Below are 54,234 nucleotides of genomic sequence, written 5' to 3' on the forward strand. Positions count from 1 at the left end.
GCCCAATAAACATCCTCAAGGTTCTCGTGTGTTCGGTCGAAGTCGTAGACGACTTGCATGTCCCGCACCTCCAACACTTCGACAACCTCGTCGTCTTTCAACTGACGCCCAAGCAGCGACTCGAAATTCATAGCACTTCCCTTGCTAGAAACAGGAAACCTTGCTCGTTAACCTAGGGCCCCACGGGACCGGATTTGACCGCGCGGTGAAGGACCGGTTCTGGCCGACCTCTGCCGGTCAATATGTCGCCATCATTTTCCGAGCCATGACCTTCGCGTCGTCTAGCAATTCGAGGATTGAAGGACCTTCGACTTCGTGCCGTTGGGCATCAAGCCGCTCGTAGATGCTCAGGCGTTGACTTCCATCGTCCGCCTCGACAACTCTCGCATAGCGCTTCCTCTGGGGAGAGAGTTCGCCCCACCTTTCGGGCCACTTGCGATTGCCGACGAAGAGATCCGCGCCATCGACCTTGATAAATTCCTCATACTCGCGCGCGTCAACCGACGAGTCGTACGAAAAGGCCCACGGGTCTCGCTGGCCTCCGCGCTTTTCGGCTGCAGCGGCGCTGAGATTGAGCAACCAGCGAAATGGGTTCATGTCGATGCTCGTTTTGTTGGTCGAATCTGCTGCAGCGGTCGTGGTCGCCGAGCGTCCGCATTCCCGCGGATTCTGCGGCACAGCCGACCGCCCGGTTCTGACCGAATGCGGCAGTTACTTCGGGGCGAAATGTGCTGCAAGTCCATTTACCCAAGGTACTTCGCGCTCCTCCGACAATGCTTCTACCTCGTCATTGGTGAGCCAAAGCCCATGGGCGTCGACCCAGTAGCCCTGCCCAGTGTCAAGCTTGACCACCTTTGCGATTCCGCAGACGTCACCTCGCATCACTAAGTCGATAGGAGCTATCTCTGTGAGGAAGACGGCATTCGTTGGAAGGGCGGGCGCTCCTGAACAATGGAGTTCCTGGCTCCGGTGACCGTCAGGTCGCTGGCAGAGAGCTATCTGATACTGCTTTGTCCTGTCGACATCAATGCGCTTCCACATCGGCGTCCTCCCCTGTTGAATGCCCGGTTGCGACGGATATTGTCGCCGGCCCGGCGAATGACGGCTTCTGGCCGAACTGTGCCATAGCGACGACCGGTCAACTCTCGCGAAAACGCACATTCAAGAAATTCAGTTCAGCGACGAGGTCATCATCGTTCAGTCCTTTGCCTACGCTGGCGGCGTCCCACGTCCAAACTGCTTGCGCGGCCTCTAAAGGGCCTTCGCTGACCAGGTCCGTGACGAAGAATCCGAGAGCCGACTTGGTTGCGCCGTACCGCTGCCCGAGCTCGCGTAGCAACAACGGGAGCTTGTCGCCCTGGGCAAGCCTCGCAAGGCATCTAGAAACTTCTTCGGCGGGTATCTCGTTCATGAGCCTTTTCCTTGGCCAGTTTCGGATTTGGGCGGGCGAACGTCCGCTCACGGGTGCGGATTCAACCGGTCGATGCAACACACACTAACCACTGCCAAGGCAGAAGGAGTGTTGCAGATGAAGTACCGGACGAGGACGTACTACACGGACAAGCAGAAGTCGCTGATGTGGGAGCGTTGGAAGCAAGGGTGGACGCTCCACCAGATTGCCCATCTGTTTAATCGGGCGCACACATCGGTGCAAGGCATTCTCGCGCGCACCGGTGGAATCCGACCTCCTGCAAGAAGTCGCTCGCCAGTGGCGCTCTCGCTGGCTGAGCGGGAGGAGATCTCCCGCCTGGTGGTGGCAGGGCAATCGATCCGCTCGATCGCTGCGCGCCTGGGTCGCGCACCTTCGACAATCAGCCGTGAACTCAAGCGCAACGGGGGAGCAGAGTGCTACCGTGCAATTGAGGCCGACAGTGCCGCTTGGACTCGAGCCTGCCGCCCCAAGGTCTGCAAACTAGTGAGCAATCGAGCTCTCGCGGGAATCGTCAGCGGGAAGCTGCGGATGCTGTGGTCGCCAGAGCAGATTGCCGGGTGGCTCAAGCATACTTACCCCCAGCGACGAGCGCTTCCACGTGTCACACGAGACCATCTACCGCAGCCTGTTCATCCAAGCGCGTGGCGCCTTGAAGAAGGAGCTGTTGCAGCACCTGAGGCGCACAAGAGGGATGCGTCGCTCACGCCACTACACCCAGAAAACCGAGGTTCACGGGCAGATCGTGGACGCCGTGTCCATCAGCGAGCGCCCAGCGACTGTCGAGGACCGAGCTGTGCCTGGTCACTGGGAAGGAGACTTGTTGTTCGGTAGTCAGAACAGCCAGATCGCCACCCTCGTGGAGCGCCAGACACGCTACCTCATGCTGGTGAAGCTGGATGGCAAGGACACGGAGACTGTGGTGAACGCCCTGGTCAAGCATGCTCGTAAACTTCCCGAGGAACTCTACAAATCGCTGACCTGGGATCGGGGCAAGGAGATGGCTGGACACAAGCGCTTCACGCTCGCCACCGACATCAAGGTGTTCTTTTGCGATCCTCAGAATCCCTGGCAGCGAGGAACCAACGAGAACACCAACGGTTTGCTCAGGCAGTACCTGCCCAAGGGCATCGACATCTCGGGTTACTCACAGGCCAAGCTCAACGCCATGGCCAGACAATTGAACGAGCGGCCGAGGAAGACCCTTGGCTATCGGACACCGGCTGAAATGTTCAGTCAGTGTGTTGCATCGACCGGTTGAATCCGCAGCCAAATTCTGCCTCGGGCTCGAGCGGCTGGTCCTGGCCGCTACTAATCTTTCGATTGCTGGCGCGCGGCTCGCAACGTTTCGTATGCGTCATTCATCGACCACCACTTTGGCGAGAGGTGTGTGGTCAACCCTGCCGTTGTCGGTGAGTAGCTGCTGACATAAAGATCGAACAGGAACTGCCTCCCACGCGGCTGGCGCCTGGGTGGCTTGAACCGAAACTCAAGCGCCAGATCTGGTCGCGGTCCCTCGACACGCTCCGCTCCGCGAACCAAAGTAACCTCGCTCCTTGCATCTAGTTCAAGATAGGGTGTCGAGTCTCCTGGTTCCGCAAGATCAATGAATCTGATGCTCTGACCTCCTCCGATTCCTAGACTTTGAGTTCTGAGGCCCGGCACCGGAGAATGACCAAAGGAGCCAAAGAACTGCTGCAACAAGACTGTGTCATCACCCGAAGTCAGCAAGTAGATTAGACAAGCCTGGGGTGAAACGGGTGAAAATCTGCTTGAGAACTTCGGAAGTGGACGACCTGCGGTTCGCTGCATGAAGTCGGTGAGTACATCGCATATGAAGCGGACATCTATTTCATCCTTTAGATCAACCAAAACATGACTAGAACCTGCGCCAGGCAGCGGACGTTTCCATGAAGGCTGTCCGGCAAATGCGTCAATGTTTTCCGTCATGGGGCGTTTGCGAGAGAAAAGCGAAATTTGGTGCAGCATTCGGAAGGAAAGCTAGGCGCTTCACGAACGTCTCCTTCGGGGCCGACAGCTGAGCTTTTCAATTAAACAGGCATTTCCGACTTGGCCTGGCGTATCCATGGTGAAGTCTTGCTTTCCCTCCAGGCAGACCATCCCAATGGCAGGTTTGCAAGTTCAACCAGAGTCTCGTCAAGCCTTAACAACTGCTCCAGCGCCACGATCATCGCTGCTGAAACATCGGCACCATTGTCGGGCAGCATCTGCCAAGCGCCATCGTCCTCATCGTGGTACACGAGGAGAATTGGTGCGGCCTCGCCCATGATTGACTTCACGGTGAAGCATGCGAGATTCGGAGCGTCTTCGAAAGGCCACGCATCATCAAAATTGGGCATGTTCTTGTTTCGGTGAAATGAAGGAAGCCGGCGCAACTGAGAGACGCCGTCGAACGTCGGCTCCTGGCCGACTGTAGCCCCACGCGCGCCGGTGCAAAGGGCCCCGCAGCGCCAGCTGCATCGCTTCTAGGCGCTACGGTCGATGAACAGCTGTGCTAGGACCATGAGAACGACACCGAAAAAGCAGGCGCCTAAACTCAGAAAAATGACTTTCAAGCAGATGAGAAAAACTATTGGTCCTCGAATTCCAAAGCCGATACCGAAGACCTTCTCCGCAAAAAACAGAGCTCCCATCGTCAGCAGTGGGAGGAACACGCCCAAAAACAGGACGGCCGCAAACGCGGAGGGGGAAGCAGGACGCGCTTGAGGCCGTGGGTCTGGAGCAGAGCCTGGCTTCCATACAGCGTCTGGTCCAAAAAGAGCACCGCAGCTCGAGCAGTGCTCGGCGAATGCCGAGCAACCCACATTGCAATTTGGACAGAAGGCGACTGGCGGGCTCTGGGCGACAGGGGACATATTTCAACGCACTCTGAGATGCACAGGCGAACGGCTCCCAAAGTTTGCTTGTTGCAAGGTCATAAAGCTGATTCTCGAGGCTGGGGCGAACTTCCGCTAGTGGCCGACTGTAGCCGGAAGCTCTGCGGCCACGGAGCGCTCTGAGCCGACTATTCATATTCTCGAAAAGCGATCATCGACGTGATCGCGCTCACCGGTCAGTTCGGCGCGGGCGGGCGGCCATTCAACTTGCCGACGCGTTCCAGGAAGCCATCCACAACCGGTCCCCATAGGCCGGTCAAGGAAAGGATGTGATGACCGTCTTGCCCCGGCAGTGTCTCAAACTGCCCCTGACCGCCGGCGGCTTCGAAGGCATCGAAATTCCTGCGGCTGTGAGCGACGCTGTAGAAGGGATCGTTCTGCGCGTACAGCCATACGGTAGGCCCGGGAAATGCGGCACCCCTCCTGGCGATCACGGGATTGATCATCTCGGATGCGGGCCCGTGCTCGTCGACCCAGCCGCCCACGAAATTAAGGACCCCAGCAAAGAGCTCCGGCCGTGCCCCAGAGTATGCCAAGGCGAGGAAGCCTCCCCGCGAATGCCCGCCGATCAGCAGTCGGTCCTGGTCCACGTCAGTCCTCGCAAGCAAGTGCTCGACGACGCATGCCGCGTCTTCCAACGCATGTTCGAAGCCCGGCAGGGCGTATCGGGGATCGTCGGAGTACCGCGACCGATCTGGTTCGAAGCCCTCGTCGTAAAGGCCGCCCGACTTTCCGCGACCGCGTCGCTGTGGGAACACAACCATCCAGCCTCGATCGTTGAAGTATCTCGCCAATGCCGGACTGGTCACCGTGCTGGTAAACAGCGAGGGATCGTTCCCATCACCAGTCGAACCATGGTGAAAAACCAGCGTCGGGAAGGGACCCCGGCCACCCGGTCTGAACGTCACCATCTCGAGGGTGATTGCCTCGCCGCCTTCAACCATCCGGGTGGGCACGCGCTCATTGATTCGTTGTTGCTGTTCAGCATTTGGCCTTGACAGGACCCCGGCGATCCAGCGTCCATCCAATTCGCGCAACAGAAGTTCAATGACATCCGGATTTCTCATCCGATAACGGATGTCTGCGCCGTTCTTCAGGAGGCCTCGGAGTTCATCCCCGTGAACACGGGCGAGCACACGTTCGCTGAAAGCACCTTGGACGTCGGAGGCTCGCGCACACACGATCGTGGCCTCATGCGGGGAGAGGCTCTCGACGGTCAGTTTGACGTCGTAGCTGCGGCCTTGGCCGGCCCAACCTGACCACTCTCCGGACCAGGCGAAGACCGAAGCCGGCAGATCGTTCGCCGGCTTCGACACGGCGACGTCGGCCGGCGCGGACGCAGGAACCGAGCTCTCCGACGCATCCGGCTCCAAGGCGCCCATGAACTCGGGCCAGACGGTCGATTTCTCTTGATCGGAGGTCATGCTCCATTGTCCGCTGAGCCGCGGCGATCGAACGGCGAGATTGAAAGTCCGTACATGGACGTTCCCCAATATGCCAGGCATTCAGTTATTGATGACTTGAAGGTTCGATTGCACCCGTACATTCGGACTTTCGCTGCGGCTTTTCGCCGCTGTCCCTGATGGGGTTTGCTGGTTGGCTCCTCTATCGGTTGTCCGCACTCCGACGGCCCCGGACGTTTTGGGCTTCGCCAACCACGGTCTTACCTGTCTTGCCATCACTGCGTGATTGCCTGAGCAATCGGTGGTTCAGTCTCCTGCCTTCTGTGTTGATGGGTTGGGTCGGCTACGCAGCGAGCTGAGGCGGCACGTAGTTAGGTCGGAACTCCCGCCCGTGGGCCAGCAGTGCCCAGACCGTTCGCACGTTCTTGTTGGCCAGTGCCACAGCAGCCACGTTCGGATGTCGTCGGTTCAGCAGGCCAGCCAACCACACGTTGGTGTTCACGACCTTGCGCTGCGCCGCAACAATGGCCGAGCGTGCGCCGTGAATGAGCAAGGTGCGCAGGTACACGTCCCCGCGCTTGCTGATGCCAAGGAGCGTTGGCTTGCCGCCGCTCGAATGCGGCCTCGGCACGAGGCCGAGCCAAGCCGAGAGCTGCCGGCCATTGTCGAAGCTGTTTGCATCTGCGATGGAGGCAACCAGGGCGCTGGCTCCCAGCGGTCCGATGCCGGGTATCTTCTCGAGCCGGAGGCTGAGCTCGCTGCTGCGATGCCACGCCTTGATCTGGTCTTCGAACTCGTCGACCAGCTTGTCCAGGTCCTTGAGGTGCTCGGTCAGGCGCGCGATGAGTCGGCGGAACGTTCCGGGCAGCTGGTTGCTCGCGTCTTCAAGCAGCTCGGGGACTTGCTTGGCGACGTGGCAGATGCCCTTCGGGATGAGCAGGCCGAACTCGCCGAGCAGGCTGCGAATCTGATTCGCCTGCGCCGTACGCGCTATGACAAAGCCCTGGCGCGCTCGGTGCAGTGAGAACACGGCCTGCTGCTCGACGCTCTTCACCGGCACGAACCGCATATGGGGTCTGGTGACGGCCTCGCAAATGGCCTCGGCATCGGCCACCTCATTCTTGTTGCTCTTCACGTAGAGCTTGACGAACTGGGGTGACATCAAGCGCACCGTGTGGCCAAAGCCCTGCAGGGTGCGCGCCCAGTGGTGGGCGCTGCCGCACGCCTCCATGCCAATGAGACACGGAGGTAAGTTCACGAAGAATGCCGTCATCTGATCGCGCCGCAGTTGCTTGCGCCACGCGACCTTGCCATGCTCATCCACTGCGTGAACCTGGAACACGTTCTTTGCCAAATCAATGCCAGCAGTCGTAATCTTCATGGTGGACGCCCCTTTCGGTTCAAGTAGTTGCTGACACTTCCACTTTGGCACATCAATGCCGGCACGGGTGGGGGCGTCCATCCCATTGGTTATGGCCGCATCTTGCCCTTGACTGGCGCCCGTCAACCAGGGGCGCCAAGAATTCGTCAGGCTTCCGTCTGCTCAGCCATCTCCAGCGCGTCCTCGACTTCGATTCCGAGATAGCGCACTGTGCTCTCGAGCTTGGTATGCCCGAGCAACAACTGCACCGCACGGAGATTCCTGGTGCGGCGGTAGACCAGGGAAGCCTTGGTCCGCCGCATCGAATGGGTGCCGTAGTCGGCAGAGTCCAGCCCGATCTCCTCCACCCAGCCGTCGACGATGCGCGCGTACTGCCGTGTCCCGAGGTGTGGCGAAGAATGAACGCGGCTCGGGAAGAGGAAGTCTTCGGGGCGAAGATGCGCCGAATGGATCCAACCGGACACTGCGAGGCGGGTCGGCTCGGTGAGTTCGAACTGGACCGGTCGTCCGGTCTTCTGCTGGATCACGTTCGCGCGAGCTGCCGGCCTGTCGCCGTTGGCCACGTCCCGCACCCGTAGCTTGACAAGGCCACAGGCTCGAAGCTTGCTGTCAATACCGAGGTTGAAGAGCGCGAGGTCGCGGGTCCTGCAAGACAGCTGGAGCCGGGTCCGGATCGCCCAGATTTCCTTGAGCTTGAATGGCCGCTTCTGCCCGACGAGTTTGTCCTTGTTCCAGGGGGAGCGCGGTGTTGAGATGGTGGAAGCGTCCATGTCGATCTCCTGTGCAGTTGAAGGGATAGAAACTTTGCGCCAAAGGCCCGGGGGGCGAAGCGATCTGTCGATCCGACAAGAAGCGGTCGCTTGGCGGCGCTGCCGCGCGGCCAACAATTCACCAGCGACACACGAAACTCGGAGCAATCAGACGAGAGATCCAGCGAGTACATTTTGATGTCGCGAACAATGGCATGGGTGATTGATCCGTGCAGCATTCGAGGGCGCAAAGGGAATTGAGTACCGACACTTTCTTGTGGTGGACGATGCGCGATGGCGCCCGCAGGCAGATGCAGCGTCAAGGGTCGAACAGGTGCTTCGCGCGTGGTCATTGACCGACCAGCCAATCAATCAAAGTCATTGATCTGGTGCGAGGCGAGCAGCGCCCTCCATCCGCTCTGCACCAGGCAGAGGAATTGCGGTGGTCTATGGCCTGCGCATGCCCTGGCCCAATGCCAGTCCCAATGCGCTCTACGACCCGGCCGGGAGCGGCTTCAGCCAGTGGACGCGGCTCGAGCGCCACCTGCATGTGTGGCTCGAGAGGCAAGGCTACGACTACGATGTGATCGGCGACATCGACCTGCACCGCGACCCCTCGCTGCTCGCGCGCTACAAGACCGTCTTCATCAACGGCCACAGCGAATACTGGTCGCTGCCCGGCGTGGCGGGGCTCGAGGATTTCCTGAAGCGCGGTGGCAGCGCGGTCGTGCTGTCGGGCAACACCATGTACCTGCGCGTGAGCTGCGACGAAGACTTCACCGTCATGGAGCAGCGCAAGGTCAACGGGCCCGATCACGACGGCACCGCGCCTGCCGTCGGCCCGCCAGCAGGCGTGTTCGGCGAGCAGTACCACAGCCAGGACTGGGCGCGTGGCGGCCGGCTCAAGGCATCGGGCCGGCCGGCCGGTGAGATCATCGGCCTCGAAACTGCCGGCTGGGCCTTCGCGGACGGCGCTGATTTCGGCGTCTACCATGTCGAGCTGCCGGCGCATGCACTCTTCAACGAGCCGCGGCCGCTGGGCCTCGGCAAGGGCGAGACCTTCGGTCATGCGCCCGGTGGCGGGCTGCCGCGTGCCATTGGGCACGAGTGGGACCTGACTCTTTCGACGCTCGCGAAGATGACGAAGTGCAGCCCCCCGGGTGCTTCCCTTCCCGTCGCACAGGAGGGCATCGAGGTCATTGCCAAGGGTATCCGGCGCGTCCCCGGCAAGTCGGACGCCTACCTCGACTACTACTCGAGACCCACCGAATCGCTCGACGGTCTGTCGGCTGAAATGATCTACTGGGAGCGGCCGCAAGGCGGCCGCGTATTCCACGCAGGCGCAGTCGGCGCGGCCTGGGTGATTGGCAGCGACCCGCTCTTCGGAAAGCTGCTCGGCAACGTGCTGGATCGTTTCGGTGTGACACCCAGGAATCTCACGCGAGCTCTCACCCACGAGGCTGCACCGTGAGCACACAACGTGACAGACCTGAAGGGCTTCTGGAGCGCCGCCCTGGCCTTCTTCGAGCTTCCGTTGCGAACGCCGCATGAGCGCGTCTTGTCTGGCGAGGATATGCGCTTGAAAGCCGTCGACGACGACCGTTGGCTCCTGGCCGGCAGTGGCCTTCACTTCGTGTGATGCGCCAGAATGTGCCATGCCCCTTGCGCCTGACCTTGTCGCGGAAGCCGAGTGCCTGTCGCGCGCACGCGCCGGCGATAGCGCTGCTTTCGACGAACTGGTGGCACCCCGTCGCCGCCAGCTTCACGCTCACTGCTATCGAATGTTGGGCTCCGCCTTCGATGCAGACGACGCGCTTCAGGAGACCTTGCTTGCCGCCTGGCGCGGCCTGGCCGGCTTCGAGTCACGCAGCGCGCTCGGCACCTGGCTTTACCGCATTGCCACCCGCGTGTGCCTTCGGATGATCTCGCAGCGTCCGCGCCGCATGACATCGCCCGACCATGGAGCGCCGCTGCAGGCCACGGCCGAACTGGGTGAGCCGGTGGCCGGACCGGTGTGGTTGGATCCCTTGCCCGATGTCGAGTGGATCGGCAATCCGGAAGATCCGGCCACCGCGCTGCAAGGGCGCGAGTCGGTCGCTCTCGCGTTCGTGGCCGCGCTGCAGCACCTGCCTGGCACGCAGCGCGCCGTGCTGCTGCTACGCGAGGTGCTGGAGTATTCGGCGGCCGAAGCGGCCGAGATGCTCGGCACCTCGGTGGCGTCGGTCAACAGCGCACTGCAGCGCGCGCAGAAGACGGTGAAGGAGCGCGCACCAGCGGCCGACGTGCAGGCACTCGGGGCGCAAGGCGTCGACAGCTTGCTGCAGCGCTTCATGAGCGCCTGGGAACGCCGCGACGTCGCTGCCCTGACCAGCCTGCTGGCCGAGGACGCGCGATTCACCATGCCGCCGTTGCCTGCCTGGTTCAACGGCCGCCGCTTCGTCATGAGATTCTTTGACGAGCGCGTGTTCCAGACGCCATGGCGTCTGCATCCCCTGGGCGCGAACGGCCAACCTGGCTTTGCCTGCTACATGCAGCACGCCGGCGCCGAGCGCTTCACGCCGGGTGGCGTGGTGCTGCTGCGCCTGCGCGGTGGGTTGATCGAATCCATCGACAGCTTCATTGACCCGGCAGTCTGCCGGCGCTTCGGCATGTCCGACGAGCTGCTCTGATGCGGCTGCCGGAGCCGATGAGTTCGGCCGTCGCCCTGTCTCCAAGTAGATGACACGCCCCGGAAGGGCCGGCGGCGTGGCACAACCCCAGGAGATCCTTTCATGGCCAAGCTCATCGTCAGCATCCTCAGCTCACTCGACGGCTACTGCGCCGGCTCCGGCGGCGCGCTCGCCAGCCTGCCGATGGATGCCGCCTTCAGTGCCCACAACCTCGACTGCATGCGCCGCGCCGGCACGCTGCTCTTCGGCGCGACTACCTTCCCTATGTTCGAGGGCTATTGGCCCGACGTCGACTGCGGCCCTGGCAGTGAACCGGTGCAGCGCGAGATTGCCGAACGTGTGGCGGCGGCGCGCAAAGTGCTCGTCAGCGACCGCCTGGTCGTGCGCCCCGGGTCGCCCTGGGCCGACACCGAAGTGGTCAGCCGGGCGCAAGCCCCGGCACACATAAGCCAACTCAAAGCCACGCCCGGCCCCGACCTGCTGATCTACGGCAGCCACGTGCTCTACAACGACCTTCTGGCACGGCGGCTGGTCGACGAACTGCATCTGCTGGTGGGTGGCGTGTTGCTGGGTGAGGGTATACCCACCTTCGAGCCTGGCCTGGCGCAGAGCTGGAAGCTGTTGGGCCAGAACCGCCTGCCAGAGTCGGACAACGTGGCGTTGCACTATGACTGCCGGCCGCAGTGAGCGGACCCGCGTCCGCTCTTGGTCCGGTCGCGGGCGGAGCAGCCTCGCGCGCAAAGCGGTCGTTGCAGTTCCAGGCGAACTCCTGCCGCAAAGGCCGCTGGCCGGAGTCTCCCCCACGCGTACGGAATCGGATCTGCCCGAAGAAGTCGGCAGCGCTGGTTCGCGGACTTCAGCATGGGCATAGAACCCCCAGCGATGAGGCGCAAGCCATCGAATACGGGAGCCTGGCGAACTGCATTCGCGGGTCGCTCGTCACCTTGGCCATCCCCGCATCCCTCGCAGCCTTGTCAGGCCACTCGACCCAGGACATAACGACAGTCTCGCCCTCCTGGGCGCCAGCTGCTTTGACGAAGCTGTTCAGGCGCGCTAACGGCGGCCGAAGCAATGTGGCCCTCCGACTCGCGAGAATGGCGGGTTCCATGCCTCATCTGATTCTCGAACACGCTCTCGCCGGAAATTCACGCCAACTCGTCGAAAAGGAATGCGCAAGGCGAGGGCGCCCCAAGCAGGAGTGGCTGCTGTGCTTCGCGTACGTCCTCGCGCTGTTGCTCGCCAGTGGATGCACCACTGCAACGCCTGCTGCGCCGGTGATCTTCCCGGAAGCATCCTGGGCCGCGGCACCTGAGTCTGAACCGGGGAGTACCTGCCGCCGCGAACTTGACGCCGCCGGCGAGTACGTGCGCACACTGGACACGACCGCTCTCATGTCGATACAAGACGGCCGCGTGCTGTTCAGCGAGGGTCCGATCCAGACCGTCAGCATCGTGTTCTCGGTGCGCAAGAGCGTGCTTTCGATGATGTACGGCAAGTACGTGGCCAATGGAACCGTCGACCTCGACCGTACGCTGGCCGACCTGGGCATCGACGACGCGGGCGGGCTGCTGCCGATCGAGCGACATGCAAGGCTGCGCGACCTGCTGGCCGCGCGTTCGGGGGTCTACCACGCGGCGGCCAACGGCGGAGACGACGCGGCGGCTGCGCCGCCCCGAGGATCGCACGTGCCCGGCAGCTATTTCCTCTACAACAACTGGGACTTCAACGCCGCGGGCACCGCCTTCGAACGCCTGACCGGGCGAGATATCTACCGAGCTTTCGCGGACGACTTGGCCACGCCGCTACAGCTTGAGGATTTCGATCTAGCCCGTCATGCACGCCGCGGTGACGCGCGGCGCTCGCAGCACTTGGCATATCCCTTCTATCTCTCCACGCGCGACATGGCACGTCTTGGGTACCTCATGCTCCGCCAGGGAAATTGGCGCGGCCGGCAACTCGTACCGGCCCACTGGGTCAGGCAAATGACGAGCCAGACCACGCCAGCTGCACAGATGCACCCGCCGCACGCGGCACGGCGCGGCTTCGGGTACGGCTACCTGTGGTGGCTGCTCGAAGAGCCGCAGGATTCGCCGCTGAGCGGTGCATACATGGCGTGGGGCGTGCATGGCCAATACATCCTCGTCGTGCCGAAACGCGATATGGTGATCGCGCACAAGCGAGAGGTGCCGGTCGCGGGTCACTGGGACGTCAGCTGGGTGGGGCCGGTGGCGTTCCTCCGCGCTGCGCGAATGTTGGCCGCAGCACCCTGCCGTGCGGGGGAGCAGTGAGTTTCTACGGCGACGTAAACAAGAGTCGGCGTGCGCAGTACGCTGATCGGCGACTTCGTGCCGCATCCCGCGGGCCGCGCGCCCGAGGGCAGCCTGCAGGAGGGGCCGTTCCACACGCTGGAGTTCGCGTTCGTGCTCGAGCCTGCGCCGGGCTGACGGACGGGGCAATGTCATTCATTTGAATTACAATAAGTCCATTGCTCCCCGACTTGGAGGCCCCGCAATGGTCGCAAACGCACTGGTACAGACCCGCATCGACGCTGACGTGAAAGAGCGCGCCACCGCGGTGCTCGACAACATCGGCCTGACCGTCTCGGACGTGATGAGGATCGTTCTGACACGCGTGGCCAAGGAAGGCGCCTTGCCGGCAGGCCTGACCGTCGATGTCGCGGCGCACGACGCCTGGTTCCGAGCCAAGGTGCAGGAAGCCCTGGACGATCCGCGTCCGGCCGTCCCGCACGAGAAAGTTGAAGCGCACTTCACCAAGCGCCGGGCGGCCGCGCAGCGCAAAGCGGGTCAAGGCAAGGCGTGAGGTTGGAGTGGTCGCCGTTGGCGATGGATGATCGGGAACGGATTTTCGATTTCATCGAGCAAGACGACCCGCGCACAGCGATTGCAGTGGACGAGCGCATCTCCACGCAAGTGTTGGTGCTGGTGCAATTTCCAGAGGGCGGGCGTCCCGGGCGCATCGAAGGGACGCGCGAACTGATCGTTCGCCGCACGCCGTACATCGTGGCTTATCAGGTTGGGCAAGATTGCGTTCGCATCCTGCGAATTCTTCACAGCGCGCAGTTGTGGCCCGGCCAACTGGCCGATCTGGTGTGAAGGAGGGTCGGATGGCCGCGGATCATGCGAGCCATGAGAAGCGAAAGAAGCACGGGCCAACCCCAGTGTCTCAGCTGCTCTCCCGCACCACCAACTCGAACCCCAGGTCCACCGTGCGTTCCGCCACGGTCTCCGCGCGCATCAGCGCGAGCAGCATGCCGGCCGCGCGCTCGCCCATCTCGTGCCGCGGGGTGCGCACGGTGGTCAGCGGCGGCAGCATCTGGTCGCTGCCGCCCAGGTCGTTGAAGCCGGCGATCGCCACGCGCTGCGGCACCGGCACGCCGCTGCGCAGCGCGGCGAGCAGCCCGCCCTGGGCGAGGTCGTCGTTGCAGTAGAAGATGGCGTCCAGGTCCGGGTGGCGCGCGAGCAGGTCCTCGAACTGGCGGCCGCCCAGCGCCATCGAGGTCGGGCCCGGCACCAGCAGTTCGAGCGCGGGATCGTGGCAGCCCGCCTCGCGCAGCGCCTCGCGGTAGCCCTCCAGGCGCAGCAGCACGCGCGGATCGAGCTGGCCGGCGGCATAGGCAATTCGCCGGCGGCCGCGCTGCAGCAGGTGCCGGGTGATGGCGCGGCCCGCGTCCCGCTGCGAAAACCCCACGCTGTGGATGCCGGGCGCGGCCGAGGTTTCCATCATGTACACGCAGGGCGCATGGCTGCGCTCGAGCATCTGCGCGGCCGCGGCGCTGCGGTCGAAGCCCGTCAGCAGCAGGCCCGCCGGGCGCTGCGAGAGGTAGCTGCGCAGCAGCGCTTCTTCCTGCGCGGGGTCGTAGTGGGTCACGCCGATGAGCGACTGATAGCCGTGCGGCGCGAGCGCGTCCTGCACCGCCTCGAGCAGTTCCACGAAGAGCTGGTTGGTCAGCGAGGGGATCAGCACCGCCACGTGGGAGCTGCGCGCCGAAGCCAGCGCGCGGGCCGCCACGTTGGGCACGTAGCCCAGCTGGTCGACCGCCGCCTGGACGCGGGCCTTCAGCTCGGGCGCCACGTTGCGCGCGCCCCGCAGCGCGCGCGACACGGTGATCGGGCTCACGCCCGAGACGCGGGCCACGTCGTCCAGCGTGACCTGGCTCGAGGAACGGGGACGGGGGCGGTCGGTTGCGTCGGCCATGGATCGAGGTTCTAGGGGTTAATACCAAGCTGCAATTGGACAGCGCTGTCCTAGGATAGCGCTGTCCCAGCCATTGGTGCTCCGGAAAAACCCGAGAACACCCCCAGCGCTGGCTTTTTTTGGATTGTGCGGGATAGCGCTATCCCTGGCACCACCGGCCGCTCCCGAAGCGGCCGGATTCAGGAGACATACACATGTTCGGAATGAGCAAAGAGGTGTTCCTGCTCGTCGACGCCCTGGTGGCGATCCTCGGGCTGATCCTTCTGATCACGCGCTGGCGCGTGCACCCCTTCATCGCGCTGACGCTGGCCGCGGGCTTCCTGGGCCTGACCTCGGGCATGCCCGTGGACCTGGTGATGAAGTCCTTCCAGGAGGGCTTCGGCGGGGTGCTGGGCTTCGTGGGCATCGTGCTGGGCCTGGGCACCATGCTCGGCAAGATGATGGCCGAGTCGGGCGGCGCCGACCGCATCGCGCGCACGCTGATCGACGCCTTCGGCCGCGAGCGCGTGCACTGGGCGATGATGTTCGCGGCCTTCCTGGTGGGCATTCCGCTGTTCTTCGAGATCGGCTTCGTGCTGCTGATTCCGCTGGTGTTCATCGTGGCGCGGCGCACCGGCGTGTCGCTGATCCGCATCGGCATCCCGCTGCTGGCCGGCCTGTCGGTGGTGCACGGCCTGGTGCCGCCGCATCCGGGGCCGCTGCTGGCCATTGGCGTGTTCGGCGCCGACATCGGCAAGACCATCTTCTACGGCCTCCTCGTCGGCCTGCCCACCGCGATGATCGCGGGCCCGATCTTCGGCAAGTTCATCTCGAAGTACGTGCCGGGCGAGGCCTCGCCCGAGCTGATGGAGCAGCTGGCGCACGAACCCGAGGCGCGCGAGCTGCCGGGCTTCGGCATCACGCTGCTCACGGTGCTGCTGCCGGTGGGGCTGATGCTGCTGAAGACTTTCGCCGACGTGGCGCTCGACGACAAGAACGTGGTGCGCCACTGGATGGACTTCATCGGCCACCCGATCACCGCGCTGCTGGCGGCGCTGCTGTTGTCGCTCTACACCTTCGGCACCGCGCGCGGCTTCACCGGCAAGCAGATCATGAAATTCGTCGACGACAGCCTCGCGCCCACCGCGGCGATCGTGCTGATCATCGGCGCGGGCGGCGGCTTCAAGCAGATGCTGGTCGGGAGCGGCGTGGGCAACGCGATCGGGCAGATGGCGCTGCATGCGCAGGTCTCGCCGATCCTGCTCGCCTGGCTGGTGGCGGGGCTGATCCGCATCGCCACCGGCTCGGCCACGGTCGCCACCATCACGGGCGCGGGCATCGTCGCGCCGCTGGCCACCATGGTGCCGGGCGTGAACCGCGAGCTGCTGGTGCTGGCCACCGGCGCCGGCTCGCTGATCCTCTCGCACGTCAACGACGCGGGCTTCTGGCTGGTGAAGCAATACTTCAACATGACGGTGGCCGAGACCTTCAAGACCTGGACCGTGATGGAAACGCTGATCTCGGTCGTGGCCATCGTGTTCATCATGCTGCTCGGCATGGTCGTGTAAGCCAAGGGACAAGCATGGGCCGCATCGTCATCGGGGTCGACATCGGAACCACCAGCACCAAGGCGGTGGCCTTCACGCCGGCCGGGCGCGTGCTGACGCACGACGCAGTCGAGTACCCGCTGCTGCAGCCCGAGGCCGCAGCCGCCGAGCAGGACCCGGAGCAGATCTTCCAGGCCGTGCTCGCGGCCATTGCCGGCTGCGTGAAGCAGAGCAAGGCCGCGCCCGCCGACGTGCTCGCGGTGTCCTTCAGCGCGGCGATGCACAGCCTGATCCTGGTCGACGCCGCAGGCGCGCCGCTCACGCGCAGCATCACCTGGGCCGACCACCGCGCCTCGGCCTGGGCCGGGCGCATCCGCGACGAGTGGGACGGCCTGGCGATCTACCGCCGCACCGGCACGCCGATCCATCCGATGTCGCCGCTGGCCAAGCTGGTGTGGCTGCGCCACGAGCGCGCCGAGCTCTTCGCGCGCGCCGCGCGCTTCGTCGGCATCAAGGAGTACGTGTTCTTCCGGCTCTTCGGCCAGTGGCAGGTCGACCATTCGATCGCCTCGGCCACGGGGCTGTTCGACATCGAGCGGCTCGACTGGGACGAGGGCGCGCTCGCGCTGGCCGGCGTGCGCGCCGACCAGCTGCCGCGCCCGGTGCCGACCACCTGGCACATCGAGGGCCTGGCGGCGGACACCGCGGCGCAGCTGGGCCTGGCGCGCGACACCCCGTTCGTGATCGGCGCCAACGACGGCGTGCTCTCCAACCTCGGCGTGAACGCGATGGCGCCCGGCGAAGTGGCCGTGACCATCGGCACCAGCGGCGCGATGCGCACCGTGGTCGACCACCCGATGACCGATCCCGAGGGCCGCACCTTCTGCTATGCGCTGGCCGAGCGGCGCTGGGTGGTGGGCGGGCCGGTGAACAACGGCGGCATCATCCTGCGCTGGGTGCGCGACGAGTTCGCCTCGGCCGAGGCCGAGACCGCCAAGCGCCTGGGCATCGACACCTACGAGGTGCTCACGCGCATCGCCGAGCGGGTCTCGGCGGGCTCCGAAGGGCTGGTGTTCCATCCCTTCCTCACCGGCGAACGCGCACCCTACTGGAACGCCGACCTGCGCGGCTCCTTCTTCGGGCTGGGCATCCACCACCGCAAGGAGCACATGATCCGCGCGGTGCTCGAGGGCGTGATCTTCAACCTGCACAGTATCCTGCCGGCGGTCGAATCGATCGCGGGCCCGAGCGCGCGCATCAAGGCCACCGGCGGCTTCGCGCGTTCGGGCATGTGGCGCCAGATGATGGCCGACGTGTTCGACCGCGAGGTGGTGGTGCCCGAGAGCTTCGAGAGCTCCTGCCTCGGCGCCGCGGTGCTCGGGCTCTATGCGCTGGGCCATGTCGATTCGCTGGACGTGGTCGCGGGCATGGTGGGCGCGACCCACCGCCACACGCCCAACGCCAAGAACGCCGCGCTCTACCGGCAGCTGCTGCCGGTGTTCCTCTCGCTGCCGCGCAAGCTCGGCGAGGAATACCGGCTGCTGGCCGCGTTCCAGCAGCAGACGGCGGTGCCGCCGCCGGTGCGCAAAGGCTGACGGCTGCGCTTCGCCCAGCCCCTTTTTGGAGATCCGGCTTTGCTGAACACGACGCCGCAGGCCTTCGCTCCCCAGCAGGTGTTCGATGCCTGCGCCACGGTTCACTGCGAGGGCGCCTGCGCGCCTTCGCCGCAAGAGAGCAATCCGCGCTGCCTGCATGAACACGAGCTGCACCTGATCGGCGCGAGGCCTGCGCGCCTGCGCATCGGCGGCGGCGCGGACCAGGAGACGCACAGCTTCGCGCCCGGCACCGTCGTGCTGCTCGGTCCGCGGCTGCCGCGCAGCCTCGCGTTCGAGCACCGCGCGCCCCCGGGCGACGCCGCCGCTGGCGCACTGGTGCTGCGCTTCAGCGACGAGCTGCTGCGCCGCGGCATGGCGCTTTTTCTGGAGCTCGGCGATGCCGGCCCGCTGCTGGCGCGCGCGCGCCAGGGCGTGCAGTTCGTCGGCCTCGGCGCGGAGACGCTCGCGCGCCTGCGCCGCATCGAGACGCTGCGCGGGCTTGCGCGATTTTCCGAATTCATCGCGCTGCTGAACGAGCTCGCGCAATGGCGCGACTACCGCCTGCTGGCCGATGTCTTCCTTGCCGATGCCGGCTTCGACGAGGACGGCCGGGCGCTGCGCATCCACAAGGCGATCGACTACATCCGCGACAACTATGCCGAGGCGCTCTCGCTGGCCGAGGTCGGCGCGATCGCAGGCATGCGCGAGAACGCGTTCTCGCGCAGCTTCCGCCGCGCCACCGGCCAGACCTTCACCGACTTCGTCAACGGCCTGCGCGTGGCCAGGGCCTGCCGCCTGCTGGCGTCGACGCGCCAGCAGGTGAGCAGCATCTGCTACGAGGTGGGCTTCAACAACATCTCGAATTTCAATCGGCACTTCCGCCGGATCAAGGGCATGACGCCGGGCGAATTCCGCGGCGGCCGGATGTGAACGCGGACCGCGCCGGGCATCGGGGCACGCCGGTCCTCACGTGCCTGGTGCTTCGTCTCGCCATCGGCCAGGTGGTGGAGGTTCTCGAAGGCCGCGGCGCTGCGCTCGGACCGTGGCCGCGCGAAGAAGCTCAGGACGCGGCCGCCGCCCGGCGAAACATGGTCCGCCGCGTGTTGCGGAAAGCCGGCCGCACGCGCGAACTCCACGGCGTCGCGCGCACCGCCAGCCACGCGGGGCTGCCCAGGGCCCCGGGGTCCGCAAGGTCGTAGCAGGCGTAGTAGCGCGGCGAGCCCGCCAGGTCGATGTAGCGTGCGGCCCGGACGGTCCCGGGCACGGCGGCGAGGCCGGGCAGGTGCTCCTGCGCATACCAGGCATTGAGTTCGTCCTCGAGTTCGGGCAGCACGTCCGTCTCCACGACGTAGTGGTGCGTGGCGACGCGGCCGGCCGAGGCACCCGGCACTTCCTGCAGGCAGGCGAGCCGCCGCCATCCGCCCACGCCGCCTTCCGCGGGCGGCTTGGGGCTCGAAACATAGAAATAGGCCAGGTGCCCGTCCACGGCCTGCCACGGTCGCGCTTCGCGCAGCCACGAACCTGCCAGCGGCCCCGCCACCGATGCGTCATGCCTGAGAAGCCAGAGGTCCTGCATTCGAATGGCCTTTTTCAATGCGCGACATTCAGCGCGACAAGCAGGCGCGACACCATGTTGTAGGCCGCCACGGTCGCCACGACTTCCACCACGCCCTTGGCGTCGAAGTGCTGCTGCACGCGGCCCATGAGTTCGTCCGGCACCACGACCTGCCGGGTCATGGCATCGGTCAGCTCCAGCACCAGGCGCTCGAGCGGCGCGAACACGCCGGACAGCACGTCCTGGCGCACCGCGTCGATCTTCTCGGCGCTCACGCCCGCCTTCTGCGCATGGGGCACGTGCGCGTCGTACTCGAAGCTTGCGCCGTTGAGCACCGCGACCCGCAGGATCATCAGCTCGCGAAGGTCGGCCGGCACGCCGGTCTGGTTGCGCACCGCCGTGAGCATGCGTTCCCAGCCCGAGGCGATCGGCCCGCTGTTCAGCAGCACCTGGTAGAGCAGCGACACGCGGCCGCGCTCGGCCATGATGCGGGCTTCGACCTCGGCCAGTTCCGGATGGGTGCCGGGCTGCACGAGGGGTACGCGGATGGATGTGCTCGTCGTCATCATTCGGCCCTGATGTTCTTGGCGCGGATCAGCTTGGCCCACTTCTCGGTGTCGCGCTTCTGGATGGCCGCGAGTTCCTGCGGGGTGGAGCCCACCGGCTCGGTGCCGGTTTTCAGCAGTTTCTCGCGCACCGCCGGGTCGGCCAGCGTGCGGCGCACCGCCTTGTTGATGGCCGCGACGGTCTCGGGCGGCGTCTTCGCAGGCGCGAACAGCGCATACCAGTTGTTGGTGTCGACGCCCTGGATGCCTTGCTCTTCCAGCGTCTTCACCTCGGGCAGCGAAGGATGCCGCTTGCCCGACGCCACGCCGAGCGCCTTGAGCCGCCCGCCCTGCAGGTGTCCGAGCAGCCCCGGCACGTCGCCGAAGAAGCCGCTGATCTGGCCGCCCATCAGGTCTGTGATGGCGGGAGCGGCGCCCTTGTAGGGCACATGAAGCAGCTTCGCGCCGCTCGCATCGGCGAGCTGCTCGATCGCCAGGTGCGGAATGCTTCCGGTGCCGGAGGAGCCCATCGGCGTGGGATCGGCGCGCTTCTTCGTCGCGGCCACGAACTCGGCCGCGTCCCGGGCCGGATTGCCCTGCTGCGCCACCAGCAGCTCGACGTTGTTGACCACCAGCGAGACCGGCACGAAGTCGCGCTGCATGTCGTAGGGAAGCTTCTCGTAGAGCGAAGAATTGATGGCCGCCGCGCCCACGCTGGTGAACCACAGCGTGCTGCCGTCCGGCGCCGATTTCATGACATCGACGGCGCCGATCGCGCCATTGGCGCCCGGCTTGTTGTCGATGAGGACCGTGCTGCCCAGTTCCTTGCCGAGCCGTTCGGACAGGGTCCGCGCGACCGCGTCGACAGGGCCGCCCGATGTGAAGGAAACGACGATCCGCGTCGCCTTCGGCTGCGCGTGCACGGCGGGCATCGGCAGCGCGGCGAATGCCGCTGCGAGCAGGTAGCGCTTGATCATGGATGTCTCCGTCTTTCTTGCAGGGGCTCGAGCCTCAGTCGCAGCGCGCGGTCATGCCGCCGTCGACGATCAGTTCGGTGCCGGTGATGAACCGGGCCTCGTCGCTCGCCAGGAACAGCACCGCGCTCGCGGTGTCGCGGCCGTCGCCCATGAAACCGAGCGGAATGCGCTTCTGGCGCTGGGCCAGCAGGGCATCGACGTTGCCGCCGGCGCGCTGCTTCGCCAGCCGCGTCTCGACCATCGGCGTGTGCAGCTGGCCCGGCACCACGCTGTTGACCCGCACGCCCTGCGCCGCGTGCTGGACCGCGATCACGCGCGACATCTGGATGACGCCGGCCTTGGTCGCGGCGTACGCGACCTGCGCACTTCCGGTCCAGCGCAGGCCCGAGGTGGAGGAGATGTTGACGATCGATCCCGCACCCTTCGCAAGCATCGTGGGAAGCACGTGCTTGCAGGTGAGGAACACGCTCTTGAGGTTCACGTCGACCTGCAGGTTCCATGTTTCCTCGGCCAGCTCCACCGGCCCGCCCGCGGCCGAGCCGCCCACGTTGTTGACGAGGATGTCGATGGTGCCGTAGCTGTCCAGGCAGGCGGCCGCCATGGCCGCGACGCTCTCGTTGCTCGTGACGTCGCACAGCCATGGCGTGATCGATGCGCGGGCCCGGCCGGCCAGCTCGAGCGTTTCTTCGAGCCGTGCGCGGTCGCGGTCCACCGCCAGCACCTTGGCACCTTCCTCGGCCAGGCGCACGGCAATCGCGCGGCCATTTCCCCAGCCGGCGCCGACGCAGCCGGCGCCGGTCACGATGGCCACCTTGTTCTCGAAGCGCGGGCTCATGGCTGGTCTCCAAATCGGTAAAGGCGTTGCGGGTTGTCGACCAGCAGCGCATGGCGCGCGGATTCGCTCGGCGCCATCTCGGCAATGAGGTCGACGAGCTGCTGTTCGTCGGGCACGGGGCCCGCGTGGTTGGGATGCGGCCAGTCGTTGCCCCACACCACCCGGTCGCCGAATTCCGCGACCAGCGTCCGCGCGAAGGGCAGGGCGTCGGCATAGGGCGGACCCTGCCGCGTGATGCGGTCCATGCCGCTCACCTTGACCCAGAAGTGTTCGTGCGCCATCAGGCCGAGCAGCGCGCGGAAGTCGGGCTGGTCCAGGCCCCGCGACGCATCGATGCGCCCGATGTGGTCGATCACCACCGGCGTCGGTGAACGGCGCAGCGCCGGCGCCAGGTCCGTGAGCAGGGCCGGATCGCCGTGGATCTGCAGATGCCAGCCGAGCGGCGCAAAGCGGCCCGCGAGCGACAGCACCTCCTCGATGGGGGTGTGGCGGCCCAGGTGGCCCATGAAGTTGAAACGGACGCCGCGAAAACCCGCTGCGTCCAGGCGCCGGAGCTCCGCATCGCCGACGTGGGTCGGCAGCAGCGCGATGCCGCGGTAGCTCGAAGGCCGCGCGGCGACCGCTTCTTCGGTGGCCCGGTTGTCGAAGCCATGGCAGGCCGACTGCACGACCACGCAGCGCTGCAGCCCGAGCCGGTCGTTCAGTGCGTAAAGGGCTTCCTTCGGCGCATCGGCCCCGGGAACGAAGCTGGCGTCCTCGGCGTAGGGAAATCGCGTGCGGGGCCCGAACACATGGCAATGGGCATTGCAGGCCCCGGAGGGGAGGGTGGAGGTCATGCATACAGTTTCCCGGCTGCGAGCCTTGGACGGAAGGACGCAGTCCCTATATCAGCTATGCTCAACGGCTATGGAACTTCGCCAGCTTCAGTATTTCGTCGCCGTGGTCGATGCGGGGAGCTTCAGCCGTGCGGCCGTGGTGCTCGACCTGGCGCAGCCCAGCTTGAGCAGGCAGATCGCGCTGCTGGAAGCGGACCTCGGGCAGCGGCTGCTGGTCAGAACCGGGCGCGGCGTGACCCCCACGGATGCGGGCGAAGCCTTGCTGGTTCACGCGCGCGCCATGCTCGAGATCTCCCGCCGCGCGCGCGACGAGCTCGGCGAGATGGAGGAAAGCCCGGGCGGCCGGATCGTGGTCGGCATGCCGCCGCGGGTGGCCCTGGGCTTGAGCGCGCCCCTGATCCGGCGCTTCAGGCAGAGGTTCCCGCGCGCCGTCATCACCGTGCTCGAAGGCCTGAGCGTGGCGCTGCGCGAATCGCTCGTCGCAGGGCGGCTGGACCTGGCGCTGCTCTTCGATCCCGCGCCCTCGGCCCAGCTTTCGTTCCAGCCGCTGATGCGCGAGAAGCTCCTGCTGGTGGCGCCGCCCAGGAGCAAGCTGCCCGCCCGCGTCGGCTTGCCGGCGCTCGCCAACTATCCCATGGTGCTGCCCAGTGCGCCGAATGCGATCCGGCACTTGCTCGACTCGGTGCTGGGCCCGCGCGGCGTCGAGCTCCAGGTGCTCGCGGAGGTGGGTGCGGTGCGCACCGTTCTCGCGCTCGTCGCGACCGGCGTCGGGTGCACGATCCTTCCGGAGAGCGCCTTGAGCGCCGCCGACGACGAGGCCCTGCCGCGCGCGCCGATCGGGCCGCCCGCCATCTGGAATGCGCTGGTCCTCGCGACGCCGACGGCGCGCCCGGCCACCCGCCTCGTGCGCGGCACGGCGCAGCTGCTCCAGGAACTGGATTTCCGGCGCCCCCACGTCGAATAGCCAACAGGCATAGCTGGTATAGGGCAGGATTGCTTACAGGCTGCGGCGGGCCCACCGAGACTGCCGGTCATGCCCACCGATACCCCACTCCATCCCGCCAGGCGCGAGCCGCCGGCGAGCAAGCTGCTCTCCTACCGGCCCCGGAATTCGAACGGAACAACGGTCGAGATCGAATTCCACGACCAGGGCGCCGGCCCGGTCATCTGCATCCTGCCTTCGCTCGCGCGCTCGGGGCGGGACTACGACGTGGTCGCGGACCTGCTGTGCGACGCCGGCTTCCGTGTGCTGCGGCCCGAGCCCAGAGGCGTCGGCCGCAGCCGCGGGCCGATGGAGAACCTGGACATGCACGATTTCGCGGGCGACGTGGCCGCGGTTCTCGACCATGCGCAAACCGGGCCGGTGGTCATCGTCGGCCATGCCTGGGGCAGCCAGCCGGCGCGTGCGCTGGCGGCCGATCGTCCGGACCTGGTGCGCGGCATCGTCATGGCCGCGGCGTCGGCGGGCAAGCTGCCGCCGGGCTCGACCGAGAGGCCGTACAGCCGCCTGCGCGACGCGATCGACGGCGCCGGGGATCCGTCCCTCTCGCAGGCCGAACGCCTCGCCTGCCTGCGCAAGGCCTTCTTCGCACCCGGGCACGACCCGAGCGTGTGGCTCGACGGCTGGTTTCCGGCCGCGCACGAAGCGCAGGGCCGCGCGCGCGAGAACACGCCGATCGACGACTACTTCTCGGGTGGAAAGACGGCGCCGATCCTGGACCTGCAGGCCGAGCACGACGCGGTCGTCATTCCCGATGTCATGCAGCCCCTGTTGGGCGAGCGGGTCACGGTCCGGGTCATCCGCGACGCGGGGCATGCGATGGCGCCCGAGCAGCCGCACGCCATGAGCGCGGCGATCGCCGAGTTCGCGCGCGGCATCTAGAAATCCAAGAGAAGGAGACACAACATGCTGAAAAAGATCATTTCGCTGTCCAGGTTCGCGCTGCTGGGAGCTGCCGTCGCGGGCGCCCAGGTCTGCAGTGCGGACGACTATCCGAGCAAGCCCATCCGGATGGTCATTCCCTACACGCCCGGAGGCTCCATCGACACCGTGGGCCGCATGGTGGCCGACCAGCTGCAGCGGCAGCTGGGCCAGCCGATCGTCATCGAGAACACGCCGGGCGCCTCCGGGGTGCTCGGGTCGCTGAACGTCAGGAAGGCCAAGGCCGATGGCTACACCCTGCTGTTCAATGCATCGAGCCAGGTGTACCTGCCGCTCGTCCTCGCCAAGAAGAGCTATGACGCGGAGAAGGACTTCACCCCCGTGGGACAGATCGGCTACGTGCCGTTGATCGTGGCGGTCAACAACGATGTTCCGGCCAAGAACCTCGCCGAATTCGCGGCGCTGGCCAGGGCGAACCCCGACAAGTACACCTGGGCGACCTCGGGCCTCGGGACCACGAGCCACCTCAGCGAGGAAATGATCAATCGCGCGCTGAAGCTCAGGATGGCGATCATTGCGTACAAGGGCGCGGTGCCGCAGCTGACCGACGTCATCGGGGGGCACGTCTCGGCGGCGGTGTCTCCGATGCCCGGCGTCCACTCTTTCGTGCAGGCCGGCCGCCTGCGCGCACTGGCTGTCACGAGCAAGACGCGGGTGCCGAGCATGCCCGAGGTTCCGACGGTCGCTGAAAGCGGCATCCCGGGCTTCGAGCTCCTCTCGTGGTACGGCATCTGGGGGTCGGCCCACATGCCGGCAGCGGTGGTCGACCGCCTGAACGCGGAAATTGCCAAGGCGGTCGACACGCCCGCGCTCAAGGCCAAATTTGCCGAGCTGTCCTTCATTGCGGCCAGGTCGAATCCCGCGCAGTTCCGCGAGCTGATCCGCGAGGACCTGTCGAAGATCGGCCAGGCGGTCAAGGAAGCCAACATCCGGATCGACTTCTAGCGGGCGCGCGAGGGCGGCGGCTCGGCCGCGAGCAGGACCGCCCTTGCCCGGTCGCGCAGGGCCAGCAGCGGCCCCTTCAACTCCGCTTCGGTGTCCTGGACGCTGGCTGCCGTGGTGACGCTGACATTGAAGACATAGATGGGCCGCTGCGCCATGACGAGCGGCGCCGCCATGGCGACGACTTCCGGCTGCCAAGACGCCGCGCAGTAGCCGCGCTCTTCGACACTCGCGATCGCGGCCTTGATCTCGTCGCGTAGGCGGCCCCATTCGGAGTGCCGCCCCGCCTTGAACCTTGCCATCAGCGCGCGGCGCTCGTCCTGCGGCGCCACGGCCAGGTAGGCCCTGCCGAGCGAGGTGAGCTCCATCGGCACGCGCTGGCCCGCAACCACGTTGCGCAGTGCGACTTTCCGGTTGTAGCGCACGGACTCCAGGTAGACCATCTCGTCCCGGTCGGGCGCGGCCAGGCCGACGTTGATGCGCATCTTTTCCGCCAGCGTCCGCATCAGCGGCGCCACCGCGTTCAGCACGGGCGAACCCGAGCGCATGGCGTGGCCCAGGCTCAGCACCGGCGCGGCCAGCCGGTAGGCCCGGCGGCTGCGGTCGTGCTCGAGCAGCCCGGTCTCGACCAGCGTTTGCGCGAGGCGGCTGACCGTCGCGCGCGAGAGGCCGGTGCGCTCCGCGATCTCGCCGTTGCCCAGCAGGTCGGCGCCGGGCCGGAAGGCCCTCAGGATCTCGATGCCCCGCACCAGGGAGCGGTTCAGCAGCGGATCTTCGTGGTGCTGGCGCCGGGGCGCGGGGTCTGCAGGAGCATGCATGGCAAGGTGGGAGAGATGTGCCGGCGGAGCCTATCTCAAATTCCATGCAATGGAAATGTGGGGATGCGCGGCGGCGCCCGCGTCCCTAAGCTTGGACCCGTCGATGAGAAGAGCCGCAGCGCCGCCCTCGATGCCTGCCTTCTCACATTCCTCTTGACGGAGACAAACCATGCAGAACCCCATGACGCTGGCACGCGCCAGGCATGCCATCCTTCTTTCGCTGGCCTGCGCGGTCGGCGGCCTCGTCGCGATGCCGGCGCGCGCGGCCTTTCCCGACAAGCCGATCAAGCTCGTGGTGCCGTTCGCCCCCGGCGGCGGCACCGACCTGGTGGCCCGCACCATGGCCATCGCGATGGGGCAGGAGCTGGGGCAGCCCGTGATCATCGACAACAAGCCGGGCGCGGGCACGATCATCGGCACGGACGCGGTGGCCAAGAGCGCACCCGATGGCTACACGATGGTGATGGCAACCGTGGCGCACGTCGTGAACCCGAGCCTCCAGCCCAAGCTCCCGTACAACCACGAGAAAGCCTTTGCGCCGGTCATGCTCGTGGGCATCTCGCCGAACGTGCTGGTGGTTCGCGCCGACAGCCCGCTCAAGTCGGTGAAGGACCTGATCGATGCGGCCAGGGCCCATCCGGGCAAGCTGTCCTTTGCGTCGCAGGGCGCGGGCACCTCGGCCCACCTGGCCGGCGAACTCTTCAAGAATCTCACCAAGACCGACATCACCCACATCCCCTACCGCGGTGCCGGCCCCGCCATCACCGACCTGCTGGGCGGACAGGTCGACGTGATGTTCGCGACCGCCGCGGCGGTGGGCAGCTTCGTCGAGAGCGGCAAGCTGCGCGCGCTGGCCGTGACGACCGCCGCGCGATCCGCGGCCCACTCGCTCGCGAAGGTGCCGACGATCGCGGAGAGCGGCGTGCCGGGCTATGTCGCAGACAGCTGGTACGGCCTGTACGCGCCCGCCGGCACCCCGGCCGACGTGATTGCGCGCCTGAATGCCGCGGCGAAGAAGGCCGTGCAGACGGACGCCTTCCGCAAGCGGGTGGAGTCCGAGGGCCTCGTCATCAACGGCGGCTCGCCGCAGGACTTCGACAGGTACGCCAAGGGCGAGGAAGCGCGCTGGCGCAAGGTGGTCAAGGAAAACAACATCACGGCCGAATGAACGGAGAAATCGAATGAACAGCAGCAGCCTGATCGAACTGGAAGTCGCGGACGGCATCGCCACCTTGTGGCTGAACCGCCCCGAAAAGCGCAACGCGATGAGCGACGACATGCGCACTGAATTCATCGCCGCACTCGAGCACGTGGCCGGCGACAAGGCGATCCGCGCCCTGGTGCTCACGGGACGCGGCAAGGGCTTCTGCGCCGGCGGGGATGTCGCCGGCATGGAGCGGCGGATGCAGGCGCCCGCGGGCGAGGTCGGCTTCAACGGCTGGAGCCGCCAGCAGCGCGTGCACCACACCCAATCGCTGCTGCACACCATGCCCAAGCCGACGATCGCCGCCGTCAACGGCGCCGCCTCGGGCCTCGGGGCCGACACGGCACTGGCCTGCGACTTCATCATCGCTTCGGATGCCGCGAGCTTCACCTGGTCCTATATCCATCGCGGCATCGTTCCCGATGGCGGCGGCATGTACTTCCTGCCGCGCCGGGTCGGACTCTCCAGGGCCAAGGAACTGATCTTCAGCGGCCGGAAGGTCGAGCTCGAAGAGGCCCTGCGCCTGGGCATTGCCGATCGCCGGTCGCAGGCCGAGCACCTGGTTGCCGATGCGCAGCGCTGGGCGGCCGAGATGAGCCAGGGGTCGGCCACCGCATTGGCCCTTGGCAAGACGATCCTCAACCAGAGCTTCGAGCTGTCCGCGCACCAGGTGTTCGCCCAGGGCAGCCAGGCGCAGGGCATCTGCTACACCAGCACCGAGCATCGCGAATCGGTGATGGCCTTCCTGGCCAAGAGCAGCGCGAAGAACGGGACGGCGAAATGACCGAACTGAACGCCATCGCCAGGCTTCTGAAGCCGCGCAGCGTCGCCGTGATCGGCGCCTCGGCCGATGCGGCCAAGACGGCCGGCCGGCCCGTGGCCTACCTGCGCAAGCACGGATTCACGGGCGAGATCTACCCGGTCAATCCGCGTGCCGATGCCATCGGCGGCCTGGCCTGCTATCCGGACATCGCCTCGATCCCCGGCACGCCCGATGTGGGCATCGTGCTGCTGGGCGCCGAGCGCGCGCACCAGGCCGTGCGCGAACTCGCGGCCAAGGGAACGGCCGCGGCGATCGTGCTTGCGAGCGGCTACACGGAAACCGGGGAGGAAGGCGCGCGCCGCCAGCAGCAGCTCATCGAAGCGGCCGGCCGCATGCGGATCCTCGGCCCCAACACGATCGGACTGGTCAACCTGACCGACAACATCGTGCTCTCCGCCAGCGGTGCACTCGAGATGGAGCACTTCCCGGTCGGCGGGATCGGCGTGGTCTCGCAGAGCGGGGGCATCCTCGGCGCGCTGCTCTCGCGTGCCGCGGCGCGCGGCATCGGCCTGTCGAAGCTGATTTCGACCAGCAACGAAGTAGACCTGGACCTGGCGGATTTTGTCGACCATCTGGCCGACGACGCCGACACCAAGGTCATCGCCCTCTATGTGGAGAGCGTGCGCAACCCGGAGAAGTTCCGTGCCGCTGCACTGAAGGCCGCGCGCGCGGGCAAGCCGGTGGTCGCGTTCAAGATCGGCCGCTCCGAAGCGGGCGCGAAAGCCGCCGTGTCGCACACCGGTGCGCTGGCGGGCGCCGACCGCATGTACGACGCGCTGTTCAGGCAAGTCGGCGTGATCCGCGCCCAGACCTTCGGCGACCTGCTCGACATTCCCGTCGCGCTGGCCACGGGCCGGAAGCTCCGCGGCAGGCGCGTGGCCATCCTGACCTCGACGGGCGGCGCCGGAACGCTGGTGTCGGACGATCTGGGCATGCAGGGCTTCGAGACGCCGGCGCCGGATGCTGCAACCGCCGCGGCCTTGCGCGCGCTGCAAAGCGGCGATCATGCGGTGCTCGACCGCAACCCCATCGACGTGACCCTGGCCGGCCTGCAGCCGGACCTGCTGCGCGGCGCCATCGACATCCTGCTCGAGAGCCCCAGCTACGACGCGCTGGCGATCATCGTCGGCTCCTCCAGCCTGGCCATGCCGGAACTGATGGCGGGCGCCATCCAGGACTGCCTGCCGCATTCGGACAAGCCCGTGATCGCCTACGTGAGCCCGCATGCGCCCGAAGTCGCGGCCTTGCTCACGCAGCGCGGTGTGCCCGCCTTTGCCGCGGCCGAGAGCTGCACCCGTGCGCTCGCTGCCATGCTGAATGCCGGCAGCTGGCGCGAGCCGGATCCATCCCGTGCGCCTGCCGCCGCCGTGCCCATCGACGACCTGCCCACCGGCTCGCTGGATGAGGCCCAGGCCAAGCAGCTGTTCACCCGCTTCGGCATCGCGTGTGCGCGCGAGGTGGTGGTGACCACGCCGGCCGAGGCCGAGGCTGCGGCGCGCGAACTGGGCGGACGCGTCGTGCTCAAGATCCTGTCGGCCGAGATCACGCACAAGAGCGATGTCGGCGGCGTCGCGGTGAACCTGACGGCCGAGACGGTGGGCGCGCGCCTGCAGGCGATGGCCGCCGAGGTCGAGGCCAAGGCCGGCGTGCGGCCCCGGCGCTTCCTGGTGCAGGAAATGGTGGGCGGCGGCACCGAGCTGATCCTGGGCATGCACCGCGACCCGCTGGGAACCGCCATCCTGCTGGGCATGGGCGGCATCACCGCCGAACTGTTCAAGGACACCACGATGCGGCTGCTGCCGCTCCAGGGCGGCCTGAGCCGCGAGGATGCGCTCTCCATGGCGCACGAGCTCAAGACCTGGCCCTTGCTGGATGGTTTCCGCGGCCGGCCCAAGGCCGACGTCGAGGCGCTGGTCGATGCCATCGTCGCCTTCTCGGACATGGCGGCGCGGCTCGGCGAGCGCCTGCTCGAAGCCGAGATCAACCCGGTCTTCGTGCTGCCGCAAGGGCAGGGCGTGCGCGCGGCCGATGGCGTGGTCGTGCTGGCCGGCTGAACGAGGCAAGGCAAGCCACTCTCAGGAGCCATCGAGATGCACGTCACCCAAGTATTCGCGCGCTACGCCGCCGACTTCCGGCGGCAGGATCTGCCGGCCGAAGTCCTCCACCACGCCAAGCGGGCCGTGATCGACTGGTATGCCTCGCTGTTCCCCGGCCTCGGCGCGGCGCCGGTGCGCCAGCTCGAGGCCGCCCTCAACGAGGACCTGGACCGCGGACGCGCCTTTCTCGCGCGCGGCCGGTCGGCCACCGCGCGCGCCGCTGCGCTGATCAACGGCACGGCCGCCCATGCGGCGGAGGTGGACGACAGCTTTCGCGAAGCCATGTACCACCCGGGCGCGGCCACCATTGCCGCCGCCCTGGCCGCAAGCCATGACACCGGCGCAAGCGGGCTGCAGTTCCTGCGCGGCGTGGTGCTGGGCTATGAAGTGTCGACGCGCATCGGCGTCGTGATGGGGCGCGCGCACTACCGGTTCTGGCACAGCACGGGCACGGTGGGCAGCTTCGGCGCCGCGGCCGCCGCAGGCGTTCTCATGAACCTCGACGAAGCCGCCTTCGCGCACGCGCTGGCCACGGCCGCCACCTTCGCGGCCGGCCTGCAGCAGGCCTTCCGCATGGACTCCATGTCCAAGCCGCTGCATGCGGGCCGCGCGGCCGAGGCCGGCGTGCTCGCCGCCCAGCTTGCGCGCAACGGTGTCACGGGTTCGCTCGACGTGCTCGAAGGAGAGGCGGGGCTGGGCCAGGCCATGAGCGATGGGCCGGACTGGTCGCAGATCGGCGCGACGCTGGGGCGGGACTTCCACATCGCCCGCCTGACGTTCAAGAACCACATCGGGTGCGGCCATGCCTTCGCGGCCATCGACGGCGCACTGGCGCTGAAGCGGCGGCATGGCATCGAAGCCGGCGAGATCGCGCATGTGCATGTGGCAACCTACCGCCCGGCGCTCGACATTGCCTGCCACATGCAGCCGGCCACGGCCAACGAAGCGCGCTTCAGCCTGCGCTACGTGGTGGCGACCGCGCTGGCGCACGGCAGCGTGCGGCTGACGGCGTACGAGCCGGCGCGGCTGCAGGATCCGGCCACGCGTTCGTTGATGGAGCGCACCAGCGTCGCGGTGGATCCCGAGCTCGATGCCGCCTTTCCGGGCCGGCGCGCCGCGCGCGTGGTGATCACGATGCGCGACGGCCGCCGCTTCGATCACCTGCAGCCCAACCGCAAGGGCGATCCGGAAGAACCGCTGAGCGATGCCGAGCTCGAAGACAAGTTCATGGAACTGTCCTCGCCCGTGATCGGCAGTGCACCCGCGCGGGCGCTGCTGGACCGCCTCTGGACGCTGGAGCGCAGCGCGGCGCCGCCGAACTGATCCGCGTCTGCGTCCGAGGGCGGGCGGCGCCGGAGCCGCAACTCAGGAACTGCAGCTGTAGTTGGCGGCCAGCTTCGCCGCCGCCGCATCGTTGGCCGGGCCTGTGTACCGCGGGTATTGCGGGTACTGGCACAGCGGCCGGCTCAGCAGCACCGCCCCTTGCGCATCGCGCTTCTCCGCGAGCAGCGTGGAGGGGGCCGCGCTCTTGGTCACCCACTGGTCCAGGGCCGTCAGCAGGTCCGAGGTGTCGGCGCCCGGTCCTCCGGCGCAGTGGTTCACGCCCGGCGCCACATAGAAGCGCGTCGATGCGTCCGCGGTGGCGGCGCCGATGGCGCTTCGCATGTTCGCGTAGTACTCGGTGGTCGACCGCACGCTGAGCGCGGAGTCATTTCCGCCGTGCCACAGGATCAGCTTGCCGCCGCTGTTGATGAACGGGCGGATGTCCGCATTGGTCGCGTCGTTGAGCGCGGCCATGGCATAGAGGGCGTTCTGGTTCTGGTCCCAGGGCGTGTAGGCCAGCGAGTCCGCGCTCCGGTCGCGGGCCAGGTAGTTCTTGACCGTCGTGTCCTGGAACAGGAACTGCAGCGCCATGGTGACATTGCCGTCGCCCGTGAGCCAGGTCCGCCAGGCGCCGGGGTCGTCCTCGTTGCCCGTCAGGTTCCAGCCCGCATTGCGGAAGGTGGGGCTGCCCGTGAATGCGGCCTGCGTGGTCCAGGACGTGACCACGTCGAGCTGCGCGTCCGACAGGCAGGTGTCGCCAGTGTCGGCTCCGCCGGCGCAGCGCAGGGCGGCCACGTTGGCGAGCGCCGGCGTGCAGGCGGCCTGGTTCGACACCACGCCGTCGACAAGCCCGTCGAGCCCGTCGCAGGCGTCCCGCACATGCTTGCTCAGGAGCGCGGTCTTCGCGGCGCTGAATGCACCGCCGGGCGCGGCCAGTGCCCTGGAGTTCCGGTTGAAGGCGCCCATGAACCCGACCCAGTTGTAGGCCGGTGCGCGCGCAATGACGCCATCGAAGAGGTTCGGCGCGCGCTGCACCGCCATCAAGGCTTCGCGGCCGCCGTTCGAGCAGCCTTCGAAGTACGACTTGGCCGGGAGGGTTCCATAAGCCGCCGCCAGCGTCTCGGTGGCCGTCGACATCACGGTGGGCACCGAGAGGCTGCCGAACAGCTGCGCGGCAAAGGTGTCGGTCAATGCGAAGTCCGCGCTCAGGACATTGCCCTGGTGCCCCGAGTCGCTCGCGACCACGGCGTAGCCCAGGCCCAGCGCCGGCACCGAGGGCGGCGTGATCGCGCCGTTGTAGCCGCCGCCGCCCTGGTAGTAGAGCTTGCCGTTCCACGCCTCTGGCAGGGAGATCTGGAAGTTCAGCGCCGGCGCGATCGTGCCGGTGACCTTGCAGTAGACGGGCGCGCCCGCGGCCGCCTCCTGCATGGCGGCCGTCAGCGCGGCGCCCGCCACGGTTTTTCCGTTCAGCTCGCCGCAGGCCTTCTGGGCCGTCACGGCCGGTGCAGGTGGCGGGCTTGCGGGTTGCGCAGCAGGCGGGACCGGAAGCAGCACGGGGACCGCGCCGCGGTGATCGGAGCCGCCGCCGCAAGCGGCCAGCATCGCAGCGCCGGCAGCCGCCGCGGCAACGGCGTGGAGCCTCGTGCGGGCCCGTGATTCCTTGGAGAAGGAGGAGAAGAAGTGCATGTCTCGATTCCTTTGTCGGTTGTCAGCCTGTGCACCGCAACGACGTGGAGCGATGCCTGCGTGATTCTGAAAGGCGAGACCCCGGGCAACTGTTCCGGGACGGACATTCGGGCCACTGATTTCTAAGGAAAAACCCTTCGGTTTCCCACGCTGCGCCGCAGGCCGGTCAGGGGTACCTGGCAAGCGCCTGCCGGTCCATCACCGTGATGTAGCCGTAGCCGCGCCGGATGAGGCCGGCGGCTTCCAGTTCGGTCAGCGCGGCGTTGACGCGCGGGCGCGAGATGCCGACGAGCGAACCGATCTCCTCCTGGTTGATCCGCAGCGTTGAGTCGGTGTTCGGATAGAGCACCGGATGGAACAGGCTCGAGATCCCCCGTGCCACGCGCGCCGTCGGTTCGAGCAGCCGGTCGAACTTCACCATCGCGATGAACTGTCCGAGACGCTCGTTCAGATGGGAGAGCATGAAGTGGTTGAACGGAATGCTTCGATCGAGCAGCCAGGAGAACGTGGCCCTCGGCAGATGCACGGTGACGGTCGGCCGCGTCGCCATGACCTCGTACTTGCGCTGCTCCGGCTTCAGCAGCGATCCCTCGCCGATCCATCCACTCGATGCGACCCCGGTGAACATGATCAGGCGGCCGTCCACCGTGGTGTCCTGGACGCGCAGAAAACCCTCCAGCACGCCGATCCAGCTGTCGGCGGTCTCGTCGCGCCGGCACACATAGGAGTGCGCTTCATGGCGGCGAACGTACAGGGCTTCGAAGGCTTTCGTCCGCTCGGCCTGCGTCAGCGCGCGCGGCCAGATGCAGCGCTCGAAGAAGGCGTGGAGATCCTTCAGAGGCAGCATGCGTCACCACCGTGCCGGGCGGGGCCCTCGGCGCGGGCGAAGAACAAACCGGATCGAACGCGCATGGCGAATTTCCTTGGGCTGGCGAATCCTAGGGCACACCGGCTCGCGGAGTTTGTAGCGCGGACGACATTTGCGTGCCTGCATCGTCGGGACAAACCCTGGGGCGGACGGGCAAAGGCAGAATGCGGACCATCTCCCTTCGCTCTTTCCTCCGCCGAGATGCAGCCCAGCAAAGCCACGAACATCCAGCTCGACATTGCCTCGGACCTGCAGAAGTGGCGCGCTTTCCTCGCGATTGCCGAACTGGGAAGCCTGACGCGCGCCGCGCTGTTCCTGGACAGCAGCCAGTCGCTGCTGAGCCGTCACCTCAACGCGCTCGAGCGCGAATGCAACGCGCGCCTGTTCAATCGCACGGGCCGCGGCGTGCAGCTGTCGGAGGTGGGGCAGCGGCTCTTTCCGCATGTGAAGGCGCTGCTCTCGGACGCCGAGCAGCTCCAGCTGGAGATTCGCGGCGAGGCCCGCGAGCCGGTCGGCCGCGTCACCATCGGCTCGCTGCCTTCGGTCACCAATCCGATCGTCGGCAAGTTGTTCAATCGGCTGCAGGCGCGCCATCCCGGCATCCAGCTCAAGATTCTCGAGGGATCGAGCGGGCAGGTGGAAGAGTGGCTGGCGGACGCGCGCGTGGACATCGCGATCCTCTACCGCTACGGCGCCGTGCTGCCGGAGCAGGAGCAGGCGCTCGCCACGGTGGACAGCTACCTGATCGGCCCTGCCGGCGACCGCCTGACCGCCAAGCCGGAGCTGCCGTTCAGCGCACTCGACGGGCTCCCGTTCATCCTTCCGAGCGCCCCCAACGGTCTGCGCAGCGCGCTCGATGCGCTCGCCCGCCAGCAGCACATTTCCCTGTCGCCCGTGCTCGAAGCCGACTCGCTGCCGCTGATGCGCTCGGTCGTGGCGCAGGAGCGGCTCTACACGGTGCTGCCGCTGCATGCGGTCTGGGCGGAGGTGAAGGAGGGCCGCCTGCAGGCTTCGAAGATCGTCTCGCCCGGCCTGCAGCGCATCGTCTCGATGATCATGGCGCGCAGCAAGGGGCCGGGCAAGGCGGTCCTGTCCGTGGCCGCGCAGATCGTGCAGGCCGTCGAAGAAAGCACGCGGCAGGGGCTCTGGCGCCCGGGCGCGGAAAGCGCCTGAAGAACCGCCGGCCGTGCGCCGGCGTGCATAGCAGCCTTCCCAGCCGGTGCATAGGTTGCACGCGCATCCTGGCCTACCCTCCATGCACAGGCCGCGCTGCAGTCCTGCCTGGGGCTGGAGGCGAGCGGCCAAGGAGACCACAGGCCATGCCATTCGATTTCCCCGCATCACGCCGGCGCCGTGCCGCCCTGGGCGCGCTGGCCGGTGCCTTCGCGGTGGGCGCCTGCGCGCCTTTCGCGCCGGCGCGGGCCGCCCGCCAGCGCGTGCTGCTGAGCGAAGGCGCCGTTCGCATCGATGTCATCGTCGAGGGCCAGGGACCTGCCGTGGTGCTGCTGCCGTCCTCGCAGCGCGACTCGGAAGATTTCGACGGCCTTGCAGGACGCCTGGCCGCCTCCGGCTTCAAGGTGCTGCGTCCGCAGCCGCGCGGCATGGGGGCATCGGCCGGGCCGATGAACGATCTCACCTTGCACGTGCTCGCCGGCGACGTCGCGACCACCGTGCGGCAACTGGGCGGCGGCCGGGCCGTGCTGGTCGGCCACGCCTATGGCCACTTCGTGGCGCGGGTCGCGGACCTCGACCATCCCGGCCTCGTGCGCGGCGTGGTTGTCGCGGCGGGCGCGGCGCGCACCTTCCCGCCCGGCATGGCCCGGTCGCTCGCGGTCGCCAGCGATCCGGCCCAATCGCGCGACGCGCGACTGCGCGGCCTGCGCGAGGCCTTCTTCGCGCCCGGCAACGATCCCACGCCCTGGCTCGAGGGCTGGCACCCGGCCTTGCGCGAGGCCTACAGCCGCGCCGGCCGCACGCCGGCCAAGGAGGTATGGTGGTCGGTGAGCCACGCGCCCATCCTCGACCTGCAAGGCGCCGAAGACCCCTGGCGCCCGCCGGCCACGCGCAACGAACTCAAGGACGTGCTGGGCGACAAGGTGCAGGTGAAGATCGTTCCACGCGCCAGCCATGCACTGATCCCCGAACAGCCGGAGGCGGTGGCCCAGGCGATTGCCGATTGGATCGGCACGCTGCCGCCCTGAACCGGACACTTTGAAGGAAGCACCTCATGCCACGCATACCCCTTTTTCCGACCGACTCCATGAGCCCCGAACAGCGCGCGGTCCACGACAGGATCGTCTCCGGCCCGCGCGGCAGGATCCAGGGTCCGCTGCGGGCCGCGCTGCACAACCCGGAGCTGGCCGACAAGTGGCAGGCGCTCGGCGCGCTGCTGCGCTACGGCACAGGCTTGCCGCCGCGGCTGTCGGAGCTCGCGATCCTGGTCACGGGCCGTGCCTGCAACTCGCCCTTCGAGTGGTATGCGCACCGCGCGGAGGCCGAGAAGGCGGGCATCGAGCAGCCCGTGATCGAAGCCATCCTGGCCGGCGCCGAGCCGCCCGGCCTGTCGGCGGACGATGCCGCCGTCTACCGCTACGCCGTCGAGCTCAACCGCCACAACTCGGTTTCGGATGCCACCTACCGCACGGCGATGGCGCGCCTGGGCGCGCGCACCGTGGTGGAGCTCACGGCGCTGGTCGGCTACTACACCATGGTCGCGATGACGCTCAACTGCCACGAGATTCCGCTGCCCGAAGGCGTGGTGCCGGCCTTTGCCCTGCCGCAGCACGCGGCGCTTGCCGAATGAACGGCGCGCCGCACGCGCCGGCCGGATGGGACTGCCACGCCCACCTGTTCGGCCCCTACGACCGCTTTCCGCTGGCGTCCGAGCGCAGCTACACGCCGCCCGAGGCCGTGGCGCCGCAATACCTGGCGCTGCTGGCGCGCCTCGGCCTGGGCCACGGCGTGCTGGTGCATCCGAGCGCCTATGGCGAAGACCACGCGCTGCTGCTGCACGCGCTGGCGGCCCATGCGAACCTGCGCGGCGTGGTGGTCGTGCAGCCCGGCAGCCGATTGGCGCTGAACGGCCTGCACGGCAAGGGCGTGCGCGGTGCGCGCTTCAGCCACCGCAGCGGCGCCGGCAGCAACTTCGCGGGCAGCGCCTCCTTCGACGACCTGCGGGCACTGGCCCCGGCACTGGCCGATGCCGGCCTGCACGCCGAGCTGTGGACCGACGGCCAGGCCTTGCCCGGCATCGCCGCCGAACTGAAGGCACTGCCGGTGCCGGTCGTGATCGACCACATGGGCGGCTTCGACGTGGAAGCGGGCGTCGACGCGCCCGGCTTCCGCGTGCTGCTCGAGCTGCTGGCCTCGGGCCGCACATGGGTCAAGCTGTGCGCCTACCGCAATCTGCTGAACGCGCCCGACTGGCAGGCCGGCCGCGCGTTCCAGCAGAAGCTGGTCGAGGCCAATCCGGAGCGCCTCGTGTGGGGCAGCGACTGGCCGCACCTGCGCGTGGCGCCGGCCCCGGACACGGCCGCGCTGCTCGCGATGTTCAAGGACTGGGCCGGCAACGACGACGTCGTCCGGCAGGTGCTCCAGGACAATCCGGCGGTGCTCTACCGCTGAGCTGAAGTGCTCAGCCTTCCGCCGGCTCGGTCGCGGCGAAGGAGGGCCGCGCACGCAGCGTCTCGAACCAGTCCGCGAGCGCCGGCGCCGCGCTGCGCCATCCGAGCGTGCCGAAACGGTAGTCGAGGTAGCCGAGCGCGCAGCCGAGCGTCAGCTGGCCGATCGAGAACGGTGCCTGGCGCAGGGCCGCCGCTTCGCGGTCGAGCCTCTGCAGCGAGGCGCGGGTCTTGAGCTCGAACGCATCGAGCAGCGCCTGCAGCGGCACCTCGCGTTCGCGCTCGTTGCGCCAGAGGATCAGCGCATCGAGCAACCCGTCGCCGAAAGCGTGCCAGCGCAGCGCCTGCCAGCGCGCCTCGCCCTGCGGCGGGAACAACGATCCGCCGGCCAGCTCGTTGAGGTATTCGCAGATCACGACCGAGTCGAACAGCGTCGAGCCGTCCTCGCGCACCAGGGTCGGGATCTTCGACAGCGGGTTGTCCGCCATGAGGGCCGGATTGGGCGTGCGCATCGCAGCGACCGAGCGCACCAGCTCGAGCCGGGGCAGCAGGCCGAGCTCGTGGGCGCAGATCATCACCTTGCGCACATAGGGCGACTTGGGCGACCAGTGCAGCTTCATCGCGGCGGCCATCAGATCGCTCCGGCCTCGCGCAGCGCATGGATGCCGGCCGCGCTGTAGCCCAGCTCGGACAGGATGTCGTCGCTGTGCTGGCCCAGCAGCGGCGGTGCGGCCGGCGTTTGCAGCGCCGCGTGCGCAAAGCGCATCGGGCTCGCGACCTGCGGTGCGTCGACGCCGCTCGGATGCGGCACATGGCGCAGCATTCCGCGCGCCTTGACCTGCGGCTCCTCGAACACCTCGGCGACCGTGTGGATCGGACCGCAGGGCACGCCGGCCTTGTCGAGTGCGGCAATCAGTTGCCCGCGCTCCCACTTTGCGAACGCGTCGCGCAGCATCGCTGACAACGCGCCGATGTTGCGGACCCGCTGCGCATTGGTCGCAAAGCGCTCGTCCGCGGCCCAGTCGCTTCGCCCGAAGACTTCGCAGAGCCGGGCGAACTGGGTGTCGTTTCCGACCACGAGGATCACGTCGCCGTCGGCGCAGCCGTACACGTCCTGCGGCTGGATGTTCGGATGCGCGTTGCCGTTGCGCTGCGGCACCTGGCCCGACACCAGGTAGTTCATCGCCTGGTTGGAAAGCGCCGCCACCTGCACGTCGAGCATCGCGATGTCGATGGCGTCGCCCACGCCGCTTTCATTGCGGCGCGCGAGGGCGGCAAGCACGGCGACGGCGGTGTACATGCCGGTCATCAGGTCGACGATCGGGATGCCGACCTTCTGCGGGCCGCCGCCGGGGCGGCCGTCCTTCTCGCCGGTGACGCTCATCAGGCCGCCCATCGCCTGGATCAGGAAGTCGTAGGCCGGCTGGTCGCGCCGGGGGCCCGTCTGGCCGAAGCCCGTGACCGAGCAGTAGATGAGGCGCGGGTTGATCCGGCGCAGCGAGGCCTCGTCCAGGCCATGGCGCGCCAGCGTGCCGGCCTTGTAGTTCTCGAGCACGATGTCGGCCCGCATGGCGAGTTCCTTGATGATCTTCTGGCCTTCCGGCTTGTCGAGGCTCACGGTGATCGAGCGCTTGCCGCGGTTGACGGCCAGATAGTAGCCCGCCTCTTTCGTATCCCGGCCTTCGGCATCCTTCAGAAACGGGGGCCCCCAGGTCCGCGTGTCGTCGCCCGCGCCGGGCCGCTCGACCTTGATCACTTCGGCGCCCAGGTCCGCGAGGATCTGGCTGGCCCACGGTGCGGCGAGGATGCGGCTGAGGTCCAGCACCTTGACGTGCGACAGCGGCCCCTTGGTCATGCTCATTCGGATTCTCCTTGTGTTGGATGAATTCTGGAATCCGGTCCGGCTGCGGGCTAGAGGCGGGCCCGCAAGGCTGTGATGCGCGGCGGCGCATAACGGCCCGCATCGCATAGCAGCTATGCGCCCGGATGCGGTGGCACGGCCCGGTGCCATGCCTAAAGTCCGGGCACGACATTCGAAGACATCGGAGACATCGACATGAACGGACTTTTCAAATCCGCAGCCGCGCTCGCCCTCGCATTGGCCGCCGCCTCGGGCTGGGCTCAGGCCTATCCCGCCAAGCCGATCCGCGTGGTCGTTCCCTTTCCGGCCGGCGGGCCGGTGGACCAGACGGCCCGCGCACTCGGCGCCAGGATGAGCGCCTCCCTGGGCCAATCCATCATCATCGACAACAAGGGCGGCGCCGGCGGCCTGCTCGGTGCCGACGCGGTCGCCAAGTCGGCGGCCGACGGCTACACGCTGCTGTTCTCCTCGGCCGGTGCGCTGGCCATCGTGCCGCACATCGCGCCCTCGATGCCCTACGATCCGCAGAAGGATCTGGTCGCGGTGACCCAGGCACTGAAGGTGCCGGCGGTGCTGGTGGTGGCCGCCGACTCAAGATTCAAGACCTTCGCGGACCTGAAGGCCGCCGCCACCGGCGACGCAAGCAAGGTCAACTACGCCTCGGCCGGCAGCGGGACCACGCCGCACCTGCAGGCAGAGCTGCTCAAGCGCGAGGCCCGGTTGAACATCACCCACATTCCCTACCGCGGCGCGGCGCCCGCGCTGACCGACCTGATGGGCGGCCAGGTGGACATGATGATGGTCGACATTCCCGTGGCCCTGCCGTTCATCCAGTCAGGCAAGGTCCGCGCGCTGGCGGTGACCAGCGCCGTGCGCATTCCGGTCCTCAAGGACGTGCCGACGGTCGGCGAGCTCGGCCTGCCGAAGGTGGAGGCTTACAACTGGTACGGAATGCTCGCCCCGGCACGCACGCCGGCCGAAGTCATCGACAAGATGCATGGTGCCGTGGGCGCCGCATTGCGCTCGCCCGACCTGAAGCAGCAGTTCGAGCAGCAGGGCGTGCAGGTCGTCGGCAGCAAGCCCGCGGAGTTCGGACGGTTCATTTCAGCGGAGTCGGAACGCTGGGGCTCGCTGGCCAAGGCGGTGGGCGCCAAGCTCGATTGAGCCCGGGCGCGCTGCGCCTCGGCGGGTTCAGGCGCGCGCCGGCGCGGCGCGCTTGGCCAGCTCCAGCTTGGCGATGGCGTTGCGGTGCACTTCGTCGGGTCCGTCGACGATGCGCACCGTGCGCTGGTGCGCATAGGCCTCGGCCAGCCAGAAGTCCTGGCTGACGCCGGCGGCGCCGTGCGCCTGGATCGCCCAGTCGACCACCTTGCACGACATGTTGGGCGCCACCACCTTGATCATCGCGATCTCGGCGCGCGCTTCCTTGTTGCCCACGGTGTCCATCTTGTAGGCGGCATTGAGCGTGAGCAGGCGGGCCTGGTCGATGAGGCAGCGCGATTCGGCGATGCGCTCGTGCCAGATCGACTGCTCCGCGAGCGGACGGCCGAAGGCCACGCGGCTGCGCAGCCGGTCGCACATGAGTTCGAGCGCACGCTCGGCGGCGCCGATGGAGCGCATGCAATGGTGGATGCGCCCCGGGCCGAGCCGCCCCTGCGCAATCTCGAAGCCGCGTCCTTCGCCCAGCAGGATGTTCGACACGGGAACGCGCACGTCCTCCAGCAGCACTTCCATGTGGCCGTGCGGCGCATCGTCGTAGCCGAACACCGACAGGTGGCGCAGCACCGTGATGCCCTTGGTGTCGCGCGGCACCAGCACCATCGACTGCTGCGCATGGCGCGGCGCATCGGGGTCGGTCTTGCCCATCACGATGAAGATCTTGCAGCGAGGGCTGCCCGCGCCCGAAGAGAACCACTTGCGGCCGTTGATCACGTACTCGTCGCCTTCGCGGCGGATCGTGCACTGGATGTTGGTGGCGTCCGACGATGCGACGGCCGGCTCGGTCATCAGGAAGCCCGAGCGGATCTCGCCCGCGAGCAGCGGTGCCAGCCATTCGTCCTTCTGCGCCTCGGTGCCGTAGCGCTCGATGGTTTCCATGTTGCCGGTGTCGGGCGCCGAGCAGTTGAACACCTCGCCTGACCACGACACGCGGCCCATCACCTCGCACAGCGGCGCGTAGTCGAGATTGGAGATGGCGGGCACGTCGCGGTGCGGATGCGGCAGGAACATGTTCCACAGGCCGGCCGCGCGCGCCACGGGCTTGAGCTCCTCGATGAGCGGCGACACCTGCCAGGCATTGCCCTGGCGGCGGAAGGCGTCCATCTCGTGGTGGTAGCGCGCTTCGTTCGGATAGATGTGCTGGTCGAAGAACTTGTTGAGGCGTTCGAGCAGCTCGCGGGTTTTCGCGGAGGGTTCGGCAAACATGGGGAGCGTCCTTTCTTGATGGCGAGCAACCCGGCCAGACCGCTCGCATGCAGAAGATTTGAACATCGCAAGCTGGTGGATGCCGTCCCGCAAGCGACGCCCCAGGTGCGCTTCGGCTCCGCCGGCCCGAGGGCTCAGCGCCCCGTGAACACCGGCGCGCGTTTCTCGGCAAAGGCGCGCTGGGCTTCCTTCGCATCGTCGGTCTTCGCGATCTGCGCCGTCATGTCCTGCTCGTAGCGGTAGCCGTCGCGCAGGCTCATGTCCTCGATCACGTTGAGCGTGTGCTTGCCCATGCGGGTGGACACGGGGCTCTTGGATGCGATGGCGGCGGCGATCTCGCGGGCCGCGGGCATCAGGTCCTCGGGCGCGGTGCAGGCCTCGACGATGCCGAGCCGGTACAGCTCGGCGCCCGGCACGCGCATGCCCGTGAGCATCATGCGGCGCAGGCGCGAATGGCCGAACAGCCGCATCGCATGGCGGCAGCCGCCGAGCAGGCCGACGTCGACCTCGGGCAGCCCGAGCGAGGCCTTCTCCGAGGCAATGAGAATGTCGCTCGAAGCCGCCATGGCAAGGCCGGAACCGAGCGCGGCACCGTTGATGGCGCAGACCACGGGCTTGGCGCATTCGCGGATCGCGTGGAAGCATTCGCGCGTGCGGCGCGAATGGGCCATCAGGTCGCCCGGTCCCTTGATGACTTCGGCGCGTCCCTTCAGGTCGGCGCCGGCGCAGAACACCTTGCCTTCGCCGGTCAGGATCACCGCGCGCACCTCGTCCATCTCGGAGATCTGGTCCAGCGCGCGCGTCAGCTCGTCGTTGAGCACGCGCGTCAGCGCATTGACCGGCGGCGCATTCAGCGTCAGCGTTGCGACGTGATCGGCGATGGCCACTTTGAGCTGCAAGAAGTTGTCCACGATGTCTCCTGATGCCATGGTTTGAAATGCCGCGGCTCAGTCTACGAGCCGCATTCCATGGCGGCGAGCGTCCCCGGTGTACATCAGCTATTCCGCAGGAGACATAGCGCAGCCCATTGCTATCATCGGCAAACGCAGTCCCGAACGACCGGGCCGTCGTGCCCAGCGAAGGAAACCCAGTGCGGCTCAAGCTGAGAACGAAGACAGCCTTGCTCATCACCTTGCTCGTGCTCGCCCTGGTGGGTGCAACGGGCGGCTGGCAGTACCGGAGCCTCTCCAGCGAGTACGTCAACCTGATGCGCGAACAGCAGCAGGCGCTGACCGAGAGCGCCGCGGCGGATCTCGACTACAAGCTGGGCGTTCATCTGGCTGCGCTGTCGCGGGCCGCCCGGGAACTCGGCGCGGCCGGCATCGCCGACCCCGTGGCACAGCAGCGCTTCCTTGCGGACAAGGACTTGCGCGCGATGTTCGACAACGCCGCGGTGGCCACGCCGGACGGCGCCATCGTCGCGATCCATCCGGCCGCAGGCCAGCCGCCGAACGTGGCCGACCGCGACTATTTCAAGCAGGTGCGCGATCGGCGCCAGCCCGCCATCTCCGCGCCGCTGCTCACCAAGGGTGGCCGGCAGCCCGCCGTGGTGATGGCGGTTCCCGTCGAAGGAGCGGACGGCCGCCTGGCCGGCGTGCTGGGTGCGGCGCTGAACCTGCAGCGCGCCAACGTGCTCGGCGATCTCAGCCGCGCCAGCATCGGCCGGGGCGGCCATTACGAGATCGTCACGCGCGGCGAGTCGCCCCGCATCGTCATGCACCCGGACCCGAAGCTGCTGCTCAAGCCGGCCGACACGGCCACCGACGCCTTCGCCAGCGATCCCGAGCGCGACCTGGCAACGCACGCCACGGTGCGCAGCGCCGACTGGGACCTGCGCCTGGTCGTGCCGGCGCACGCCGCCTACGCACCGCTGGAACAGGCACGGCGCAACCTGCGGATGCAGTTGTTCTGGCTGGGCCTGGGCTGCGCGCTGCTGGTGTGGCTGGGCACGGCCTGGGTCATGCGCCCGCTCGAAGCGCTGAGCAATGCGATCCGCACCTTGCGCCAATCACCGGACAGCCAGGTCAAGCTCGACGTCGTCGCCAACGACGAACGCGGCGACCTGGCGCGCGAATTCGATGCGCTGATGGGCGAGCTGCGCGAACAGCGGCTCGAGGTGGCGGCGGTCACCGATGCATCGCCCGTCGGGCTGTTCCGCTGCGACAGCGATGGCCGCATGACCTACGTGAACGACGAGTACCTGGCGATCCACGGGCTGGCGCGCGAAGAGGCGCAGGAGGGCTGGCTCACGCTGGTGCGCGAGGAGATCCGCGAGAAGGTCCGCCAGGACTGGGTCCGCATCGTCAGCGCGGCCGAACCGCTGAACGCCACGCGCCGGCTGCACCGCAAGGATGGCACGCAGGTGCTGGTGGCCTTGCGCAGCCGGCCCGTGCTGGCCGCAGGCCGTGTCATGGGCCACGTCGGAACGGTGACCGACATCACGGAGCGCACCCGCGCCGAGCGGGCCCTTCGTACGCTGACGGCCATCTTCGACACGACGACCGACTACATCATCCAGAACGATGCGAAGGGGCGGCTCATCTACATGAACCCCGCCGCGCGGCGCCGCACCGGCGTGGACCTCGATGCCCCGGTCGAGACGCTGAGAGTGTCCGACTTCAATCCGCCGCAGACGCTGGAGCGGTTCAGGTCGGAGGTGGTGCCCACTGCGGTCGCGACCGGCGTCTGGGTGGGTGAGTCGCTGGTGTGGGATGCGCAGAAGCAGCCGTTCCCGGTCAGCCACATGGTGATCGCGCACCGCGACAAGCACGGCGATCTCGAGTATTTCTCGGGGCTGATGCGCGACATCTCGGCGGCCAAGGCCGCGGAGCAGGCCCTGCGCGAGAGCGAGCAGCGCCTGCGCATGGTGACGGACCACCTGCCGGCGCTGATCTCCCACCTGGACCGCGACCTGCGGTTCCGCTTTGTCAACAAGGCCTACCAGGACTGGTTCGGCATCGAGCCGCAGCAGCTGCTCGGCCGCAGCCTGCGCGAGTTCTACGGCGAGGAGGCGTGGATGCAGATGGAGCCGTACATCCGCGCGGCCCTGGGCGGGCGCCAGGTCACCTACGAGCGACGGGTGACAGGGTCCGGCGGGCGCCGCGACATCCAGGCCACGCTGGTGCCGGAGCGCAACGAAGCGGGCGAGGTGGTGGGCCTCTACACGCTGGACAGCGACATCACCGCGCATCACGAGGCCGAGGAAGCGCTGCAGGAAAGCGAAGCCCGCCTGCGCACCGTGGCCGACGCGCTGCCGATGCGCGTGGCCTACATCGATGCCGACGAGCGCTACCGCTTCAACAACCTGGCCTATGAACGCGAGTTCGGGCTCTCGCGCGACCAGATCCAGGGGCACACGGTGCAGGAGCTGCTGGGCGAGCCGGCCTACGAATCCTTGAAGCCGCACATCCGTGCCGCGCTGGCCGGCGAAGCCGTCACCTTCCAGAGCGAAGTCAGCCAGAGCGACAGCTACAACTGCTACGAGGCCCAGTACATCCCGCAGCCCGCGGCCAATGCCGATGCGATCGTCGGCTTCCACGCAGTGATCACCGACATCACGCGGCAGAAGCTCGAGGAGAAGCGCCTGATGAACCTGGCGCAGATCGATCCGCTCACCGGCCTGGCCAACCGCGCGGGCTTCGAAGCGCGCCTGCGCGAAGCGATGGACCGCAGCCGCAGCGCGGGGGCGCTGATGGCGCTGATGTACCTGGACATCGACGGCTTCAAGCAGATCAACGACCAGTTCGGGCACCAGACCGGCGACGAGTTGCTGAAGGCTTTCTCGGGCCGGCTGTCGCAGGGGCTGCGCTCGAGCGACGTCCGCGCGCGCCTGGGCGGCGACGAGTTCACGGTGATCATGGAGGGGCTGCCCCATGCCGACATCGCGGTGTCGGCCGCCGCGAAGCTCGTCGTGACCATGCAGGCGCCGTTCGACATCGAGCAGCAGCCGACGATCCGTGTCACCGCGAGCATCGGCGTGGCGTTCTACCAGGGTGGCGGAACAACCGCCGCCGCACTGGTGAAGCAGGCGGACGAGATGCTCTACCGCGCCAAGCGGGCCGGCCGCAACAACGTGCAGGTGGCGCCGCTGCCGGTCGAGGGCGGCCAGGCGTAGCCGTGGCTGAAGCGGCGGGGCTGGCCCGGGGCCAGTCCTTGCCGTGGCGCTCGGTGCCGCCGCGCAATGCGCGCGCGCTCAGGCGGGCTGTCGCAGCGGCCGGAACGCCGCGCGCAGTTCCTCGCTGAACAGCTGCGGCTGTTCCCAGGCGGCAAAGTGGCCGCCCTTGCCGACTTCGTTGAAATAGGAGAGCGTTCGATAGGCGCGACCGGCCCAGCTTTTCGGCGCGCGGTAGATTTCGCCCGGGAACACGGTGATGGCGACCGGGATCGAGATGTCCTGCGTCTTCTGCGCCGCCGCGCTGAAGTTGTTGTTGTTGTTCTCCCAATAGAACCGCGAGGAAGAAGCGGCCGTGTCGGTGAGCCAGTAGAGGGTGATGTCGTCGAGCATCTCGTCCCGGCCGAGCACGCGCTCGGGTTCGCCGCCGCTGTCGGTCCACTGCGCGAACTTCTCGTAGATCCACCCGGCCAGGCCCGCTGGCGAGTCGGCCAGCGGGTAGCCGATCGTCTGCGGGCGCGTCACCATCATGGCGCCGTAGGCAGCGCCCGTCTTGAAGAAGGCGCTGAGCGTGTTGAACGCCGCCCGCTCGGACGCCGACAGCCCGGCCGGCGCGGGATCGCCGTTGTTGATGGGCTTGACCAGTTCCGCGGGCACGGTGGCGGGCATGTTCAGGTGGATGCCCCGCAGGCCTTGCGGTGCCTGGCGTGCCATCGCATCCGAGATGACCGAACCATGATCTCCGCCCTGGGACACGTAGTGCGTGTAGCCCAGCCGCTTCATCAGCGTGTCCCACGCGCGGCCCACGCGCTCGGGGCCCCAGCCCGTCTCCCTGGGCTTGCCGGAGAAGCCATGGCCGGGGATGGACGGGATCACGACGTGGAAGGCGTCGGCGGCACTGCCTGCGAAGGCGGTCGGGTCGGTGAGCGGACCGATGGTTTTCAGGAACTCCAGCATCGAGCCGGGCCAGCCATGCGTCAGGATCAGCGGCAATGCGTTCGGGTGGCGCGAACGTACGTGGATGAACTGGATGTCGATGCCGTCGATCGTGGTGATGAACTGCGGCAGCGCATTGAGCCTGGCCTCGACCTTGCGCCAGTCATAGCCCGTTTCCCAATAGCGGACCAGCGCCTGCAGCCTGGCCAGCTGAACGCCTTGCGAGGTGTCGCCGACCGTCTCGCGGTCGGGCCATCGCGTGGCCCTGAGGCGCTGGCGCAGATCGGTGATCGCCTCCTCGGGAATGTCGATGCGGAAGGGCCGTATCGCGTCGCCTTGCGCTGCGGCGCTCCTGTCCGCGGGTGTGGCCGCGAAGCTCGCGGCCGCCGAACCTGCGAGAAGGCCCGCAGTGGCCACCAGCGCACCGCGGCGCGTCAGGGTGGGATGGAACGCCGCGCGGCGGCTGGATGCGTCGGAATCTGTCATGGTCATTTGCCTTGTGCTGGTGAACGGAAATCTCTGCGTCCTCTATCGGCTGGCCGCTTCGTCGATGAGCTTCGCGACCACCTCGGGCCTGGACGTCATCACGACGTGCGAGGCGCCCTTGACGACCACCGTCTTCACCGACCTGGCACGCTCTGCCATGAAGGCCTGCGCCGCGGGCGGAATGTTCTTGTCGGCGTCGCCATAGACGAACCACGAGGGCACTGTCTTCCACGCCGGTGCGCCCGCGGGCTCGCCGAGCGCCGACTCGGCGATGGGGCGCTGGGTCGCGGCCATCAGGCGCGCAGCCGCGGCCGGAACGTCGGCGGCGAACTGGTCGTGGAACCTGTTCTTCAGGATGTACAGGTCCTTGCCGCCGTCGGCGAGTGCGACCGGCGGTGCCAGCGCGGGCCCGAGCGTGCTGCCGGAGAACTTGCCGGCGAGATCGGCTGCCGACTCGCCGGCTTCAGGCGCGAAGGCAGCGACGAAGACAAGTGCCTTCACGTTGCTCTTGCCGGTGGCGGCGCTGGAGATCACGGAGCCGCCATAGGAATGGCCCACCAGCACCACCGGTCCCTTGACCGCATCGACGATGCTCGCGACATCGGCTGCGTCGGACTTGACGCCACGCAACGGATTGGCGGCGGCGATCACCGGATAGTGCTTCGCCTCGAGCTTGCGGATGACGCCATCCCAGCTCGACGATTCCGCGAAGGCGCCATGCACGAGCACGATGGTGGGCTTGGCTTGCTGTGCCGTGCCTGGGGTCTGCGCCGAAGCATTGAACGTGAAGGCGCCAGCCAATGCCATGAGGCCCACGGCGGCCATGGTGCGGGCGAAGCGGCGGCTGAGATTTTTCATTTGGTTTTTCCTGCGGTTGAAGTGAAGGGCAATGGAGAGTGATTGCCTTCTGCAGCTCATGGCGAGCGCGGCGGGGCAAGGCACGGCCGCGTTTATAGGGCGCGACTCCACGTGCGCTGCGGATGTCTGTATGCCACTGTGTCGGCCGGACAGGGCGACATGAAGAATTACACGAAGGCCACGCCGATGAAACGTAGTGTGGGCGTCCGGCCGTGCAGATACACAGGAATACGGAACCCCGTTTGGAAGCGACAGGGGCGCTGAACAATCCACGCGTTCAGGCGCTGCGGGGCCTTCGCGCCCGGCGGCAATTTCCAACACACAAGGTCCGTCCCATGAATCGAAACAACACACAGCAGGTGTCTGCCCCGGACGCCACAACGCGCCATGCACGCCTGGCTTCGTGCCAAGGCACGCTGGCGAAGCTCAGCGGCCTCGGCCTGCTTGCGCTCGCGGCGGCGGCCGGCGTGTTCGCCGCGACTTCCAGCGCCGCGGAGGACGTGAAGATTTCAGATGCCTCGCCCTTGTACGGCGTCACCATTCCCAAGGGCTATCGGCAGTGGCAGCTGATCGCGCCGGCGATCGAGGCAGAGCCGTTGAACGAACTGCGCGTGGTGCTCGGCAATGCAAAGGCGATCCAGGCCTACGACCAGGGCACGCTGCCGTTCCCTGACGGGACCATCCTCACCAAGCTGGCATGGAAACATGTGCAATCGCCGGAGTTCGCACCCGCGTCGATTCCCGGCGCAGCGACCACCGTGCAGGTGATGGTGAAGGACTCGAAGAAATACGCGGCCACCGGCGGCTGGGGATTCGGCCGCTTCGTGGATGGCAAGCCCGTGGACCTGGCGCAGCACCAGACCTGCTTTGCATGCCACCAGGTGCTGGTGAAGAACCACGACTACGTGTTCACGCGGCTCGCGCGCTGAGGCGCGAACGGCGGGCAAAAAAAAGGGCGCTCCCTTGCGGAAGCGCCCCTTCGTCTTTCAGTTGAGCCTGGAGCCTTTCGGAAGCCGGCTCGCCAGCCACTCGTGCACGTCGGCTCGCACGTTCCGTCCCTCCAGAAGAAAGTCTTCCCATCGGCTCGGAACATAGGGAAGATAGACCAGCTTCATGCCGGCTTCCTCCGGCGTCCGGTCCGCCTTCTCGGAGTTGCACGCGCGGCAGGCTGCGACCAGGTTCATCCAGTCCCAGCCGCCGCCTCGGCTTTCCGGAAGAATGTGCTCGCACGTGAGGTCCTGCTCACGGAATCGCTGGGCGCAGTACGCGCAGATGAAGCGATCTCGAACGAAGAGCTTGCGCCGGTTGAAGGCGGGCGTGTGATCGAACAGGTTGACCTTCGCGCAGCCCTTGAGAGCGATGATGGGCGAAATCACCAGTCTCGACTCGGCGCCGCGCGCCACGTTGAAACCCCCACGCATCATGGCCAGCGGAGCCGCGCCATCTTCCCAGACGACGGCGCCGGTGGCGTAGTGCGATGCGGCCTGTTCGAGCGAGATCCAGGCCTGCGGCGTTCCCTGGATATCGAGCTGAAGTACTTGGGGTTTCATGGTGGCGGCCTCCTTTCATGGCCGAGCGCTTGTCCTAAAATCTCCTGTGTGTTGGGCCAGCCGGTTGGGCCTTGTAGGGGCGCTGCTCTGCCTCCGAGCTAGGGGCCCGGTTGGATGAGTGGATGGTGCGGGCAGAGAATTTCGAAATCTCGACCTACCGGTTAAAAGCCGGTTGCTGCTGCCTCTCAGCTATACCCGCGACTGTTCTGGTAGTGCAGGATGGGAACGATCCATCGACCACGTCCTTATGAGGGACGCGCTCTTCCACTGAGCTACTGCACCGAATGAAGCCGGTGGTCCCCGAAGTCCGATTCGAACGGACACGCCCTCTCGGGCAGCTGCTTTTGAGGCAACCGCGTCTGCCGGTTCCGCCATGCGGGGAAGCAAGGTGCGTGAAGAAAATGGGGTGCACGAACGGGATCGAACCGTCGTCAGCTGGACCACAACCAGCGGCTCTGCCATTGAGCTACGCGCACCCTTGAACTGGTCGCCGCAGATGGGGACGATCCATCGACCTCCGCCTTATCAAGACGGCGCTCTACCACTGAGCTATGCGGCTGAAAGATGTTGGCTCCTCGACCTGGGCTCGAACCAGGGACACCCGCATTAACAGTGCGGTGCTTCTACCAACTGAGCTACCGAGGAAAAAATTTGCAAAAGGCTGCGCGCGCGACAGCGTCGCTGCCTACCACTCGCCGATCTCGCGCGCGCGGATCCAGATCACACGTCGCGTCGCCGAGACAAGAGTGGCGCCCTGCGGACCAATCGAAGGTCCACCTGCCGCTTAGAAGGCGGCTGCTCTATCCAGTTGAGCTAGCAGGGCAGGGTGGCGAGATGGAAACGAGGATGGGATTTGGACCCATGTGGAGCAACGCTCACCGGATTTGCAAACCGGCGCCTTCGACCGCTTGGCTATGTCGGAGACGCCGGATTTACAGTCCAGTGCAGTCACCTATGCTGCTCGCACTCCAGGTGCATGGTCCCGCGCACACGATTCGAACGTGCAACCCCCGGCTTCGTAGGCCAGTGCTCTGATCCAGTTGAGCTAACGCGGGAAAGAAAAGTGGTTGGGGACGTGGCGGATGCGGAGCGATTCGAACGCTCGTGCCGGTGGAGCCGACCATCTGTTTTCGAAACAGCGTCAACAGGCCGCTCTGCCAGCCTGCAGGTGAAGATGGTGCCGAGAGCAGAAATCGAATCTGCGACGCTCGCGCTTTCAACGCGACGCTCTACCGCCTGAGCTATCTCGGCTTGATGGTGGCGATCCGTAAGGGAGTTGAACCCTTGGCTTCCTCCTGGACAGGGAGGCACTCTGGCCGCTGAGTTAACGGATCACTGATGGTGGTGGAGAAGGTCGGCTTCGAACCGACAACCGTCTGCCTTGGACCTCTCGGCCAATGCTCCAATGGTGTCCGGGTACGGGTTCCGGCGCCTCCCAATCTTTGAGGCCGATTTCCACGGGAGAACAACTGTATTGCCCATCCCGCTCTTTGTTGGTCCGTGTTGCAGGGTTCGAACCCGCGACCCTCTGGTCCCAAACCAGATGCGCTACCAGGCTGCGCCAAACACGGGAGTCAGATGAAATGAATGGCAGACGCTCAAGGATTCGAACCTTGGAATGCTGGGATCAAAACCCAGTGCCGTAGACCGCTTGGCTAAGCGCCTTCATTCTGGTTGCGCAGGACAGATTCGAACTGCCGATCTCGAGCGTATGAAACTCGCGGGGACGACCGGACTCCCCTACTGCGCAAAACTGGAGTCGTATACGGGATTCGAACCCGCGTCTACAAGGATGAAAACCTTGTGTCCTGAGCCACTAGACGAATACGACCTAAATCGGGATGGAACCCGCAGTCCGGATCGAACGGACGACCTCTCGCTTACAAGGCGAGCGCTGCTACCAGCTGAGCTATGCGGGCGAACTGCGAGCTCGCTTGCCATGACGTGGCGGGCATCGCAGGTCTCGAACCTGCAACCTCCGGTTTTGGAGACCGGCGTTCTGCCAATTGAACTAGACACCCTGTGCTGGTCCCCCAAGCAAGCCTCGAACTTGCATGACTTTCGTCGCCGGATTCTGAGTCCGGTGCGTCTACCAATTCCGCCATCGGGGGGTGTTTCCATTTCGGTTGTGTCTTCACGCGATTCGAGCGCTTTCGCGCCCACGTCGACATCGCTGCACATGGTCGGGTCCGACCGTGCACATCCCTCCAGGCCGCCGACGCGGTTGGCCTCTGGAGGTGCTGCAAAGGCACACCCGAAATGGAGCAGCAGGAGGGCTTCGATCCCTCGGCCTCAACGTTGGCGACGTTGCGCTCTACCTGGCTGAGCTACGGCTGCAAGTTCTTGCGAGTCGTTGGCCTCACCAGTGAGGGGCGCGACTCGCGGCAAATTTTTAAGGATCACCCACCGGCGCCACTCGGCGGGTGAGTTCACGGCAGCGCGATCACTGCCGTGGCGGCCGGCACCAGGTGCCGTTCGCGGTTGTGTGCGGATCGCTCCGCACGGAAAAACAAAAAGGCCCGGAATCCACTTGGGAATCCGGGCCTCTGGTGAGAGAGCTTGGAAGGTGTGCGCTTACGCGCTACCTCCACCCGGGTGCGGCTGATCCTCGTATTGCTGTCCGAGCCACAAGCTGGCCGGGATCGCGGGGAGGGCGTTCAGCTGCGAATGCAGCTTGGATGTCGTCAGGCTGCGACCACCACAAAACGAGACGCGCACGAACGCCCGGCCCGATGCGGGTCGATTGTTCAGTGAGCTCAGGTTTGCGTTCACGATGGTTCCAGTGGTTGGCGAGTTTTCGATGAATCGAAGTTGATTGCGGAAGAAACGGGGACGAATCCATTTCGTCGATGGATGTAATGTAAACTGGGTTTACTGCGAGGCGCAACACTTTTTTTGGGTGTTGTGTTTTTTTTCTCACTTCACGTCCTTCGCACGGACGATTTGCTCCGCTGCTTCAAGCATGTCACTACCAGCCATTCGTCGCCACAACGTCCTGATCCTCTTCGGCGACTTCGTTGCGGAGCGTGCGTCCAATGGGGCGGAGCCGCTTGGCCTGGCGGCGCAGTTCGCGGAGAAGCTGCAGATCTCCGCGAGCATGTGGAGCCAGATCAAGAAGGGCCGTGTCATCTCCGACAAGCTCGCACGGCAGATCGAGAACCGTTGTGGGAAGGAGCCACTTTGGCTGGATGCGCCGCAAAGCGCCGAGCCGTTGCCGGACCCGGGGGAGGAGCGCTTTGTCGAGCTGGCCCGCCAGGCCTATAGAGCTCAGAACGCGCGTGGCAAGCGTGCGCTGAGAACCATCTTGCTGGCGCATGGGGCATCGATGCATTGACCGAAGCGGCGTGCCAAGCGATCGAACTCCGAGACGGTGGTCAGCCGTGCTTGAGTGCGAGGTCGATCCAGGTCTGCAGCTGGCTGCAGAACGGGCGTGGACGGCCGTACCGAAGCGTCGACGCCGAACCCAGCCGGGTAAGCGACTTTTACCAGGATGGCTTTGTTCGGATAGGGCTGCGCGGCCGCGGCAGCGCCGCCGCAAAGCGCGACCGCGACAAGAGCGGCATCAAAGAATCTGCGAGTCAGAGTTTTCATGTTTGTCTCCGTGTGCCGGTCAGAAAGCCGGCGAAGTGTTGTGAATAAAAGATTCATGCGTACACATCGGTGATGGCGTGGACAGCTTCGAACCCATCAAGACGTCTCCAATCGCACTGGGGCGCAGCAATGACTTCCGGTGGCGCATCAACCGGCCGACTGTTGCGCGGGCAAAGAGATAGCTGCTGCGGGCACGGAGCGGGGCACTTGCGGCATTTGTAAAACGATCGTTTAGTAAACGAAGACTATGTCACCGCCAGCCACCTGTCAACAAGAAGCTCTTCCGTGAGATCCGGGCAAACCCTGGGCGGCCGACACTCGACTTCCGCTACATGCCTGTGGACCTGCCGGCGGTGTACGCGCGCACGGACGGCGTGCTGCTGTCGCTGCGCGCGCCCGAGCGGCAGGCCTACCGGGTGGCGGAACTGCGGCGCTGGTGCCGGCGCCTTGGCATGCATGTGAACCCGCAACCGAAGTTCATGT

Annotated in this window: 51 protein-coding genes, 19 tRNA genes and 1 pseudogene (1 of these 71 only partly in view); 28 read left to right on the plus strand and 43 right to left on the minus strand. The window is 66.8% G+C overall.

Annotated features, from left to right (window positions below):
• Positions 1-237: 237 nt before the first annotated feature.
• Positions 238-597: a hypothetical protein gene (locus IB278_RS27335; protein ID WP_192326765.1), complete on the minus strand. Its 360-nt coding sequence runs from the start codon at positions 595-597 to the stop codon at positions 238-240.
• A 541-nt stretch (positions 598-1,138) separates the two neighbouring features.
• Positions 1,139-1,411, minus strand: coding sequence for a hypothetical protein (locus tag IB278_RS27340; RefSeq protein ID WP_192326767.1), 273 nt, complete (start codon positions 1,409-1,411; stop codon positions 1,139-1,141).
• A 117-nt stretch (positions 1,412-1,528) separates the two neighbouring features.
• On the opposite strand from IB278_RS27340, the pseudogene IB278_RS27345 reads away from it, so the two are divergent.
• Positions 1,529-2,690 (plus strand): annotated as a pseudogene (locus tag IB278_RS27345) (IS30 family transposase).
• Positions 2,691-2,740: 50 nt separating this feature from the next.
• On the opposite strand, the gene IB278_RS27350 reads toward IB278_RS27345, so the two are convergent.
• The 5 genes from IB278_RS27350 to IB278_RS27370 all read right to left on the minus strand — a co-directional run bounded on the left by IB278_RS27350 (position 2,741) and on the right by IB278_RS27370 (position 7,880).
• The gene (locus IB278_RS27350) at positions 2,741-3,379 is read right to left on the minus strand and encodes a hypothetical protein (protein ID WP_192326769.1); all 639 of its coding nucleotides are present in this window, start codon (positions 3,377-3,379) and stop codon (positions 2,741-2,743) included.
• Positions 3,380-3,480: 101 nt separating this feature from the next.
• Positions 3,481-3,789 (minus strand): hypothetical protein, encoded by a 309-nt coding sequence (locus IB278_RS27355; protein ID WP_192326771.1) that lies wholly within the window; start codon positions 3,787-3,789, stop codon positions 3,481-3,483.
• A 713-nt stretch (positions 3,790-4,502) separates the two neighbouring features.
• Positions 4,503-5,750 carry an alpha/beta hydrolase family protein gene (locus tag IB278_RS27360; protein ID WP_225613209.1) on the minus strand — a complete coding sequence of 416 codons (1,248 nt, stop codon included), beginning with the start codon at positions 5,748-5,750 and terminating at the stop codon, positions 4,503-4,505.
• A gap of 322 nt (positions 5,751-6,072) precedes the next feature.
• Positions 6,073-7,110 carry an IS110 family transposase gene (locus IB278_RS27365; protein WP_192326773.1) on the minus strand — a complete coding sequence of 346 codons (1,038 nt, stop codon included), beginning with the start codon at positions 7,108-7,110 and terminating at the stop codon, positions 6,073-6,075.
• A 146-nt stretch (positions 7,111-7,256) separates the two neighbouring features.
• Entirely contained in the window at positions 7,257-7,880 is a 624-nt protein-coding gene (locus tag IB278_RS27370) for a tyrosine-type recombinase/integrase (protein ID WP_192326775.1), read from the minus strand.
• Positions 7,881-8,319: 439 nt separating this feature from the next.
• On the opposite strand from IB278_RS27370, the gene IB278_RS27375 reads away from it, so the two are divergent.
• The 4 genes from IB278_RS27375 to IB278_RS27390 all read left to right on the plus strand — a co-directional run bounded on the left by IB278_RS27375 (position 8,320) and on the right by IB278_RS27390 (position 11,215).
• Positions 8,320-9,330, plus strand: coding sequence for a N,N-dimethylformamidase beta subunit family domain-containing protein (locus tag IB278_RS27375; RefSeq protein WP_225613210.1), 1,011 nt, complete (start codon positions 8,320-8,322; stop codon positions 9,328-9,330).
• Positions 9,331-9,339: 9 nt separating this feature from the next.
• Positions 9,340-9,498 carry a hypothetical protein gene (locus tag IB278_RS27380; RefSeq protein WP_192326777.1) on the plus strand — a complete coding sequence of 53 codons (159 nt, stop codon included), beginning with the start codon at positions 9,340-9,342 and terminating at the stop codon, positions 9,496-9,498.
• Between the two features lie 16 nt (positions 9,499-9,514).
• Positions 9,515-10,528, plus strand: a complete 1,014-nt coding sequence (locus tag IB278_RS27385; RefSeq protein WP_192326779.1) for an RNA polymerase subunit sigma-70 — start codon at positions 9,515-9,517, stop codon at positions 10,526-10,528.
• Positions 10,529-10,630: 102 nt separating this feature from the next.
• Positions 10,631-11,215: a dihydrofolate reductase family protein gene (locus IB278_RS27390; protein WP_192326781.1), complete on the plus strand. Its 585-nt coding sequence runs from the start codon at positions 10,631-10,633 to the stop codon at positions 11,213-11,215.
• 169 nt (positions 11,216-11,384) lie between these two features.
• Here IB278_RS27390 and IB278_RS34330 read toward each other — a convergent pair whose 3' ends face one another.
• Positions 11,385-11,636 (minus strand): DUF1428 family protein, encoded by a 252-nt coding sequence (locus tag IB278_RS34330; protein ID WP_192326783.1) that lies wholly within the window; start codon positions 11,634-11,636, stop codon positions 11,385-11,387.
• Here IB278_RS34330 and IB278_RS27400 point away from each other — a divergent pair.
• The 4 genes from IB278_RS27400 to IB278_RS27410 all read left to right on the plus strand — a co-directional run bounded on the left by IB278_RS27400 (position 11,635) and on the right by IB278_RS27410 (position 13,641).
• Positions 11,635-12,816, plus strand: coding sequence for a serine hydrolase domain-containing protein (locus IB278_RS27400; protein WP_192326785.1), 1,182 nt, complete (start codon positions 11,635-11,637; stop codon positions 12,814-12,816). The genes IB278_RS34330 and IB278_RS27400 overlap by 2 nt on opposite strands.
• A gap of 30 nt (positions 12,817-12,846) precedes the next feature.
• Positions 12,847-12,972, plus strand: a complete 126-nt coding sequence (locus tag IB278_RS34135; RefSeq protein ID WP_263864272.1) for a hypothetical protein — start codon at positions 12,847-12,849, stop codon at positions 12,970-12,972.
• A gap of 67 nt (positions 12,973-13,039) precedes the next feature.
• Positions 13,040-13,348: a type II toxin-antitoxin system RelB/DinJ family antitoxin gene (locus tag IB278_RS27405; protein WP_192326787.1), complete on the plus strand. Its 309-nt coding sequence runs from the start codon at positions 13,040-13,042 to the stop codon at positions 13,346-13,348.
• Positions 13,345-13,641 carry a type II toxin-antitoxin system RelE/ParE family toxin gene (locus IB278_RS27410; RefSeq protein WP_192326789.1) on the plus strand — a complete coding sequence of 99 codons (297 nt, stop codon included), beginning with the start codon at positions 13,345-13,347 and terminating at the stop codon, positions 13,639-13,641. The genes IB278_RS27405 and IB278_RS27410 overlap by 4 nt, the downstream gene beginning before the upstream one ends.
• A gap of 70 nt (positions 13,642-13,711) precedes the next feature.
• On the opposite strand, the gene IB278_RS27415 is transcribed toward IB278_RS27410, so the two are convergent.
• Entirely contained in the window at positions 13,712-14,743 is a 1,032-nt protein-coding gene (locus IB278_RS27415; protein WP_145747686.1) for a LacI family DNA-binding transcriptional regulator, read from the minus strand.
• 194 nt (positions 14,744-14,937) lie between these two features.
• Between IB278_RS27415 and IB278_RS27420 the strand changes: the two genes are divergently transcribed.
• From IB278_RS27420 to IB278_RS27430, 3 genes are read left to right on the plus strand one after another with little or no spacing between them, the layout of a single operon-like run.
• The gene (locus IB278_RS27420) at positions 14,938-16,290 is read left to right on the plus strand and encodes a GntP family permease (protein ID WP_192326791.1); all 1,353 of its coding nucleotides are present in this window, start codon (positions 14,938-14,940) and stop codon (positions 16,288-16,290) included.
• Between the two features lie 14 nt (positions 16,291-16,304).
• A complete protein-coding gene (gene gntK / locus IB278_RS27425) occupies positions 16,305-17,864 on the plus strand; it encodes a gluconokinase (RefSeq protein WP_192326793.1) in 1,560 nt (519 codons plus the stop codon).
• Positions 17,865-17,903: 39 nt separating this feature from the next.
• The gene (locus IB278_RS27430) at positions 17,904-18,794 is read left to right on the plus strand and encodes an AraC family transcriptional regulator (protein WP_192326795.1); all 891 of its coding nucleotides are present in this window, start codon (positions 17,904-17,906) and stop codon (positions 18,792-18,794) included.
• Positions 18,795-18,924: 130 nt separating this feature from the next.
• Here IB278_RS27430 and IB278_RS27435 read toward each other — a convergent pair whose 3' ends face one another.
• From IB278_RS27435 to IB278_RS27455, 5 genes are read right to left on the minus strand one after another with little or no spacing between them, the layout of a single operon-like run.
• Positions 18,925-19,440 (minus strand): DUF4286 family protein, encoded by a 516-nt coding sequence (locus IB278_RS27435; RefSeq protein WP_192326797.1) that lies wholly within the window; start codon positions 19,438-19,440, stop codon positions 18,925-18,927.
• 14 nt (positions 19,441-19,454) lie between these two features.
• Positions 19,455-19,988 carry a carboxymuconolactone decarboxylase family protein gene (locus tag IB278_RS27440; RefSeq protein WP_145747681.1) on the minus strand — a complete coding sequence of 178 codons (534 nt, stop codon included), beginning with the start codon at positions 19,986-19,988 and terminating at the stop codon, positions 19,455-19,457.
• Positions 19,985-20,941 carry a Bug family tripartite tricarboxylate transporter substrate binding protein gene (locus tag IB278_RS27445; protein ID WP_192326799.1) on the minus strand — a complete coding sequence of 319 codons (957 nt, stop codon included), beginning with the start codon at positions 20,939-20,941 and terminating at the stop codon, positions 19,985-19,987. Before IB278_RS27445 ends, IB278_RS27440 begins: the two co-directional genes overlap by 4 nt.
• Positions 20,942-20,975: 34 nt before the next feature.
• Entirely contained in the window at positions 20,976-21,776 is an 801-nt protein-coding gene (locus tag IB278_RS27450) for an SDR family NAD(P)-dependent oxidoreductase (protein ID WP_145747679.1), read from the minus strand.
• Positions 21,773-22,612 carry an amidohydrolase family protein gene (locus IB278_RS27455; RefSeq protein ID WP_192326800.1) on the minus strand — a complete coding sequence of 280 codons (840 nt, stop codon included), beginning with the start codon at positions 22,610-22,612 and terminating at the stop codon, positions 21,773-21,775. The genes IB278_RS27450 and IB278_RS27455 overlap by 4 nt, the downstream gene beginning before the upstream one ends.
• Before the next feature lie 70 nt (positions 22,613-22,682).
• On the opposite strand from IB278_RS27455, the gene IB278_RS27460 reads away from it, so the two are divergent.
• From IB278_RS27460 to IB278_RS27470, 3 genes are all read left to right on the plus strand, one after another.
• Positions 22,683-23,576, plus strand: a complete 894-nt coding sequence (locus IB278_RS27460) for a LysR substrate-binding domain-containing protein (RefSeq protein WP_192326802.1) — start codon at positions 22,683-22,685, stop codon at positions 23,574-23,576.
• Between the two features lie 69 nt (positions 23,577-23,645).
• The gene (locus tag IB278_RS27465) at positions 23,646-24,494 is read left to right on the plus strand and encodes an alpha/beta fold hydrolase (RefSeq protein WP_192326804.1); all 849 of its coding nucleotides are present in this window, start codon (positions 23,646-23,648) and stop codon (positions 24,492-24,494) included.
• Between the two features lie 24 nt (positions 24,495-24,518).
• Complete coding sequence (locus IB278_RS27470; protein WP_192326806.1) at positions 24,519-25,499, plus strand: Bug family tripartite tricarboxylate transporter substrate binding protein; 981 nt, start codon at positions 24,519-24,521, stop codon at positions 25,497-25,499.
• On the opposite strand, the gene IB278_RS27475 is transcribed toward IB278_RS27470, so the two are convergent.
• Positions 25,496-26,314, minus strand: coding sequence for an IclR family transcriptional regulator (locus tag IB278_RS27475; protein ID WP_145747674.1), 819 nt, complete (start codon positions 26,312-26,314; stop codon positions 25,496-25,498). The genes IB278_RS27470 and IB278_RS27475 overlap by 4 nt on opposite strands.
• Before the next feature lie 169 nt (positions 26,315-26,483).
• On the opposite strand from IB278_RS27475, the gene IB278_RS27480 reads away from it, so the two are divergent.
• From IB278_RS27480 to IB278_RS27495, 4 genes are read left to right on the plus strand one after another with little or no spacing between them, the layout of a single operon-like run.
• Positions 26,484-27,482, plus strand: coding sequence for a Bug family tripartite tricarboxylate transporter substrate binding protein (locus IB278_RS27480; protein ID WP_145747673.1), 999 nt, complete (start codon positions 26,484-26,486; stop codon positions 27,480-27,482).
• Positions 27,483-27,495: 13 nt separating this feature from the next.
• Complete coding sequence (locus tag IB278_RS27485; RefSeq protein WP_192326808.1) at positions 27,496-28,302, plus strand: enoyl-CoA hydratase/isomerase family protein; 807 nt, start codon at positions 27,496-27,498, stop codon at positions 28,300-28,302.
• Entirely contained in the window at positions 28,299-30,395 is a 2,097-nt protein-coding gene (locus IB278_RS27490) for an acetate--CoA ligase family protein (protein WP_192326810.1), read from the plus strand. The genes IB278_RS27485 and IB278_RS27490 overlap by 4 nt, the downstream gene beginning before the upstream one ends.
• Before the next feature lie 36 nt (positions 30,396-30,431).
• Entirely contained in the window at positions 30,432-31,760 is a 1,329-nt protein-coding gene (locus tag IB278_RS27495) for an MmgE/PrpD family protein (protein ID WP_192326812.1), read from the plus strand.
• A 42-nt stretch (positions 31,761-31,802) separates the two neighbouring features.
• Here the strand turns inward: IB278_RS27495 and IB278_RS27500 are convergent, their stop codons facing one another.
• Both IB278_RS27500 and IB278_RS27505 read right to left on the minus strand, forming a co-directional pair.
• A complete protein-coding gene (locus tag IB278_RS27500) occupies positions 31,803-33,446 on the minus strand; it encodes a tannase/feruloyl esterase family alpha/beta hydrolase (protein ID WP_192326814.1) in 1,644 nt (547 codons plus the stop codon).
• Positions 33,447-33,612: 166 nt separating this feature from the next.
• Complete coding sequence (locus tag IB278_RS27505; RefSeq protein WP_192326816.1) at positions 33,613-34,293, minus strand: Crp/Fnr family transcriptional regulator; 681 nt, start codon at positions 34,291-34,293, stop codon at positions 33,613-33,615.
• Between the two features lie 222 nt (positions 34,294-34,515).
• Here IB278_RS27505 and IB278_RS27510 point away from each other — a divergent pair, with 222 nt between their 5' ends.
• From IB278_RS27510 to IB278_RS27525, 4 genes are all read left to right on the plus strand, one after another.
• Positions 34,516-35,487 carry a LysR family transcriptional regulator gene (locus IB278_RS27510; RefSeq protein ID WP_192326818.1) on the plus strand — a complete coding sequence of 324 codons (972 nt, stop codon included), beginning with the start codon at positions 34,516-34,518 and terminating at the stop codon, positions 35,485-35,487.
• A 146-nt stretch (positions 35,488-35,633) separates the two neighbouring features.
• Positions 35,634-36,515 carry an alpha/beta fold hydrolase gene (locus IB278_RS27515; protein ID WP_192326820.1) on the plus strand — a complete coding sequence of 294 codons (882 nt, stop codon included), beginning with the start codon at positions 35,634-35,636 and terminating at the stop codon, positions 36,513-36,515.
• A gap of 26 nt (positions 36,516-36,541) precedes the next feature.
• Positions 36,542-37,117: a carboxymuconolactone decarboxylase family protein gene (locus IB278_RS27520; RefSeq protein ID WP_192326822.1), complete on the plus strand. Its 576-nt coding sequence runs from the start codon at positions 36,542-36,544 to the stop codon at positions 37,115-37,117.
• On the plus strand, positions 37,114-37,938 hold the full coding sequence (locus IB278_RS27525; RefSeq protein ID WP_192326824.1) for an amidohydrolase family protein: 825 nt from the start codon (positions 37,114-37,116) through the stop codon (positions 37,936-37,938). The genes IB278_RS27520 and IB278_RS27525 overlap by 4 nt, the downstream gene beginning before the upstream one ends.
• 10 nt (positions 37,939-37,948) lie before the next feature.
• On the opposite strand, the gene IB278_RS27530 is transcribed toward IB278_RS27525, so the two are convergent.
• On the minus strand, positions 37,949-38,566 hold the full coding sequence (locus tag IB278_RS27530) for a glutathione S-transferase family protein (protein WP_225613212.1): 618 nt from the start codon (positions 38,564-38,566) through the stop codon (positions 37,949-37,951).
• A complete protein-coding gene (locus IB278_RS27535; protein WP_209503185.1) occupies positions 38,566-39,795 on the minus strand; it encodes a CaiB/BaiF CoA transferase family protein in 1,230 nt (409 codons plus the stop codon). Before IB278_RS27535 ends, IB278_RS27530 begins: the two co-directional genes overlap by 1 nt.
• A gap of 195 nt (positions 39,796-39,990) precedes the next feature.
• Here IB278_RS27535 and IB278_RS27540 point away from each other — a divergent pair, with 195 nt between their 5' ends.
• Positions 39,991-40,959: a Bug family tripartite tricarboxylate transporter substrate binding protein gene (locus IB278_RS27540; protein ID WP_192326826.1), complete on the plus strand. Its 969-nt coding sequence runs from the start codon at positions 39,991-39,993 to the stop codon at positions 40,957-40,959.
• A 27-nt stretch (positions 40,960-40,986) separates the two neighbouring features.
• Here IB278_RS27540 and IB278_RS27545 read toward each other — a convergent pair whose 3' ends face one another.
• Both IB278_RS27545 and IB278_RS27550 read right to left on the minus strand, forming a co-directional pair.
• Positions 40,987-42,219, minus strand: a complete 1,233-nt coding sequence (locus IB278_RS27545) for an acyl-CoA dehydrogenase family protein (RefSeq protein WP_192326828.1) — start codon at positions 42,217-42,219, stop codon at positions 40,987-40,989.
• 134 nt (positions 42,220-42,353) lie between these two features.
• The gene (locus IB278_RS27550) at positions 42,354-43,130 is read right to left on the minus strand and encodes an enoyl-CoA hydratase/isomerase family protein (protein ID WP_145747660.1); all 777 of its coding nucleotides are present in this window, start codon (positions 43,128-43,130) and stop codon (positions 42,354-42,356) included.
• Between the two features lie 209 nt (positions 43,131-43,339).
• Here IB278_RS27550 and IB278_RS27555 point away from each other — a divergent pair, with 209 nt between their 5' ends.
• Complete coding sequence (locus tag IB278_RS27555) at positions 43,340-46,333, plus strand: PAS domain S-box protein (RefSeq protein WP_225613213.1); 2,994 nt, start codon at positions 43,340-43,342, stop codon at positions 46,331-46,333.
• A gap of 78 nt (positions 46,334-46,411) precedes the next feature.
• Here IB278_RS27555 and IB278_RS27560 read toward each other — a convergent pair whose 3' ends face one another.
• Together IB278_RS27560 and IB278_RS27565 are read right to left on the minus strand one after the other, a co-directional pair.
• Positions 46,412-47,752, minus strand: coding sequence for an epoxide hydrolase family protein (locus tag IB278_RS27560; protein ID WP_192326832.1), 1,341 nt, complete (start codon positions 47,750-47,752; stop codon positions 46,412-46,414).
• A gap of 42 nt (positions 47,753-47,794) precedes the next feature.
• Positions 47,795-48,610, minus strand: coding sequence for an alpha/beta fold hydrolase (locus IB278_RS27565; protein ID WP_192326834.1), 816 nt, complete (start codon positions 48,608-48,610; stop codon positions 47,795-47,797).
• 335 nt (positions 48,611-48,945) lie between these two features.
• Here IB278_RS27565 and IB278_RS27570 point away from each other — a divergent pair, with 335 nt between their 5' ends.
• Positions 48,946-49,539, plus strand: a complete 594-nt coding sequence (locus IB278_RS27570) for a cytochrome P460 family protein (RefSeq protein ID WP_192326836.1) — start codon at positions 48,946-48,948, stop codon at positions 49,537-49,539.
• Between the two features lie 57 nt (positions 49,540-49,596).
• Here the strand turns inward: IB278_RS27570 and IB278_RS27575 are convergent, their stop codons facing one another.
• The 20 genes from IB278_RS27575 to IB278_RS27670 form a co-directional block, all read right to left on the minus strand.
• Positions 49,597-50,160, minus strand: coding sequence for an HNH endonuclease (locus IB278_RS27575; protein ID WP_145747655.1), 564 nt, complete (start codon positions 50,158-50,160; stop codon positions 49,597-49,599).
• 123 nt (positions 50,161-50,283) lie between these two features.
• Positions 50,284-50,359, minus strand: a tRNA-Lys gene (locus tag IB278_RS27580).
• A gap of 8 nt (positions 50,360-50,367) precedes the next feature.
• Positions 50,368-50,442, minus strand: a tRNA-Met gene (locus tag IB278_RS27585).
• A 12-nt stretch (positions 50,443-50,454) separates the two neighbouring features.
• Positions 50,455-50,541 (minus strand) — tRNA-Leu (locus tag IB278_RS27590).
• 21 nt (positions 50,542-50,562) lie between these two features.
• Positions 50,563-50,636: transfer RNA gene (locus IB278_RS27595), tRNA-His, on the minus strand.
• A gap of 8 nt (positions 50,637-50,644) precedes the next feature.
• Positions 50,645-50,719, minus strand: a tRNA-Ile gene (locus IB278_RS27600).
• 9 nt (positions 50,720-50,728) lie between these two features.
• Positions 50,729-50,805, minus strand: a tRNA-Asn gene (locus IB278_RS27605).
• Between the two features lie 102 nt (positions 50,806-50,907).
• Positions 50,908-50,983: transfer RNA gene (locus IB278_RS27610), tRNA-Arg, on the minus strand.
• 12 nt (positions 50,984-50,995) lie between these two features.
• A tRNA-Cys gene (locus tag IB278_RS27615) sits at positions 50,996-51,079 on the minus strand.
• A 58-nt stretch (positions 51,080-51,137) separates the two neighbouring features.
• A tRNA-Arg gene (locus IB278_RS27620) sits at positions 51,138-51,215 on the minus strand.
• A 120-nt stretch (positions 51,216-51,335) separates the two neighbouring features.
• Positions 51,336-51,411, minus strand: a tRNA-Phe gene (locus tag IB278_RS27625).
• 7 nt (positions 51,412-51,418) lie between these two features.
• A tRNA-Asp gene (locus tag IB278_RS27630) sits at positions 51,419-51,494 on the minus strand.
• A gap of 160 nt (positions 51,495-51,654) precedes the next feature.
• Positions 51,655-51,731: transfer RNA gene (locus IB278_RS27635), tRNA-Pro, on the minus strand.
• Positions 51,732-51,748: 17 nt separating this feature from the next.
• Positions 51,749-51,825: transfer RNA gene (locus IB278_RS27640), tRNA-Gln, on the minus strand.
• A 6-nt stretch (positions 51,826-51,831) separates the two neighbouring features.
• Positions 51,832-51,910 (minus strand) — tRNA-Met (locus IB278_RS27645).
• A 4-nt stretch (positions 51,911-51,914) separates the two neighbouring features.
• Positions 51,915-51,991: transfer RNA gene (locus IB278_RS27650), tRNA-Glu, on the minus strand.
• A gap of 11 nt (positions 51,992-52,002) precedes the next feature.
• Positions 52,003-52,079: transfer RNA gene (locus tag IB278_RS27655), tRNA-Thr, on the minus strand.
• A gap of 26 nt (positions 52,080-52,105) precedes the next feature.
• Positions 52,106-52,181 (minus strand) — tRNA-Trp (locus IB278_RS27660).
• Positions 52,182-52,186: 5 nt separating this feature from the next.
• Positions 52,187-52,271 (minus strand) — tRNA-Leu (locus IB278_RS27665).
• 149 nt (positions 52,272-52,420) lie between these two features.
• Positions 52,421-52,497 (minus strand) — tRNA-Gly (locus IB278_RS27670).
• Between the two features lie 625 nt (positions 52,498-53,122).
• Here IB278_RS27670 and IB278_RS27680 point away from each other — a divergent pair.
• Both IB278_RS27680 and IB278_RS27685 read left to right on the plus strand, forming a co-directional pair.
• On the plus strand, positions 53,123-53,494 hold the full coding sequence (locus tag IB278_RS27680) for a helix-turn-helix domain-containing protein (protein WP_192326840.1): 372 nt from the start codon (positions 53,123-53,125) through the stop codon (positions 53,492-53,494).
• A gap of 589 nt (positions 53,495-54,083) precedes the next feature.
• Positions 54,084-54,234 carry the start of a 2-hydroxychromene-2-carboxylate isomerase gene (locus IB278_RS27685; protein ID WP_192326841.1) on the plus strand. It continues 398 nt past the right edge of the window, so the window shows 151 of its 549 coding nt (coding positions 1-151); its start codon is at positions 54,084-54,086; the stop codon falls past the right edge of the window.

Source organism: Variovorax sp. VRV01, assembly GCF_014852545.1.
Classification (GTDB): Bacteria; Pseudomonadota; Gammaproteobacteria; order Burkholderiales; family Burkholderiaceae_C; genus Variovorax; species Variovorax beijingensis_A.

Coding starts and splice junctions, on each gene's coding strand:
- IB278_RS27335 (WP_192326765.1), bottom strand. CDS start 597: ATGAACCCATTTCGCTGGTTGCTCAATCTCAGCGCCGCTGCAGCCGAA.
- IB278_RS27340 (WP_192326767.1), bottom strand. CDS start 1,411: ATGAACGAGATACCCGCCGAAGAAGTTTCTAGATGCCTTGCGAGGCTT.
- IB278_RS27350 (WP_192326769.1), bottom strand. CDS start 3,379: ATGACGGAAAACATTGACGCATTTGCCGGACAGCCTTCATGGAAACGT.
- IB278_RS27355 (WP_192326771.1), bottom strand. CDS start 3,789: ATGCCCAATTTTGATGATGCGTGGCCTTTCGAAGACGCTCCGAATCTC.
- IB278_RS27360 (WP_225613209.1), bottom strand. CDS start 5,750: ATGACCTCCGATCAAGAGAAATCGACCGTCTGGCCCGAGTTCATGGGC.
- IB278_RS27365 (WP_192326773.1), bottom strand. CDS start 7,110: ATGAAGATTACGACTGCTGGCATTGATTTGGCAAAGAACGTGTTCCAG.
- IB278_RS27370 (WP_192326775.1), bottom strand. CDS start 7,880: ATGGACGCTTCCACCATCTCAACACCGCGCTCCCCCTGGAACAAGGAC.
- IB278_RS27375 (WP_225613210.1), top strand. CDS start 8,320: ATGCCCTGGCCCAATGCCAGTCCCAATGCGCTCTACGACCCGGCCGGG.
- IB278_RS27385 (WP_192326779.1), top strand. CDS start 9,515: ATGCCCCTTGCGCCTGACCTTGTCGCGGAAGCCGAGTGCCTGTCGCGC.
- IB278_RS27390 (WP_192326781.1), top strand. CDS start 10,631: ATGGCCAAGCTCATCGTCAGCATCCTCAGCTCACTCGACGGCTACTGC.
- IB278_RS27400 (WP_192326785.1), top strand. CDS start 11,635: ATGCCTCATCTGATTCTCGAACACGCTCTCGCCGGAAATTCACGCCAA.
- IB278_RS34330 (WP_192326783.1), bottom strand. CDS start 11,636: ATGGAACCCGCCATTCTCGCGAGTCGGAGGGCCACATTGCTTCGGCCG.
- IB278_RS27405 (WP_192326787.1), top strand. CDS start 13,040: ATGGTCGCAAACGCACTGGTACAGACCCGCATCGACGCTGACGTGAAA.
- IB278_RS27415 (WP_145747686.1), bottom strand. CDS start 14,743: ATGGCCGACGCAACCGACCGCCCCCGTCCCCGTTCCTCGAGCCAGGTC.
- IB278_RS27420 (WP_192326791.1), top strand. CDS start 14,938: ATGTTCGGAATGAGCAAAGAGGTGTTCCTGCTCGTCGACGCCCTGGTG.
- gntK (WP_192326793.1), top strand. CDS start 16,305: ATGGGCCGCATCGTCATCGGGGTCGACATCGGAACCACCAGCACCAAG.
- IB278_RS27435 (WP_192326797.1), bottom strand. CDS start 19,440: ATGCAGGACCTCTGGCTTCTCAGGCATGACGCATCGGTGGCGGGGCCG.
- IB278_RS27440 (WP_145747681.1), bottom strand. CDS start 19,988: ATGATGACGACGAGCACATCCATCCGCGTACCCCTCGTGCAGCCCGGC.
- IB278_RS27445 (WP_192326799.1), bottom strand. CDS start 20,941: ATGATCAAGCGCTACCTGCTCGCAGCGGCATTCGCCGCGCTGCCGATG.
- IB278_RS27450 (WP_145747679.1), bottom strand. CDS start 21,776: ATGAGCCCGCGCTTCGAGAACAAGGTGGCCATCGTGACCGGCGCCGGC.
- IB278_RS27455 (WP_192326800.1), bottom strand. CDS start 22,612: ATGACCTCCACCCTCCCCTCCGGGGCCTGCAATGCCCATTGCCATGTG.
- IB278_RS27460 (WP_192326802.1), top strand. CDS start 22,683: ATGGAACTTCGCCAGCTTCAGTATTTCGTCGCCGTGGTCGATGCGGGG.
- IB278_RS27465 (WP_192326804.1), top strand. CDS start 23,646: ATGCCCACCGATACCCCACTCCATCCCGCCAGGCGCGAGCCGCCGGCG.
- IB278_RS27470 (WP_192326806.1), top strand. CDS start 24,519: ATGCTGAAAAAGATCATTTCGCTGTCCAGGTTCGCGCTGCTGGGAGCT.
- IB278_RS27475 (WP_145747674.1), bottom strand. CDS start 26,314: ATGCATGCTCCTGCAGACCCCGCGCCCCGGCGCCAGCACCACGAAGAT.
- IB278_RS27480 (WP_145747673.1), top strand. CDS start 26,484: ATGCAGAACCCCATGACGCTGGCACGCGCCAGGCATGCCATCCTTCTT.
- IB278_RS27485 (WP_192326808.1), top strand. CDS start 27,496: ATGAACAGCAGCAGCCTGATCGAACTGGAAGTCGCGGACGGCATCGCC.
- IB278_RS27490 (WP_192326810.1), top strand. CDS start 28,299: ATGACCGAACTGAACGCCATCGCCAGGCTTCTGAAGCCGCGCAGCGTC.
- IB278_RS27495 (WP_192326812.1), top strand. CDS start 30,432: ATGCACGTCACCCAAGTATTCGCGCGCTACGCCGCCGACTTCCGGCGG.
- IB278_RS27500 (WP_192326814.1), bottom strand. CDS start 33,446: ATGCACTTCTTCTCCTCCTTCTCCAAGGAATCACGGGCCCGCACGAGG.
- IB278_RS27505 (WP_192326816.1), bottom strand. CDS start 34,293: ATGCTGCCTCTGAAGGATCTCCACGCCTTCTTCGAGCGCTGCATCTGG.
- IB278_RS27510 (WP_192326818.1), top strand. CDS start 34,516: ATGCAGCCCAGCAAAGCCACGAACATCCAGCTCGACATTGCCTCGGAC.
- IB278_RS27515 (WP_192326820.1), top strand. CDS start 35,634: ATGCCATTCGATTTCCCCGCATCACGCCGGCGCCGTGCCGCCCTGGGC.
- IB278_RS27520 (WP_192326822.1), top strand. CDS start 36,542: ATGCCACGCATACCCCTTTTTCCGACCGACTCCATGAGCCCCGAACAG.
- IB278_RS27525 (WP_192326824.1), top strand. CDS start 37,114: ATGAACGGCGCGCCGCACGCGCCGGCCGGATGGGACTGCCACGCCCAC.
- IB278_RS27530 (WP_225613212.1), bottom strand. CDS start 38,566: ATGGCCGCCGCGATGAAGCTGCACTGGTCGCCCAAGTCGCCCTATGTG.
- IB278_RS27535 (WP_209503185.1), bottom strand. CDS start 39,795: ATGAGCATGACCAAGGGGCCGCTGTCGCACGTCAAGGTGCTGGACCTC.
- IB278_RS27540 (WP_192326826.1), top strand. CDS start 39,991: ATGAACGGACTTTTCAAATCCGCAGCCGCGCTCGCCCTCGCATTGGCC.
- IB278_RS27545 (WP_192326828.1), bottom strand. CDS start 42,219: ATGTTTGCCGAACCCTCCGCGAAAACCCGCGAGCTGCTCGAACGCCTC.
- IB278_RS27560 (WP_192326832.1), bottom strand. CDS start 47,752: ATGACAGATTCCGACGCATCCAGCCGCCGCGCGGCGTTCCATCCCACC.
- IB278_RS27565 (WP_192326834.1), bottom strand. CDS start 48,610: ATGAAAAATCTCAGCCGCCGCTTCGCCCGCACCATGGCCGCCGTGGGC.
- IB278_RS27570 (WP_192326836.1), top strand. CDS start 48,946: ATGAATCGAAACAACACACAGCAGGTGTCTGCCCCGGACGCCACAACG.
- IB278_RS27575 (WP_145747655.1), bottom strand. CDS start 50,160: ATGAAACCCCAAGTACTTCAGCTCGATATCCAGGGAACGCCGCAGGCC.
- IB278_RS27680 (WP_192326840.1), top strand. CDS start 53,123: ATGTCACTACCAGCCATTCGTCGCCACAACGTCCTGATCCTCTTCGGC.